Source organism: Xenorhabdus kozodoii (assembly GCF_002632875.1).
Taxonomy (GTDB): Bacteria; Pseudomonadota; Gammaproteobacteria; order Enterobacterales; family Enterobacteriaceae; genus Xenorhabdus; species Xenorhabdus kozodoii.
The window spans coordinates 106,195-163,865 of record NZ_NJCX01000001.1 but is presented as its reverse complement, the minus strand read 5'-3'; the positions used below and the strand labels follow the sequence as shown (position 1 = coordinate 163,865).

Annotated in this window: 53 protein-coding genes, 3 tRNA genes and 1 pseudogene (1 of these 57 running past the window's edge); 23 read left to right on the top strand and 34 right to left on the bottom strand. The window is 44.1% G+C overall.

Going from position 1 to position 57,671, the window contains the following annotated elements; all coding sequences use genetic code 11:
* Nucleotides 1-2 precede the first annotated feature (2 nt).
* Both radD and rplY read left to right on the top strand, forming a co-directional pair.
* Nucleotides 3-1,760: a DNA repair helicase RadD gene (gene radD, locus Xkoz_RS00705; RefSeq protein WP_099140286.1), complete on the top strand. Its 1,758-nt coding sequence runs from the start codon at nt 3-5 to the stop codon at nt 1,758-1,760.
* Between the two features lie 178 nt (nt 1,761-1,938).
* Nucleotides 1,939-2,220: a 50S ribosomal protein L25 gene (gene rplY, locus Xkoz_RS00700; protein WP_047679702.1), complete on the top strand. Its 282-nt coding sequence runs from the start codon at nt 1,939-1,941 to the stop codon at nt 2,218-2,220.
* Nucleotides 2,221-2,316: 96 nt separating this feature from the next.
* Here rplY and yejK read toward each other — a convergent pair whose 3' ends face one another.
* Nucleotides 2,317-3,324: a nucleoid-associated protein YejK gene (yejK, locus tag Xkoz_RS00695; protein ID WP_099140285.1), complete on the bottom strand. Its 1,008-nt coding sequence runs from the start codon at nt 3,322-3,324 to the stop codon at nt 2,317-2,319.
* Between the two features lie 277 nt (nt 3,325-3,601).
* Here yejK and Xkoz_RS00690 point away from each other — a divergent pair, with 277 nt between their 5' ends.
* The 3 genes from Xkoz_RS00690 to Xkoz_RS00680 all read left to right on the top strand — a co-directional run bounded on the left by Xkoz_RS00690 (nt 3,602) and on the right by Xkoz_RS00680 (nt 5,748).
* The gene (locus tag Xkoz_RS00690) at nt 3,602-3,829 is read left to right on the top strand and encodes a YejL family protein (RefSeq protein ID WP_099140284.1); all 228 of its coding nucleotides are present in this window, start codon (nt 3,602-3,604) and stop codon (nt 3,827-3,829) included.
* 33 nt (nt 3,830-3,862) lie between these two features.
* Nucleotides 3,863-5,596 carry an LPS biosynthesis-modulating metalloenzyme YejM gene (gene yejM, locus Xkoz_RS00685; protein WP_099140283.1) on the top strand — a complete coding sequence of 578 codons (1,734 nt, stop codon included), beginning with the start codon at nt 3,863-3,865 and terminating at the stop codon, nt 5,594-5,596.
* A 75-nt stretch (nt 5,597-5,671) separates the two neighbouring features.
* Nucleotides 5,672-5,748: transfer RNA gene (locus Xkoz_RS00680), tRNA-Pro, on the top strand.
* Nucleotides 5,749-6,270: 522 nt separating this feature from the next.
* Here Xkoz_RS00680 and Xkoz_RS00675 read toward each other — a convergent pair.
* Nucleotides 6,271-6,678: a type II toxin-antitoxin system HicB family antitoxin gene (locus tag Xkoz_RS00675; protein WP_099140282.1), complete on the bottom strand. Its 408-nt coding sequence runs from the start codon at nt 6,676-6,678 to the stop codon at nt 6,271-6,273.
* Between the two features lie 64 nt (nt 6,679-6,742).
* On the bottom strand, nt 6,743-6,931 hold the full coding sequence (locus Xkoz_RS00670; RefSeq protein WP_099140281.1) for a type II toxin-antitoxin system HicA family toxin: 189 nt from the start codon (nt 6,929-6,931) through the stop codon (nt 6,743-6,745).
* A gap of 375 nt (nt 6,932-7,306) precedes the next feature.
* Between Xkoz_RS00670 and Xkoz_RS00665 the strand changes: the two genes are divergently transcribed.
* Nucleotides 7,307-8,179: a phage tail fiber protein gene (locus Xkoz_RS00665; RefSeq protein WP_099140280.1), complete on the top strand. Its 873-nt coding sequence runs from the start codon at nt 7,307-7,309 to the stop codon at nt 8,177-8,179.
* 166 nt (nt 8,180-8,345) lie between these two features.
* On the opposite strand, the gene Xkoz_RS26500 is transcribed toward Xkoz_RS00665, so the two are convergent.
* From Xkoz_RS26500 to Xkoz_RS00605, 11 genes and pseudogenes are all read right to left on the bottom strand, one after another.
* On the bottom strand, nt 8,346-8,783 hold the full coding sequence (locus Xkoz_RS26500) for a phage tail fiber protein (RefSeq protein WP_479688394.1): 438 nt from the start codon (nt 8,781-8,783) through the stop codon (nt 8,346-8,348).
* Complete coding sequence (locus Xkoz_RS00655) at nt 8,719-9,657, bottom strand: hypothetical protein (protein WP_099140278.1); 939 nt, start codon at nt 9,655-9,657, stop codon at nt 8,719-8,721. The genes Xkoz_RS26500 and Xkoz_RS00655 overlap by 65 nt, the downstream gene beginning before the upstream one ends.
* A gap of 23 nt (nt 9,658-9,680) precedes the next feature.
* Nucleotides 9,681-10,721, bottom strand: coding sequence for a DUF6453 family protein (locus Xkoz_RS00650; RefSeq protein ID WP_099140277.1), 1,041 nt, complete (start codon nt 10,719-10,721; stop codon nt 9,681-9,683).
* A complete protein-coding gene (locus Xkoz_RS22490) occupies nt 10,718-13,177 on the bottom strand; it encodes a phage tail tip fiber protein (protein ID WP_244183356.1) in 2,460 nt (819 codons plus the stop codon). Before Xkoz_RS22490 ends, Xkoz_RS00650 begins: the two co-directional genes overlap by 4 nt.
* The gene (locus Xkoz_RS00635) at nt 13,120-13,833 is read right to left on the bottom strand and encodes a C40 family peptidase (RefSeq protein ID WP_099140417.1); all 714 of its coding nucleotides are present in this window, start codon (nt 13,831-13,833) and stop codon (nt 13,120-13,122) included. Before Xkoz_RS00635 ends, Xkoz_RS22490 begins: the two co-directional genes overlap by 58 nt.
* A gap of 2 nt (nt 13,834-13,835) precedes the next feature.
* Nucleotides 13,836-14,540 carry a phage minor tail protein L gene (locus Xkoz_RS00630; protein ID WP_099140276.1) on the bottom strand — a complete coding sequence of 235 codons (705 nt, stop codon included), beginning with the start codon at nt 14,538-14,540 and terminating at the stop codon, nt 13,836-13,838.
* Complete coding sequence (locus Xkoz_RS00625; RefSeq protein WP_099140275.1) at nt 14,537-14,872, bottom strand: phage tail protein; 336 nt, start codon at nt 14,870-14,872, stop codon at nt 14,537-14,539. Before Xkoz_RS00625 ends, Xkoz_RS00630 begins: the two co-directional genes overlap by 4 nt.
* A 67-nt stretch (nt 14,873-14,939) precedes the next feature.
* On the bottom strand, nt 14,940-15,314 hold the full coding sequence (locus Xkoz_RS00620; protein WP_099140274.1) for a helix-turn-helix domain-containing protein: 375 nt from the start codon (nt 15,312-15,314) through the stop codon (nt 14,940-14,942).
* Between the two features lie 73 nt (nt 15,315-15,387).
* Nucleotides 15,388-15,648, bottom strand: coding sequence for a type II toxin-antitoxin system RelE family toxin (locus Xkoz_RS00615; protein ID WP_099140273.1), 261 nt, complete (start codon nt 15,646-15,648; stop codon nt 15,388-15,390).
* Between the two features lie 707 nt (nt 15,649-16,355).
* Nucleotides 16,356-16,629 (bottom strand): annotated as a pseudogene (locus Xkoz_RS24595) (hypothetical protein); the annotation flags it as partial.
* Between the two features lie 362 nt (nt 16,630-16,991).
* Entirely contained in the window at nt 16,992-17,534 is a 543-nt protein-coding gene (locus Xkoz_RS00605) for a KilA-N domain-containing protein (protein WP_099140272.1), read from the bottom strand.
* Nucleotides 17,535-17,755: 221 nt separating this feature from the next.
* Here Xkoz_RS00605 and Xkoz_RS00600 point away from each other — a divergent pair, with 221 nt between their 5' ends.
* Nucleotides 17,756-17,932 carry an mRNA interferase gene (locus Xkoz_RS00600; RefSeq protein WP_092520428.1) on the top strand — a complete coding sequence of 59 codons (177 nt, stop codon included), beginning with the start codon at nt 17,756-17,758 and terminating at the stop codon, nt 17,930-17,932.
* Nucleotides 17,933-17,989: 57 nt separating this feature from the next.
* Nucleotides 17,990-18,406 (top strand): type II toxin-antitoxin system HicB family antitoxin, encoded by a 417-nt coding sequence (locus tag Xkoz_RS00595; protein WP_099140271.1) that lies wholly within the window; start codon nt 17,990-17,992, stop codon nt 18,404-18,406.
* Between the two features lie 70 nt (nt 18,407-18,476).
* Here Xkoz_RS00595 and Xkoz_RS00590 read toward each other — a convergent pair whose 3' ends face one another.
* From Xkoz_RS00590 to Xkoz_RS00580, 3 genes are read right to left on the bottom strand one after another with little or no spacing between them, the layout of a single operon-like run.
* On the bottom strand, nt 18,477-18,662 hold the full coding sequence (locus tag Xkoz_RS00590; protein ID WP_099140270.1) for a hypothetical protein: 186 nt from the start codon (nt 18,660-18,662) through the stop codon (nt 18,477-18,479).
* Nucleotides 18,659-19,117 carry a lysis protein gene (locus Xkoz_RS25500; RefSeq protein WP_099140269.1) on the bottom strand — a complete coding sequence of 153 codons (459 nt, stop codon included), beginning with the start codon at nt 19,115-19,117 and terminating at the stop codon, nt 18,659-18,661. Before Xkoz_RS25500 ends, Xkoz_RS00590 begins: the two co-directional genes overlap by 4 nt.
* Nucleotides 19,114-19,320 (bottom strand): hypothetical protein, encoded by a 207-nt coding sequence (locus tag Xkoz_RS00580; RefSeq protein ID WP_208615186.1) that lies wholly within the window; start codon nt 19,318-19,320, stop codon nt 19,114-19,116. Before Xkoz_RS00580 ends, Xkoz_RS25500 begins: the two co-directional genes overlap by 4 nt.
* A gap of 100 nt (nt 19,321-19,420) precedes the next feature.
* Between Xkoz_RS00580 and Xkoz_RS00575 the strand changes: the two genes are divergently transcribed.
* Entirely contained in the window at nt 19,421-19,927 is a 507-nt protein-coding gene (locus Xkoz_RS00575) for a DUF2569 domain-containing protein (protein ID WP_099140268.1), read from the top strand.
* 162 nt (nt 19,928-20,089) lie between these two features.
* Here the strand turns inward: Xkoz_RS00575 and Xkoz_RS00570 are convergent, their stop codons facing one another.
* Nucleotides 20,090-20,317, bottom strand: a complete 228-nt coding sequence (locus tag Xkoz_RS00570; protein ID WP_244183353.1) for a hypothetical protein — start codon at nt 20,315-20,317, stop codon at nt 20,090-20,092.
* A 611-nt stretch (nt 20,318-20,928) separates the two neighbouring features.
* Nucleotides 20,929-21,252, bottom strand: coding sequence for a structural protein (locus Xkoz_RS00565; protein ID WP_208615185.1), 324 nt, complete (start codon nt 21,250-21,252; stop codon nt 20,929-20,931).
* Nucleotides 21,253-22,137: 885 nt separating this feature from the next.
* On the opposite strand from Xkoz_RS00565, the gene Xkoz_RS00560 reads away from it, so the two are divergent.
* Both Xkoz_RS00560 and Xkoz_RS00555 read left to right on the top strand, forming a co-directional pair.
* Nucleotides 22,138-22,731, top strand: coding sequence for a lytic polysaccharide monooxygenase (locus tag Xkoz_RS00560; RefSeq protein WP_099140267.1), 594 nt, complete (start codon nt 22,138-22,140; stop codon nt 22,729-22,731).
* 144 nt (nt 22,732-22,875) lie between these two features.
* Complete coding sequence (locus Xkoz_RS00555; protein WP_099140416.1) at nt 22,876-23,271, top strand: VOC family protein; 396 nt, start codon at nt 22,876-22,878, stop codon at nt 23,269-23,271.
* Nucleotides 23,272-23,369: 98 nt separating this feature from the next.
* On the opposite strand, the gene Xkoz_RS00550 is transcribed toward Xkoz_RS00555, so the two are convergent.
* Entirely contained in the window at nt 23,370-23,804 is a 435-nt protein-coding gene (locus Xkoz_RS00550; protein WP_099140266.1) for a lysozyme, read from the bottom strand.
* A 655-nt stretch (nt 23,805-24,459) separates the two neighbouring features.
* On the opposite strand from Xkoz_RS00550, the gene Xkoz_RS00545 reads away from it, so the two are divergent.
* Complete coding sequence (locus Xkoz_RS00545; RefSeq protein WP_208615184.1) at nt 24,460-24,810, top strand: DUF6693 family protein; 351 nt, start codon at nt 24,460-24,462, stop codon at nt 24,808-24,810.
* 95 nt (nt 24,811-24,905) lie between these two features.
* On the opposite strand, the gene Xkoz_RS00540 is transcribed toward Xkoz_RS00545, so the two are convergent.
* From Xkoz_RS00540 to ubiG, 6 genes are all read right to left on the bottom strand, one after another.
* Nucleotides 24,906-25,679 (bottom strand): N-acetylmuramoyl-L-alanine amidase, encoded by a 774-nt coding sequence (locus Xkoz_RS00540; RefSeq protein WP_099140265.1) that lies wholly within the window; start codon nt 25,677-25,679, stop codon nt 24,906-24,908.
* A 237-nt stretch (nt 25,680-25,916) separates the two neighbouring features.
* Nucleotides 25,917-26,390, bottom strand: coding sequence for an outer membrane beta-barrel protein (locus Xkoz_RS00535; RefSeq protein ID WP_099140264.1), 474 nt, complete (start codon nt 26,388-26,390; stop codon nt 25,917-25,919).
* 192 nt (nt 26,391-26,582) lie between these two features.
* Complete coding sequence (gene yfaE, locus Xkoz_RS00530; protein ID WP_099140263.1) at nt 26,583-26,849, bottom strand: class I ribonucleotide reductase maintenance protein YfaE; 267 nt, start codon at nt 26,847-26,849, stop codon at nt 26,583-26,585.
* A gap of 1 nt (nt 26,850) precedes the next feature.
* The gene (gene nrdB, locus Xkoz_RS00525) at nt 26,851-27,981 is read right to left on the bottom strand and encodes a class Ia ribonucleoside-diphosphate reductase subunit beta (RefSeq protein WP_099140262.1); all 1,131 of its coding nucleotides are present in this window, start codon (nt 27,979-27,981) and stop codon (nt 26,851-26,853) included.
* Nucleotides 27,982-27,993: 12 nt separating this feature from the next.
* Nucleotides 27,994-30,285: a class 1a ribonucleoside-diphosphate reductase subunit alpha gene (gene nrdA / locus Xkoz_RS00520; RefSeq protein ID WP_099140261.1), complete on the bottom strand. Its 2,292-nt coding sequence runs from the start codon at nt 30,283-30,285 to the stop codon at nt 27,994-27,996.
* Between the two features lie 417 nt (nt 30,286-30,702).
* Nucleotides 30,703-31,437, bottom strand: a complete 735-nt coding sequence (gene ubiG, locus Xkoz_RS00515) for a bifunctional 2-polyprenyl-6-hydroxyphenol methylase/3-demethylubiquinol 3-O-methyltransferase UbiG (protein WP_099140260.1) — start codon at nt 31,435-31,437, stop codon at nt 30,703-30,705.
* 209 nt (nt 31,438-31,646) lie between these two features.
* Between ubiG and gyrA the strand changes: the two genes are divergently transcribed.
* Both gyrA and rcsC read left to right on the top strand, forming a co-directional pair.
* Nucleotides 31,647-34,277 (top strand): DNA topoisomerase (ATP-hydrolyzing) subunit A, encoded by a 2,631-nt coding sequence (gene gyrA / locus Xkoz_RS00510; protein WP_099140259.1) that lies wholly within the window; start codon nt 31,647-31,649, stop codon nt 34,275-34,277.
* A 179-nt stretch (nt 34,278-34,456) separates the two neighbouring features.
* Nucleotides 34,457-37,294 carry a two-component system sensor histidine kinase RcsC gene (rcsC, locus tag Xkoz_RS00505; RefSeq protein WP_099140258.1) on the top strand — a complete coding sequence of 946 codons (2,838 nt, stop codon included), beginning with the start codon at nt 34,457-34,459 and terminating at the stop codon, nt 37,292-37,294.
* Between the two features lie 78 nt (nt 37,295-37,372).
* Here the strand turns inward: rcsC and rcsB are convergent, their stop codons facing one another.
* On the bottom strand, nt 37,373-38,023 hold the full coding sequence (gene rcsB / locus Xkoz_RS00500) for a response regulator transcription factor RcsB (RefSeq protein WP_099140257.1): 651 nt from the start codon (nt 38,021-38,023) through the stop codon (nt 37,373-37,375).
* Nucleotide 38,024: 1 nt separating this feature from the next.
* Nucleotides 38,025-40,757, bottom strand: a complete 2,733-nt coding sequence (gene rcsD / locus Xkoz_RS00495) for a phosphotransferase RcsD (RefSeq protein WP_099140256.1) — start codon at nt 40,755-40,757, stop codon at nt 38,025-38,027.
* A gap of 212 nt (nt 40,758-40,969) precedes the next feature.
* Between rcsD and Xkoz_RS00490 the strand changes: the two genes are divergently transcribed.
* The 3 genes from Xkoz_RS00490 (at nt 40,970) to tyrP (ending at nt 42,742) form a co-directional block, all read left to right on the top strand.
* Nucleotides 40,970-41,057, top strand: a tRNA-Ser gene (locus Xkoz_RS00490).
* Nucleotides 41,058-41,063: 6 nt separating this feature from the next.
* Nucleotides 41,064-41,139 (top strand) — tRNA-Thr (locus Xkoz_RS00485).
* A 457-nt stretch (nt 41,140-41,596) separates the two neighbouring features.
* A complete protein-coding gene (gene tyrP / locus Xkoz_RS00480) occupies nt 41,597-42,742 on the top strand; it encodes a tyrosine transporter TyrP (RefSeq protein ID WP_422646043.1) in 1,146 nt (381 codons plus the stop codon).
* Nucleotides 42,743-42,808: 66 nt separating this feature from the next.
* Here tyrP and Xkoz_RS00475 read toward each other — a convergent pair whose 3' ends face one another.
* From Xkoz_RS00475 to menD, 6 genes are all read right to left on the bottom strand, one after another.
* Entirely contained in the window at nt 42,809-43,351 is a 543-nt protein-coding gene (locus tag Xkoz_RS00475; protein WP_099140254.1) for a YfaZ family outer membrane protein, read from the bottom strand.
* A 124-nt stretch (nt 43,352-43,475) separates the two neighbouring features.
* Nucleotides 43,476-44,906: an o-succinylbenzoate--CoA ligase gene (gene menE, locus Xkoz_RS00470; protein WP_099140253.1), complete on the bottom strand. Its 1,431-nt coding sequence runs from the start codon at nt 44,904-44,906 to the stop codon at nt 43,476-43,478.
* A complete protein-coding gene (gene menC, locus Xkoz_RS00465; protein ID WP_099140252.1) occupies nt 44,897-45,892 on the bottom strand; it encodes an o-succinylbenzoate synthase in 996 nt (331 codons plus the stop codon). The genes menE and menC overlap by 10 nt, the downstream gene beginning before the upstream one ends.
* Complete coding sequence (gene menB / locus Xkoz_RS00460; protein ID WP_099140251.1) at nt 45,892-46,749, bottom strand: 1,4-dihydroxy-2-naphthoyl-CoA synthase; 858 nt, start codon at nt 46,747-46,749, stop codon at nt 45,892-45,894. Before menB ends, menC begins: the two co-directional genes overlap by 1 nt.
* A 12-nt stretch (nt 46,750-46,761) precedes the next feature.
* Entirely contained in the window at nt 46,762-47,568 is an 807-nt protein-coding gene (menH, locus tag Xkoz_RS00455; RefSeq protein ID WP_099140250.1) for a 2-succinyl-6-hydroxy-2,4-cyclohexadiene-1-carboxylate synthase, read from the bottom strand.
* Nucleotides 47,529-49,202, bottom strand: a complete 1,674-nt coding sequence (gene menD, locus Xkoz_RS00450; protein ID WP_099140249.1) for a 2-succinyl-5-enolpyruvyl-6-hydroxy-3-cyclohexene-1-carboxylic-acid synthase — start codon at nt 49,200-49,202, stop codon at nt 47,529-47,531. Before menD ends, menH begins: the two co-directional genes overlap by 40 nt.
* A gap of 914 nt (nt 49,203-50,116) precedes the next feature.
* Here menD and pgaA point away from each other — a divergent pair.
* The 6 genes from pgaA to dgcN form a co-directional block, all read left to right on the top strand.
* The gene (pgaA, locus tag Xkoz_RS00440; protein WP_099140247.1) at nt 50,117-52,591 is read left to right on the top strand and encodes a poly-beta-1,6 N-acetyl-D-glucosamine export porin PgaA; all 2,475 of its coding nucleotides are present in this window, start codon (nt 50,117-50,119) and stop codon (nt 52,589-52,591) included.
* A gap of 40 nt (nt 52,592-52,631) precedes the next feature.
* Nucleotides 52,632-54,638 carry a poly-beta-1,6-N-acetyl-D-glucosamine N-deacetylase PgaB gene (pgaB, locus tag Xkoz_RS00435; RefSeq protein ID WP_244183364.1) on the top strand — a complete coding sequence of 669 codons (2,007 nt, stop codon included), beginning with the start codon at nt 52,632-52,634 and terminating at the stop codon, nt 54,636-54,638.
* Entirely contained in the window at nt 54,631-55,959 is a 1,329-nt protein-coding gene (gene pgaC, locus Xkoz_RS00430) for a poly-beta-1,6-N-acetyl-D-glucosamine synthase (RefSeq protein ID WP_099140245.1), read from the top strand. Before pgaB ends, pgaC begins: the two co-directional genes overlap by 8 nt.
* Entirely contained in the window at nt 55,959-56,384 is a 426-nt protein-coding gene (gene pgaD / locus Xkoz_RS00425; protein WP_099140244.1) for a poly-beta-1,6-N-acetyl-D-glucosamine biosynthesis protein PgaD, read from the top strand. Before pgaC ends, pgaD begins: the two co-directional genes overlap by 1 nt.
* Before the next feature lie 303 nt (nt 56,385-56,687).
* Nucleotides 56,688-57,284, top strand: a complete 597-nt coding sequence (yfiR, locus tag Xkoz_RS00420; RefSeq protein WP_099140243.1) for a regulatory sequestration protein YfiR — start codon at nt 56,688-56,690, stop codon at nt 57,282-57,284.
* 5 nt (nt 57,285-57,289) lie between these two features.
* Nucleotides 57,290-57,671, top strand: partial view of a diguanylate cyclase DgcN/YfiN gene (dgcN, locus tag Xkoz_RS00415; RefSeq protein WP_099140242.1) — the beginning only. It continues 881 nt past the right edge of the window; 382 of the gene's 1,263 nt are visible here — the first part of the coding sequence; its start codon is at nt 57,290-57,292; its stop codon lies off the right edge, out of view.

Sequence of the window (57,671 nt, the reverse complement as noted above, 5' to 3'; positions counted from 1 at the left end):
AAATGGCATTTACTTTACGCCCTTATCAACAAGAAGCGGTAGACGCAACCCTTCGCTATTTTCGCCAGCACAGCAATCCCGCCGTTATTGTCTTGCCAACGGGGGCAGGTAAAAGTCTCGTCATCGCTGAATTGGCGAGGCTGGCTCATGGTCGTGTTTTGGTGCTGGCACATGTCAAAGAACTCGTTGCACAAAACCACAGTAAATATTGTGCTTATGGGTTGAACGCAGACATTTTTTCCGCGGGGCTGAACCAAAAACAAAGTGAAGGAAAAGTGGTTTTTGGCAGTATCCAATCTATTGCCCGCAACCTGGATTGCTTTGATCACCCTTTTTCACTGCTCATCATCGATGAATGCCATCGCATCAGCGATGACGAAAATAGCCAATATCAACAAATTATCCAACAACTTCGGAAAAACAACCCCCAAATTCGCATTCTGGGTTTAACCGCAACACCTTATCGCCTTGGTGCTGGCTGGATATACCAATATCATTATCATGGAATGATCCGCGGTGATGAACACTGTTTTTTTCGCGATTGTATTTATGAACTGCCGTTGCGTTATATGATTAAGCATCATTTTCTGGTTTCCCCAGAAAGGCTGGATATGCCTGTCATGCAATATGATTTTAGTCAGGTACGAACCAGCCAACAAGGGATATTCAATGAGGCAGAATTAAACCGAGAGCTTAAACGCCAAAAGCGCATCACGCCCCATATCATTAGACAACTCATTGAATATGCACAAACTCGAAAAGGTGTGATGATTTTCGCCGCCACCGTCGAACATGCCAAAGAAATATTTCAATTGCTGCCTGCAGGGCAAGCCGCTCTGGTCAGCGCAGATACTCCCCCATCTGAACGAGATCACTTAATTACGGCCTTCAAGGAACAACGGCTTCTCTACATGGTCAATGTTGCTGTACTCACAACAGGATTCGACGCCCCCCATGTTGATTTAATCGCCATATTGCGCCCTACGGAATCCGTCAGCCTTTATCAGCAGATCGTCGGGCGCGGTTTACGTCTATTTCCTGACAAAAAAAATTGCCTGATCCTGGACTATGCGGGTAACCCTCACGATCTTTACACGCCTGAAATAGGTAGCAACAAACCCAATTCACAAAACCAACCTGTACAGGTATTTTGCCCTATCTGCCAGTTCGCTAATACCTTTTGGGGAAAATGCACAACAGACGGAGAAATTATTGAACACTTTGGACGCCGCTGCCAAGGCTGGGAAGAAGACGAAAATGGGAAACGTCAACAATGTGAATTCCGTTTTCGTTTTAAATCATGTCCTCATTGCGGGGCAGAAAACGATATCGCAGCCCGACGCTGCCATCGTTGCGAAGAAGTGCTGGTTGACCCCGATGATATGTTAAAAGCAGCCTTAAAACTGAAAGGTGCACTGGTGCTACGTTGTGGTGGTATGCAACTCACGCCAGGCCATGATAACAAAGGAGAATGGTTAAAAATCACCTATTACGACGAAGAGGGTGCCGAAGTATCAGAACGCTTTCGTTTATCCACCCCAGCCCAAAAGAACGTATTTGAACGCCTGTTTCTTCGTCAACATCAGCGTGCACCAGGAACCCTTTTTCGCTGGCAAACAGCGACAGATGTTGCCAATCAACTTCCTTTATTGCGTCATCCTGATTTTGTTGTTGCACGTAAGAAAGGGCAATTTTGGCAGATTAGGGAAAAGATTTTTGACTATCAAGGGCGATTTAGACGGGCTGATGATCTGTATTAAATAGGCCAAATAGCCTATCCACCACCCAACCGGAAAGCATATTTATGTTTGCTGTCATATCGGTTTTTCGTTAGAATGCCGCCCGCTTAGCGTAATAACTCATATTAAGCCAGGTATCGAACCTGCTGCTGGGTCGCCTGTAGCAGGATTTATTTTCTTCTTTTACAGAGAAAAAATAATGTTAACTATTAATGCAGAAGTACGTAAAGAGCAGGGTAAGGGTGCGAGCCGCCGCCTGCGTAGAGCTAACAAGTTTCCAGCAATCATCTACGGTGGTAACCAAGAGCCAGTTTCTATCGAACTGGATCACGATGCAGTTATCAACCACGAAAGCAAACCAGAATTTTACGAAGTTCTGACTCTGGTTGTTGATGGTAAAGAAACTAAAGTTAAAGTGCAGGCAGTACAGCGTCACCCGTTTAAACCTAAACTGACGCACATCGATTTCCTGCGTGCTTAATTAGCCACAGTCGAGCTTTTATCGGGACGCCGAGTAAATAACGCCGCATTTGCGGCGTTATTTATTTCTACAACTTCGTTTTTTCACAATGACCAATCAGTGATTGCCGCCTCCATGGCGTTGCAATTGATCGCGCAGATTCGGCGGTGTCCCCTTAATCGTCAATGTATCTGTTGCAGGATCCCAAAAAATGCGTTCTCCCATCAGCATGGCATCAAAATTGATGGTTAATCCCCCACCACTGCCCGCAAATTTCGTCAATTGGCGCAATGTTCCGCGATCCGCTGGAAAACTTTCCGCCAATTCATAGCCCTTTTCCTGCGAAAATTGCTGAAAGTTTTGTCCATCTAACGGAGGTAACTCTTGGGATAGCTCCTGCAACTTAATTTCTTCGCCCGCCTGTAACTGTTCATTGCAGTAGCTATAAACTTGCTGACGATACGCCTGACGTTCATTTTTATCCAACTGTGCCGATTCACAATAATCATCCAAAGCCTGTACAAAACCTTTATTTTGGGCTTTGGCATTCATTCCTTCGCTGGCAGCCAGAAAATCCATAAAAAAGTCCGAAACCTTACGACCTACCCGTCCTTTCAGGAACGTCAGGTAACGACAAGACTCAGGATTGGTTTCCCATTCAGTCAGATCGACTCTTGCAATAATATCAGCATGGGGAATATCAAGATATTGTGTTGGATTTACGTCGAGTTCATCATTGACGGACGTGCTGTTACAACTATTAAGAACCGCAATCAGCAAATATTCCACGGCAAGATAGCGATATTGACAAAACAGTACAGTTCCCCCTTCGGCGAACGGATATTTTGCCAACTCATCTTTCAAGCGAACGGTTGCAGCCCGACTAAAACCGATAAAACCTTCATCTCCTTTGCGCAGATGACGGAGGGAGTCCGCCAGTTCACTTTCTTCATTGAACAAACCGTAGGCTTTACTTTTTGCGCTGTATACACGGTGCAACTCTGCCATCATCTCTTCAACCACTTGGTTGGTATCCAGCAAAGAATCACGCAAGATAACTTCCAGCGTCTGCTCATCACGTTTAATCAACCGATGTAGCGCGATCTGGGTAATTCCCAAGCTCATTATTTATACTCCTTTTTTGCAGCTGTGGCATATGGGGCTGTGCGGTTAGCGGCGTATTCAAGCATCGTTATCTTCCTGCTGCAACCAAAAACCCGAATGGTAAAAAATACTCGCCATTTCATTGTCAACATTCAACCTATCAAAGATGAAAGTGAGGCAACTTATCCAAGATTGGCAGTAACTCCGGCAACAGAGAATTAATTTGTCATAAAAAAGCAGAAAATCCACTCTCTATACGGTAAGATATAGGGCTTTGTACATCCAGGATATTTGATTTATGCCACAGTCATCTCGCTATAGTGATGAAAAAGTTGAACATTTATTAGCTGAATTAGTAAATGTTTTCGAGAAAGACCATACTCCAACTGACCTGACTTTGATGGTTTTGGGTAATATGGTAACAAATTTGATCAATACGAGTATTGCCCCTGCACAACGCAGACACATTGCAGACTCGTTTGCACACGCGTTGCAATCTTCAATCAACGAAGATAAAGCGCATTAATCTTCATTAACAACACCTTGATGTAAAGAAAATATGGTGACTAGCTGTCAGCATTACCGCGAAAAAGTTTCTCAGATGATCAGTTGGGGACACTGGTTCGCACTGTTCAACATTGTGTTCAGTCTTGTGCTGGGCAGTCGCTATCTATTTGCATCTGACTGGCCGGGTTCGCTGTTTGGTCGTATCTACGCACTGGTCAGTTGGCTCGGTCATTTCAGTTTCATTGTCTTTGCCGTCTATTTACTTATTTTATTTCCGCTGACATTTATCGTTATGTCCCAGCGGTTAATGAGGTTTCTTTCAGCCGCATTGGCAACAGCAGGCTTAACACTCCTGATATTCGATTCATCCGTCTATGTTCGCTTTCACCTGCATTTAACTCCATTGGTTTGGGATTTAGTCACTAACCCAGAACAAGGCGAATTAGCCCGAGAATGGCAACTGATGTTCATCTGTATTCCATTGATTTTTCTGATACAGATGCTTTTTGGCACATGGAGTTGGCAAAAATTACGCAGCCTAAGTCGGCAACGATTTGGTAAGCCCCTGGCCGCAGTATTTATTACGGCTTTTGTCGCTTCACACCTCATGTATATCTGGGCAGATGCCAATTTTTACCGTCCAATTACCATGCAGCGCTCAAACTTGCCAATTTCTTATCCAATGACTGCCCGTAAGTTCCTTGAAAGACATGGCCTACTGAACCAGCAAGAGTTTCAACGTCGTATTAACCAACAAGGCAATCCTACGGCTTTGGGTGTCAATTATCCGCTGAATAATCTGTCTTATCAGGATGCCGGAGGCGGCTATAACTTACTTCTGCTTGTCGTAGATGGGCTGGATAACCAAGATATCACCCAGGGTATGCCAAGCCTGGAAAATTTCGCGAAGAACAATATCCAGTTCACTCAACATTTCAGCACAGGCATTCGAAATGACACTGCGCTATTTGGTTTATTCTATGGGATATCATCGGGCTATCTGGACGGCATCCTTAACGCCAGAAAATCCTCTGCACTTATTGATTCCCTGACACATCAAGGTTATCAATTTGGCCTCTTTTCTTCAGATGGATTCCAAACGCCACTTTACCGTCAGGCAATATTAACCGACTATTCACTGCCAGAAGCTAAAAAGCAGAGCGATAATTTAACAGTAGCCCAATGGAGCCAATGGCTACCCAATGGTTCCACCCCCTGGTTCTCATTTCTCGATATTAATGGTCTTGCGCCTTCATCTGGCAAATTTGACAAAAAAGCACTGGACACCGAAATCAGCCATATCTTAGAGAGCCTAAAAAATAAAGGTATCCTGAATAAAACAATCATTGTAATTACAGCCAAACAGCGTCAAGAAACAGCCGGCAACAGTGCAAGATGGTTTACGGATGACAAGTTTAATCGTGAACAGCTTCATGTTCCCCTGATAATCCAGTGGCCTGGCACACCTGCACAAACTATTGATAAGTTGACTAGCCATCAAGATATCATGACAACTTTAATGAGGCGTTTATTACATGTCACTAATTCTCCAGAAGATTACTCACAGGGTGAAGATCTCTTTAATGCCCAAAGAGAAAACCCATGGCTTATTACTGGCGACGATGACTCATTAATTGTCACGATGGCGAAAAATACCATCTATCTTTCCAAGGACGGGGAATATCATCTGTATGATTTAGATGGCAATGAAATTCAGGGAGCCAAACCAAACCTTGCCCAATTATTACAGATACTAACGGAAGTGAAACGATTTTTAGCAAACTAATCGTTTAAAAATCAGGCACTCATTAAATTAGGGGCTTGCTTTGTGAATAAAAAACAGTAGTATAAGAGAAGTCATCGGCATGTAGCGCAGCCTGGTAGCGCACCGTCATGGGGTGTCGGGGGTCGTAGGTTCAAATCCTATCATGCCGACCAAATTTCCCCAAGAAAACCAACCTGTTAAGGTTGGTTTTTTTATGTCTGAAATTTGCTCATGGTAAAATGATGGTAATATTCTGGTAAAATGGCCGACGAAAAATAACAACAGCGCGCTAATGTTAAGATGGATTTTGTTGTTGGCCAAAGGTATACAAAGCACCCTTTTTCGCACTATTTTTTTCGATAGTTTCTGTTTGAGATTCATTAGAAAAAATATCCGTTTATATCTTTCCTATAGACCACCTACAGGATTCGAACCTGTGACCTACGGCTTAGAAGAGAGTAAGCCTACTTTATAAATCAATCAATTACCGCATTTATCAGTGCTCACACGTCCCATCTTACCGAAAGTTACCCGCAGTTACCTGTGGTTGCCTTTCGATGCCCGTCCCAAATGCGTCCCACCTTTTTAGTGACTACTCCCCGCCCTATTGGGTAAGAGTTACGGCATATTTTGCTAACCCACTGAGATATTTTCGCTTCAGGCGGCTCAAAAAAAGCCGCATAAAGCGGCTTAATTTAGGGGTATGCAATTTCTTTGCGCGCCAATTCAGCCAAAAAAGCAGAACGGTTTTTATAGTGGCCATTTTGCTCAATGTAGCGATCTATCGCGGTTAACAAATTGCCAGGCATTGTCAGATTGAACTTAATAGCCTTTGATTCGTATTTCGCGGGGTCTAACTCAATCAGCGCAATCATCCCGCCATCTTCCGACAATCGGGGATCATTGATGTAATTTGATGAATCTTTTGGCGCAGGAACATACCCGCCTTGCTCAGTCAGCACCTCCATATGCTGCCCGAAAGCGCTTTCAGCATCACGGATAGTCTCTTCTAAGGTGTTGCCAGCGAAAAAACAGCCGTCAACATCGGGGAAATAACCATCAAATCCATCTTCTGTTTTAAAGATAAAGAGCGGATAAATCATAATATTACCTCGTATATGATGATGAGTAGTGCAGAGAAGGAGCGGTCAAGCCGCTCCTTTATTATTACAACAACTTCAATCCTGAATTTTTCTGTGCCTGTCGGATAACTCCCTTTGACGCATCCTTTCGGGGATGGGGTACGGTGATTATCTCTCTCACTCCCAGCTTGGTCAGTGTGACATGACTGCCGTCTTGTCGCGCCTTTACCCAGCCGTCAGCTATCAGGCGTTTGATTAACTCTGAACTACTCATCAACCCTCCATTGCGTTAATGTGTAGGTATAATACCCATAAAATCATATGCAGTCAATATATTTATAGGTATAACACCCACAAATATTGGCGGGTAGTTATTCGTCTTTACTCTCACCCTATCTCTATTCGAGGCTATTTATCTCCGGTGTAATCTCTACAGTCTTCTGCCTCACATTCCACACCGAATCAGCCAGCATTTGGATGGATTTCACTCAAAACCACCCAACGCCCCTCCAAACTCACTTTTTGCACGTTTATTGAACTAAAATTTTGTTGAATTTCAACGCGTCCAATGGTTATTTCCCCGTTTTTATTCCAGTTAGTTAGCTAGCTCTGGCATCCATAAAACCTTGGTTTACAGGGAACCGCGGAGTTGGCGAAAAATGCAGTGTCGAAATCGGCAAATGGGGCGGATATTCCTGATAAGGCGGAGTTTGTGCGGAATATTGGGTTAGGCTCAGCGGCAAAGAAGGATATTGTCAGTGACCCGCTCTTTAATAGCGACCAGCCTGTGGCGCTTCAGTCATTTGCTGATTTCAGGCGGATTGTGAGCTGGGCGATACCAGGTAATTACCCACTGGGGATTAGCGCCGGTATTGCAGCAGGAGAACAAGTCAAAAAACCCCAATACAATTATGTCAGCTTATTGAATATCAGGGGTTGGCCTGATGACTCCGGTGTGACTGCATGCTCTCGATGGTTTATTACGCCAGACGGCAATGCAGGCATTAGCTATACACATCATTATGGCCAAGACGACGCACATTATTATGTTAATGTTGACCTGAGGGGAACCAGGAATACAACGGTAGATAACAACGGTTACCTCAAAAAAGCCTCCCCCATCATTGAAATTCATCCCGATGGCTCATTCACCACAAATGACGAATCAGCAGGCGCAACGGTTGAGCGTTTGTCCGAGGGCGTCTACCTCATTAAAAACGTGCTGGGATTCAATGCCGATGCGGCATGGGGTGGAGTTGATGGCGGGATTGAGATACCGTTGTGCAAAAATAAATTACCGTTGATTTGGGTCGATTATCGCGTGTTACCCGATGGTTCAATCAAATTGATGACCTATCACCGTGAGCACGCAGGTGCACCCGCATTCGCCAGAAATGCACGAGAGGGTTACGCTGACGGCGACCCGATTGATATCCCCGGCGGCAGGTATATTTCCGCTCGGGTGCAAATGCCGGAAAATTCTATTTGGAATCAAAAACAAAAATTGGCTGAATCAGAATGAGGGAGTAGGGGCATCATGTTCTGCCCCTGAAAATTATTTTAATTCATCGGATTTTTGTTGTTGTTGATTCCACACCGAATCTTCCGGCATCTGGACACGGACGTCTAACCGCGTTCCGGCGGGTAACTCTCAACCTTTCAAGGTTCAGTGTCAGATCACGTCGTGACTAATACAGTTCATCGTCGGTGTAATACGTTTGCTCATCCACAGATTTGATACGTCGGTTCTGTAGTCTCGCAGGCATGTGAGTATTCTGTCGGTGGGTGATTTTGAGTTCGATAGCCCCATCTGGCAGGATCGTATCCTCTACATACACCAGTTCATTGCCGTTGCTGTCACGGGGCACACTGATACCGCCATGTACACCCCATGCGCCATCGGCGTTATAACCCAGCACGCCGGAGATCTGATAGTGACCGATGCCGAGTTTGGACACTGTGACCCCTTCAGATTCGTCGTTAGTGGTGAATGAGCCATCGGGGTGGAGTTGGATGATGGGGGAACTCTGCTTAATAAATCCGTTGTTATCACGCCAACAGTTAACCCCTAGTGCCGTTTCCTTTGAGAAGGGTCTGAACGCTCCTGTTATTTGTGTCTCTTTCAATAAAATTTAATAATACATGAGAATTGTCTGGTGCTCCTTCTATTCTCCAGTGTATTCCATTAGGTCTAAATACCCTAATAGCTCCCCAGTCAGAATTTACATGTAAAGATATGCCAACATCGTCTATAAGTAGTCGACGCTTGGAATTAATATCCACACCGTATCCTAGTGTGTCTACACCACCTCCACGTACAATTCCAGTCTCAATGGAATTGCCATACCAACTATAACTGGTAAAGGCTACCTGACTGTTTGTTGTCCTACCGTTGTACTTAGAAACTAACGCAACAGAATTTTGCTCAACAGGTAACGTTTCGAGCCGCTTAAACCCGAAGTTACTATTATAATTCCCACCATTGGCCGACACTGCATTTTTCGCCAACTCCGCAGTTCCCTGTAAACCAAGGTTTTTTACAAACTCGTTTTTGTTTGGAATGTCCGCGCCGTTCTTGTTCTTATCCAGCATCGCCGCCTGCAATGCCCTTATTGATTGCAGTGACACGGTTTGACCGTTAGGCAAGGTCACGTCCACCGTGTCATTCTGCGTCATCCATTTGTCCATATTTTGGAGGAACTGAATGACATTACTGTTAATGGCACACATATGCCGGACGCCATCTGAGATGGAGTTAGGCACGGTCGTCTGAATCTGGTATTTCACATTATTCAGGGTGGTTTTGACCGTATCCGCCAGCACCAGTTCGGTATCGGAATTCACCGCCTGTATCATATGCAGTAAATTGCCACTGGTGGACTGGATTAAAATGAGCTGCGCAGGCGCAACCCCGTTCAAATTGCTTTTAAATTGTGTACCCGTACCACGGACAATAGCCGAGCCGGACACGGTGGAAATCGTGCCTTGTGTGTAAATCATGATAAATTCCTGAAGAGAAAAAATTAGAAGTAATCGTCGAAGTTAATAGCGTAGATGTCGTAGTCAATGGACTTGTAACTAAAGTTATTCACTTGAACATACGTGAAATCCATTCGCCCGGCTTCACTGACTGAAATAGTATTACCTGAAAATACAAAACCCGAATCCGCAAAACGCCACCAATTTCCCCCTACGTCCCTGACCAGTTTCGCAAGGCGATTAATCTGTACCATCGGTCTAGCAATGGTGTTGGCTGAACCACGCCCATTTCTCACTGCTATCATTTCCCCCATAAAAAAAGGGCTGTAATAAGACGAATAGGTCATGTGTCCCGTAGCATTATAAATCGCAACGCCCCAATCGGGTTTTTGTAATGTGAAGCCGCTGGAAAAAATAACCACATATACCTCACAGGCCACATCATTATTTACAATGACCTTATCGTGCGTCATGCCGATTGCGGCTCCCGATGTCTCTGTCCGGGCAAACACCAGACATTGCGCCCGGTTAGGTATGGTATCCGGCACCCGCCATTGATCATTTTTACCCAAAGTAAATCGCCCTCGGTAAACACAATAGCCTAGTCTGTTTTGGTCTGTAATCGTCGACACGCCGTTCATACCTGCCAGTTGGATGCCGAAAGAGTTGCTATTTTTGCTATTTTTGGGGTAGCCGCACACCTGAATATAGAAATGTCCGTCGCCATCGAAATAGGGCGTAAACGCGTCAATTAATGCCCCCAGCACGGTTTGATGCCCAGTAGGAATATCACTGTATTCAAAATGCAGGTATTCCCCCTCCATTCTGATATTCTCAATCCTGAGATCAACAATGGCAGAAATCATTCCCCGCTGTCCGACCATGACAGTTTTTGTCGGTATCAGGATGATGTTAAAATCCCGCGCATCAGGTATATGGCGTGACTGCCGCCATCCGTATTTACGGTAATCGTCGTATAATGCCACCGGTACTGTTTGTATTAGGCTCAATATTTGCGCCCGATCGGAATCCAGTCGGAAGGGCTTTCCTCCGTCGCCGGGATGTACCATCATGCCCCATGTCATATTTTCCCCACCTTAACCCGCATTGTCCCACTACCATCCCAAACGGCTAACCCAGTATGATCGAGTGCCACCCGTGCCCCGCCCGCCGTACTTCTCATCTCGAAAGCTCCGCTCTTGGGTAAGTTCCAACCACCGTGTGGCCAGTTATCCGAGCGCAACCCATCAGCTATTTTTGCCATTGTTATGGACGCGTTTTTGATTTTCGCCCCGTCAATAACCGCTGTACCGAGAAATGCTTCCTTGATAAACACCTGACCATTTTTAATCACAAACACCGGTTCCATCTTTCCGTTGGTCGGATTCACCACCGTAAATTGGTTCGCCCTGACACCAAAATGCGTCTCAACCTGACCATTTTTCACCTCCGCACCGATAACCATCCCGGCTTTATAGAATTGCCCCTTATAATTTACCCCCGCCCCGATATCTTTGATGGCATAGCCGTTACCGTCGATATCAAAGACAGCAGTAGCTTTTTCTTCCAGAACAGCCGCGTTGTCTCCCACTTTTGCAGTCAGGGTTTCAATAGACTGGGAAAATGCCTGACGATCATCCACACGCGCCTTATCCACCCGGCTAATTTCTGCCCGGATTTGTCGCTGCTCACCTGCGGAGTCGCTGGCTTGGGCTGCCAGTTGCAGAGCGGATTCAGCCTGTGAACGCTCCTGATTGATGAGCGTCTCGTTCAGATGAGTGATTTGGGACTGTTGCGTGTCATACTGGCTTTGCTGGGTTTGCTGTAATTTCGCTGAGGTTTGTTCAAGCTCCGCAATGGCTGTCTTTTGCTCATTGAATGTACTGTGAATGGCTGATAGCTGCTGCGTTTGCTGATCAATTTCTTTCTGTAACTGCTTATCTCCTTTCTGGATTTCAGCACGCAACTGTGTCTGACTTTCTGCCAGCGCCTTATCCGTTTCGGTTTGACTCTTTTTAACGTCCACAATGGCGGATTCCGCATCCCCAAGCCGGGTGTTGATTTGATTACCCATTTCGGCACGAGCGGCTGTCTCCGTGGCAACGGCTTTTTCAACATGCAAAATTCTGGCTACCGATTCAAGCTGCTGATCACTGAGCGAATTAAACTGGGCCGAGGTTTGCATCAGGGCTTCTGATACCGCACTTTCAGCGTCCGTAACGGTCTTTTCCATTTTGCTGATATCACTGCGCTGAGCCTCAAACTGGGCTTTTGTGGTCTGCTCGAACTTGGCCTGAGCTTCGCTCGCTGTGACGATAGCATCGGTGTTCTGGGTGACTCGCCCGGTGACATCCTCCAGGTTATCGTCGGTTGTTTTCAGGCTGGCCTTAACCTGATTAACCTCTTTTGCAAAAACCTCTTTTTGTGTGGCCTGTGATTCCCGAACGTTCAGCACCGCTGCCCGGTTATCTGCCACGTCAGCACTGATTTGTTCCTGAAATTTAGCGTGTGCCGCCTGTTCGTCCGCCTGCACTTGCTCAAGACGGGTGATGTCGGCTTTACGGTCACGAGCCTCTTCTTGCAAGTTATGACTGATCTGGGTACTGAAATGGGTATTGGTCATCACCCCTTCCACCACATCCCCAATCTGTTGCTCAAGATTTAGTGCTTTATTGCTTAGCTCACGCGCTCCTCGCTCCAGTTCAGTCGTTTTCGCGGTGTTGAAATCAATTTTTTCCGCCAGACGCTTTCCGCTTTCGGAGGACAAAAATTGCCTACCCGTGATCTCTAATATATCTTTAGCTCTATCATCCGGCTTGCCTTGTGCTTCGACAAAATGTGACTTACCGAACTCATTCACGCTGCGAACGTAGAACCAGTAGGAGGTTCTTGCTTTCAGTTGTCCTTTTGTCCAGAACTTCGCTATCCCCAAAAAATCCGCTTTAGTTTCAATCTCGTTGATATCGCGGATCGGCTTCTCTGAAAACCAGAATTCAAATTGCGTATCCAATGTCTTGGGGGCGCTGATATAGGGGATGGCTTTCAGCTCAAAAAAGCCGGGTTCAATATTGATAACTGAAGGAGCAGCCGGGGCACCAATCACCATCTGAACTTTAGACTCATCCCCCAGCATTCCATGATCATCACGGGCACGAACACCCGCAATTGCTAATCCGGTTGCTACTGCACCAGACATACTCGCCCATGCCGCAATAGATGCACCACCCGTCCAGAACGCCGCTGCAACAGCCACAACACCCAGAATAGCCATGCCGATCCCGTTTCCACCAGCACCGCCAACAACCGGAACGATAGTGACCGTATCGCCATCATTAAGGGGGTGATTCATACCAGCAGGAATACTTTTTTCTGTCATGTCACGTCCAGCAATGCGAACACGAATAAGGCCATCAGAAATCGCTTGCTGAAAGCCTTTCAACTGGTAGCACAAGCACCTGACGGCTTCCGCTGCATCACGAACCTCTAACTCATAGCGACGGCCAAATCTTCTAAGATGGCCTCCAAGCTGTAACTTGACCATTGTTTATGCCTCCATATTGAATGTGTGTACTTGAGCCAATAACCGTCATAGATATCGCGTTTGCTGATGCGATCTGGCCGATGGTGTAGAATTTGTTGATTGCCGATATAGATAGCCCCGTGACAAGGCGTCTGACTGCCTAAGCAGATAAGAATGACATCACCTTCCTGTATCTCATCAACCTGCTCCAACCCCTGACTGGCAATATTATCGAGATAAAGATTTTGACCTGTATTCCACCATTCATCGTCACGGCTGAAATCGTCTAACTCGATACCAGCGAGATGATAAGTATCACGGATGAGGGAATAACAATCGTGTGTACCATGTATAAACTCTCGACCCAATAACCGTGGAACGGGGCGGAATTTATGAATGCGATCACCACAAACCAACCACCACGGCAAGCCCGTTTTTATTTGCTGTTCTCTGTCTCCAGTACTCAGTCGGGGCTTTCCGTTTGGATGACTGTGAACAATGGCATCAATATCTGCAAAGCACTCTGCCGTTATCCAGTCATCGGGATTGATTTCAAAGTAGCGCTCAGGATCGGGTGAAATATTGCGGCACGGGAAATAGCGTCCACCAGAAATCAGGCCGCACGATTCCCTCACCCCTTCCGCTTTCGCGTGGGCGATAATGTCTTGTTCAATCATGATTAACCTAACCTGTTAGCACCTAAAAAACCGCCAAAGGGCATGGACAAAGGACGAGGAAAACGCTTAAGACAGCCGCTGTATTTCTTTGAACATTTATCTTCCTGTGGGTGAGTGGTTGGCTGGTCTTTTTCATCGGCCACAGGCGGACCATCATAGCCACAGTCGGTAGAGCGGTATTGCCAGCAACAGATATCCGCCTGAATTACCCGCGCCGGAATTAACGCCCCGTCTGTTTCACTGGGTAAAGCCAGAACATAAGTCACGAAATCAGCATTGGAATCTTGTTTCTGTTCTATCAGGTACTTGCTCACGGCTTCTCTGGTTGGGTCTGCCTGTGGATTGCCATTGGGGAAATTGACCGCATCAAGATAAATTTCCGGCACCTGATGGCGGGTAACTACCGCCCCCAACGCATCATTAAAATCCTGATTGATTGCAGTCAGCAACCCATTGATATTAGCAAAGATCATCTTCGGCCGGGAACTGGGTCCCTTGCCACTCATTTCAAACCCGGTCACCTCCACCGGATACGGCTCATAGCGCATACCTTGCCAGATAACCGGCTGCACCTTTCCGTTCATACCATCATGAAAACGGTAGATATCCCCGCCAAAAGCCGTCAAATCTATCTCATACAGATTAAGAATCGCGTTCTGAGCCAGTTCGGTAACCTCAATCCGCATCTCTTTTGGAATGTCCCTCATGCCACTACCTCCTCAAACACACAGCTTATTGACCATCGCACCCGATGGCGATTCACTGTCCACGAGCGACACACGAAAGTGCGCAATTGATTATCGTCACTGGTTCGCCATACGAATGATTCCACAGCCCCCCTTGCACGTAGAAACGTATCAATCGCCCGCCCGGTTTCTGCACTCCCGGCAAAGTTGAGCTGGTAGCGCTTTAACTGGTTATTGATGCCGTCTTTGATACGCTGCTCATAGCCATCGCCAAACTTAATCACTTTGACACGCGGTTCATGACTGACTTCGTAGTTATTCTGAGGTCGCCATTTAAATTCTGGTTTTGTCATATTTCACCTATAAAAAACCCGCCGAAGCGGGTTTGTACAGTTACGTGTCCATAAAAATGGATTGATTTTAATCCAATGTTAATTGTGTTGGCCTGCATTCATAAAGTGCCGCCAGTTTTTCCAATGTGGCCTGACGGGGGCGTTCTGCTTTTTCAAACTGAGAGACTGCGGCTTGCCTGACTCCCAATTTTTCAGCCACTTCTGTTTGTGACAAACCGCGATAGATACGCCATGCCGCATGAAGTGTAATTTCTTCATCCACCATGATACTGATGACTTCATGGGGGATGGTTTCATCATCATTAGAGCCTTTGGTGTAAGGGATGCTGACATAATCTTCATCATGATCCACCGCAGCCAGTAAGCGTTCATACTCCTCAATAGGCAGTACTACCGCTTGCTTGTTGCCGTTCTCATCTGTAATAAACTGGATACCAGCCATATTATCTCCAATATTGTGTTGACCCTGACATGAATAGAGGAAAAAGCAGGCGGGGGAATCCCCGCCATGCCAGTCAATATGTTTTTGTTTGTCTTCGCTTAACTTCCTGCACTTCTAAAATCTTCGGCTCTTTACCCGAAAGCTCAAACAAAATTCGGTAGTCGCCTACTCTCAATCTGTATTGAGCCTCTGTACCCGTTAATTTTTTGATATCCAAATCCACAAGCGGAAAACCAGTAAGTTGACTCACTTTATTTTTTATCGCTTTCTGATATCTCGAATCGATCCGAATTAGCTGCTTGGTTGCTACCTTAGACCAAATCACTTTGACCATCATTTCCCCTATTATTAAAGAGCATCTCCGTTTTCAGGATGTTTTAATTATAAGTTAAAATACTTATATAAGTCAATAAATACTTATATTAAACGGCAAACACTTATATCGGTGTTTATATAATGATCGGGTAATGATACTTCGTAAATTGATGCCTCGACGGAAAGGCATAGATCAATGAATAACAAGGGTTTTATGACACAATGACTCGTTATTGTCACACTACTGATTCAGCATGCCACCCGGCCTGCCTTCATCCACCAGAACATCATAAATAGTTTTTTTCACCATCCCCGAAACCATCCGTGCATCCTGTTCAGAAAAGGCACCCTGCGTTTGGACATTAAATTCAATATTGATACTACCAACAGAAACACCACCGCCACCTTTGCTAACATCTCTATTACTGATCACCTTGCCTCTGTCACCCGGTATCATGTATTGATGGCCGTTGTTGGCCTTGAATATTTCGGGCTTGTTATTCTCACCAATGCGGTAGGCTCCGTTCGGACTGACTGGCCCACCATTCTTACGGGCACCCATCAGGGCAATCATGGCAGGGACGGCCGCTGTCATGGCTGCCATACCTAAAGTCGCGGCTGTCCCCATTGTTGCTACGCTGGTCGCCGCCGCAGCCGGAGCCATTGCGGTGGTGATTGTCGCACCCGTAGCGACAGACGATGCCGCCGCAACTTTGTTAGCGGCTATTCGAACCTTGGTAATCACCTCCGCGGACGCTTCAATCAGTACGCGTTCAGAGAGCGTTGTTTCACTGCGTACCTGATTGCGTACCTCTTCCTTGCGTACCATATCATCGGAACGAGATTTGACTTTAGCCGCCAAATCCCTTGTCCATTCATCACGCTTCGCTCGCTTGCGAATGGCGCCTTCTGATATACCATGTTGAGACGCAATTTCTCGGAGTGACATCAAACCAGCCCGGTAAGCCGACTCGATGGCCTCCCAATCTGGTTTAGCCATTTTTTATTCCCCATATAGCAAAAAGCCACCTTCGGGTGGTTCAGAACAAATAACTACCTCGGTTCATATAACCTCCTGTTTGGGCGAAACCACCGAAGCCCAAAACTGATACAAAACTCTATCAAGCACCCGAATGTGGATGCTTTGGAGAATTTTGTAAATTGATTGCAATTAGTTGATTTGAAAGCAAAGCGCATTTTTACGCTCTGTAATGACCAAAGTGCTTTTTCACACTTTGGCTCAATGCCCGCTTACTGAATAAACCGAAGTCATCAAACTGAGGACCTCGACGGCATTCCCATTTTTACTAATGAAATCAGTCCACTCAATTTTGAGGAGGCTCCAATTTTAGAGCCTGTCTATTACTTATATTGCATGGCGATCTGTAATCTGTTTTCAGCTTGTTTCTTGTTATCGAGCAAATGAGCCTTACGTCCACCTCTTCCCCAATAGTTAAGTGTGCGGGCGCAATCGCTGACAATCTCAGCTTCTTGGTTGTAGGCATACGCTGCTATATTTGCCTCAGCCATGTAGCTCGCTACTGAAACCAATTCACCAGAGAAATATTTATCAAGAACGGTATAAACACCAACTTTGAATGCCGGATCAATATGGCCAGCAAACTCATAAGCAACAAATCGACTTCCGAATGTGCCGCCATGCTTTCCTTGTATGGTTTCTAAATGGGCTTTTGAATCCCATTTAGATAACTCCTTGATAAATAATTGAGTTGATTCCAGTCGTTTGAATTTACTTGGGCGAAGGTTTTCAATATCCCTGCCACCCAAGAAATCACTATCACCCGCTTCAACTCTGGCTTTGGCAATACGCCACATGTCAGTTAAACAAACCATGCCATCATCATTGATACGAACGGGGGTACTAAACAAAGTAAGTGTTTTCATGCGTAGTTCCTTATAGAAAGTGAACCTGTTCGTACAGAAAGGCCGCCCCGAGATAACTACGCTATTAGCGGTTTTCTCAGGCTCACTTTCTGGAAGGTTCTCGGATTTAGATGTGCGCGTACGAATGCGCGATGATGCTTGTATGCAAAAATGCTAATTTTTGCTTGTCATTGTTAGCATTTTTGCATACAATGATTTCAAGTTAACGAAACGGAGGTGCAGTGAAGCAAAGTGAATTTTTAAAGTGGCTAAAAGCTCAAGGAGTCGAGACAGAAAATGGTAAAAAGCATTTGAAACTCTACTACAAAGGTAAAATAAGCCACCTCCCCAGACACCCAAGTCAGGAATTGACAACAGGGTTGGTCGAAGGAGTCAAGAAGCAATTAGATTTAAAATAAACTCTAGCCCTCACTGCGAGGCTATCACTGCACCGATAGATTATTAAAGAGGTCAACATGTACTATCCTGCAAAATTTGCAAAAGAAGATAATGGATATACAGTAACGTTTAGAGGTATTCCCGAAGCAATCACTTGTGGTGCAGATACCCCTGAAGCAATGGAAATGGCCGAAGATGTTTTACTTTCCAGTGTTGAAATTTACTTCGATATGGATAAGGTATTTCCTTCACCCGCATCCGAGCTTCAAGAGGATGAACATTGGGTATACTTACCTGATAGCGTGTATGCCAAAATCTTGCTTAATAATGAGCTTCTAAAAGCTAAAGTCAGTAAGGCTGAATTGTCGCGCTTAACAGGTATCCGCCCCCCTGAAATCCAAAGGATACTCGCACCACGCCATACAACTAAAATTGATACTATTAGCCGGGCGCTTGCCGCTGTAGGTAAAAAGTTGTCACTTGCAGTTAGCTAAAGTTATAGCCCCTTATTGTAGGGGCTTTCATCTCAAACACTGCCCCTAACCCCCTCCGACCACCCCAGTATCATTTGCTCTGCGGTGGCAGTGTGTTATTTACCCGCATAATTTCTGCTCTTTCTTGTATTTCATCCATCACTTTCTTTAACTGCAAGGCTAGGCAGTACATATTGAATATTGCCTGTGAGAATGATGATAGATTGGCTTGTATTCGATATTCAATGGCTGTTATAGGCATTTGACTGTCAATCATTTCTCTGTTCCTCTGCATTCAGTATTAACGTAATCCTGCAAATATCTCAGTTTTGCCCGGTCGTTGATGATACCTTCTCGGATATCGAGAACAGTTGATCCAGTTTCTCCAGAGAGTTCGACGGTGGTTCCATCGTCCACGCTGCCGGAGGCAACGGTTTCAAACACGGGACAGCTGGCTTGGATGCGCAACTTGCGACGACCAGCGGCAACATCAGCCCGAAGAGTGTCAATTTCAGTTTTGGCATTGGCGAGTTCCTGAGTGTGTTGGGTGTCCAGTTCGTGGAGTTGCTGGATCCGCGCTTGCTGGGTAGTGATGATGACATTTTGTTTCGCAAAATCATCAACCAGCTCTTTATATTTCCTGCCTAGCTCCTGATAACCGTTTGCTACTGTCCATAGTGCAGCCAGTAGGAACCCTGCGATGACGATAAATGCATTCAATTTCCAGCTCATAGCAGCGCAAACGCTTTTTCAAACGTTGCCTCAGAATAAGGCTGCTGATTGCTGTTCTCCATCCGAATAATCCCCTCAGCCAACGCAAACAGGATTTTTTTATCCTGGGTAGATATCCGCTCATCCGCAGAGGCACCGACGCGTTTTAAGGCATCAAAGAGAACCTTTTGTTCATCAGTGAACGGGATTTTCTTTTGTGCCATGTTTGATTCCCTATAAGCCTAATTAGTTATTGCCATCATTTTAAATCGCATTAAAATTCGTCAACTTATGTAAACATAAAAGGTCGATTCATATGGATAAGTGGATTGCACCCAATGTGGTGAAAAAGAAATATCTCAAGACGCAAAGGTTTGCACTGCATGTGGAGAAAAATCATTTAAGGAAATTGGAGGATGGCTGTATCTTCCTGCTATCAGTCTGATATTTATGCTCATTTCGAGTATATATGAAATTATCACAGGTATTCAATTAACATATACAACGTATGTCGGTCTCGCTGAAGGTTGGCGACCCTTGTATACATTTGTATTTATAATCGCAATTATCTTAGATATATCATTACTTATATTAATTATTTTCACTATTAGTTTCTTTTTTAAAAAATCAAAGAAAGCGCCGCGTTTCTATATCTCTGTACTTATATTCAACATTGTTATCCAAGGTGCAACGATACTATATTCGATTGGTCTCGATGTGAAACCTGACATGGAAGATATTACATATCTTGTCCGTGCTATTTTTCACTCTGCTATATGGATACCTTATTTCTTAGTATCAGTGAGAGTTAAAAGAACCTTTGTGAACTAATCATTCCGGCTCCTTTCTCCTGCAATTCTCTGCAACCATCTAAAATGTATTAGTGGTTGCAACCCTGATTATTCAAAGTCTCACTGACACTGCGCCCAATCTATCCCACCCCCCTGAGTAAATGATACTGGGGTGGCAAGGTGTTCTTTTTAGATAGGCTATCTAATGAGCGTTCACCTTACCGCCACCAACAAGACCAAGGGCCATTTGACTAATATCGCCAATTAACTTTTCAGCGCGGTTCAGAATAACCAAATCATCTTGCCTTTTTCTCAATCGACGCCCGGCATCGGAGGAATCTTCATCAGAGGCTTTTCTTGCTACCGCTAACATATGTTGCAGTTGTTGAATTGTGAATCCGAAACCAGATTCAGCTTCCAACTCTGTCATGTGGTCGAATAGGTACGCGGTAGGAACGGGGTGATGGCATGGGTATCCCTTTAGCCACTCAGGGAATGGGTAAAGAAATATCTTGTTTAGTTTCAGATGGTAACTAACTGTTAAGTATTATTCGCTTGTTGTTGGGTGAAAATAGGTTTATTAGATTTACCAGTTTTTGTGATAATAACGTTGTAAAATATGTGGAGAATGATTATGAAAAGATATCTTCTTCTTTGCCTAGTAGCAGGCACGACTCTTTTAGCTTCGATGCAGACTTATGCTACTATCTGCTTACCTTTTGTTCTATCACCCATAGCATATGCAGATTGTATAGCTGCCTGTCTTGTGATAAATCCGGATAGAACGACTAGATACTGTTTATAATAACAATCAAGCAGGAGACAGGATGACTCCTGCAACCCCAGTCTCATTGGCTCTGGGGTGGGAGTGGGTTCTTTTCTGCTAAATTTTTAGGCTACTTTTGGCGAGAGAGTAAGTAGGTCATAATCCCTTTCATTACGGGGATGAAATGCCAACAAGCTTCTGATAACCGTTTGCTACTGTCCATAGTGCAGCCAGTAGTAACCCAGCAATGACGATAAATGCATTCAGTTTCCAGCTCATAGCAGCGCAAACGCTTTTTCAAACGTTGCCTCAGAATACGGTTGCGGATTGCTGTTCTCCATCTTGGTAATCCCCTCAGCCAACGCAAACAGGATTTTTTTATCCTGAGTAGATATCCGCTCATCCGCAGAGACGCCGACTTGTTTAGCCACGAACTGAATGTAGCTTTCGGTGTTATTTTCATTGGACGGCGCATAGCGATTGATGATTTGTCTAATCGTATGCCGTTGGTGCTTGCGCGGGTAGTTCCTCAACAATTTGAACAGGGCACGAATACCATACTCTGATTGCAAGAAAAATGCCGTGGAAATCTCGTCCATGAGTGGCTGATTCCAATATGATTTGGGAAAATCTACTAATTTCTGCATCTACATTTATATCATGCCTGTTATATAAACGTACATGCTGACCCGATGGTTCATGCTGCATATCTACGCGATATTGCACATCTATGATAATAAGTATTCTTCTCATTTCATATACAGTGTAATCAATAAAAAATCCTAAAGGCTGATTGTTACCTTGATATGTCAATCGCGCAAACTGTGGGTTGCCATAATGATTCATCACATTGTGATACGTTGGAATGGCTCTTGACATCCCTGATATTGATTTCGATCCCCTTAACATCCAGCACCTCACATTGTCGTATGTGTCGTATGTTCTAAAATGACAGGTTGGAATAATTCACTAATTGCGAACTGTATTACTTGTAGGCCATCACTACACGAACCCAGCAAATAATCCCTTCCTGCAAGTTAGTGTGCCCTTTGTTCAGTCAATGTAATAATTATTACACTTGGCCCTTTGTTTAAGGTTAGTTTATTGCATCTTCTCCCTTTTAGGTCTACCTTATTTACGTGTACTCAAAATCCTACTTGTTTGGTACACCCTCATTTGCTTCTTATTTCGCTCTTCCCCTCCCTGGCCTCAGGGAGGGATTTTTGTGATTAAAAATTTCCAGGATAAGGTATTTCCTGCTATTTTTAATCACATCAAAGTCAATAACCATTGTATCCATCAATAATATCTTTCTGGTATACCCCTATCATAAATTAAGTATTTATAATTATCTCATTTTGTATAAATATTTCTATGCACTTTCATTACACAAGAAAATAAAACTCCATAAATTCATTAATACAATAATAAAAAATAAATTCACTTATTTTACAGTCAAGTAAGGAAAGAATAGGAAATTTATTATGAATATTAAAAAGTCATTACTTTTAGTGGGATTGACAGCCTTTGGTGCGATCCCATTCTCTGGTATTGCTGAACCCGATTCTAATCATGGATATGTAGATACACCGCCAAGTAGGGCACTTTTATGTCAAAAAGGCATAAATAAAAACTGCGGGCCTGTTATGTATGAGCCGCAATCGGTTGAAGGTCCTAAAGGTTTCCCACAAGGAGGGCCACCCGATGGACAAATTGCGAGTGCCGGTATTGCCCAATTCAAACAACTCAATGAGCAAAGTACAGATCGCTGGCATCATGTCACTGTCAATAAAGGAATTAATAAATTTAAGTGGACAATAACAGCCCGGCATAGTACCACTTCATGGCAATTCTTTATTACTAAACCTGACTGGGATCCAAACAAGCCTCTAACACGCGCTCAACTTGATTTGAACCCCTTCTGTGAACTTTTTGATCATGGAAAAAGGCCAAGCCAAACGGTCTCTCTGGACTGTGATATTCCTGACCGTTCAGGGTATCACGTTATTCTTGGTGTGTGGACAATAGCTGATACCAGCAATGCTTTCTATCAAGTTATTGACGTTGATATTAAATAATATTTTTAACTAAATTATATTCTATTTATTAATATTATCTGGGTACAAAAAGTGTTGGTCAATTGCCAGCACTTTTCCCTAAGTAAAGTTAAATTCTTTTAGATAAGATATATTCTCCTAATATAACCCTATACATAGATGAATATGAAAAAATCAACGATTCTTAGAATTGCCAGACCAACAGATAATCTTATTAAAATTGCAGAAATGTATTGTCATGGCTTAAATTTCGTCATATTAGGGGAATTCAAAGATCACGATGGTTTTGATGGGATTATGTTAGGGCATCCCAACCATCCATGGCACCTTGAATTTACTCATCATCACAATACACATGTTGGCAAAGCCCCCACAAAAGATAATTTATTCGTGTTTTATATAGAAGATAAACTTGAATGGCAAAAGCAAATACAATCAATGCAAGATGCCGGGTTTATCCTCGTTTCTTCTTACAATCCCTATTGGGATAAGAGTGGAAAAACGTTTGAAGATATTGATGGTTATCGTGTTGTATTACAACATGGTGTATCAACGATTTAGTCATTTATTAAATTAGGCTATTAGTGGTAATCTGATTAAAATTTTATTCTTCATTTCTAATAGCCTAAAAAGCAAGAAAAATATTTTCTTTAATCATGTTATGTTAAGAATGTTTCTTTCTCAGACTGCCTTCGCATACGCAGAGCCGCTAATTCTCTCCCATCGGCACGATCCCATTTCAAAAATTCCCTTGCCGCACCTTGATAATCACCTGCATTTAATTTTTTCAACAAAGTTGAATGGGTAAAATTACCGATCCCTACATTGAAAATAAACGAGCATAAGGCATCAAATTGTCCTTGTGTTAGAGGCACTTTAACTAACCGCTGAATGGCGCCATAAATAGGGTTAAGATCTTGATGCAAAAATTCCTCAGCCTGCTGTGCAGTAATCACTTGCCCTGGCTTTACTCCCCTTGTATGGCCATATCCAATTGTCCACGGTGCTGCTCCAGTGGCAGGATCTGGATAGGCTTGCAACCTCAGCCCTTCATAACTTTTGAGTTTATTTATACCACTTTCACTAATTTCCATTCATTTTCTCCACTGCCCGATTAAACACCAAAGTTAGTTCTTGCCTAAAAAACAACCCGCACATCAAGTATAGATGAATAAACAATCAGATAAGCGACAGTTGTAACTGGATGATGGCGGTACAACAAAAAGACAAATTAAAAATTAATAGTTAAATTTCAATTAATTACAAATATTGCAAATTTTTTTTAATTTTTAAAAAATTATTTAATAAATATCTTGACTAATTTTGTTTTGAGCATAAAATCTTGCCCAGAATTTAGATTTTCGTGAAGTAAATCACAATTTATAACCCTCAAAGGAAATCATCATGAAATCTGTAAAATCTTTCCTCTCAAATGTACACTGCGTTGTTATCCGGTTATCAGCCACTCGCTTTATGTAAGAGCTGCCACTGCATTATTAAAGAGAAGCCAGCTCAAAAAGAGCTGGCTTTTTTAGCGTGACAAGTATTTTCTTCCTTATTACACTACTTACACACTACTCGTTGAACTATTATTCCGAAAAATTTGTCTTATATACCTAATCTGTTTCATAGAATTTCTATACCAGTCACCTTTCAAGATGCGTCTTATTGGCTTGCAAACTGCAACTTGAAGTTGGATTGGTATATACTGAAACCTTGTCGTATTTATTTAAATATCAGGAGAACATGATGAGCTCAATGGACTTTCGTAGTCTGAAATTAAAATCAGAATTAGGGGTACTTGAAATTATTGTACATCTTGTTATCTGGCTCCTGATTACTTTATTTACATTAGGGCTAGGTGCTTTTGTGTTTCCCTACTATATGACGCGTTTTATCATTAGCAAAACAAATGTCATGGATCGAGACAACGGAAAAATTATTGGCCGATTACAGTGCGAAATCAATTTCGCCCAAATAATTGGATATGTTGTTATGTGGGCGATCCTCTCTTTTATTACCTTTGGTCTTTTATATTTTGTCTATCTGTATAAAATTATAGCGCATTGTATTAATCATACTCGTGTGATTACGCCATAAGCCCCCAAATAGCACAGGCATAATTTTCCTATATCAAGTTGCAGCCCAGTTAGTGAGCTGCAACTTGGCATTTATAAAATAGAATGCATCAGAAATTAAGATTCATTCTCAAAGTATTTTTCAACCAAGGCATATAAAATGGCTACGGTTTCTATATCGGGCACGCCATCATAATATGACTGACGGAAGTGCATTTGGAATGCTTTGATTAAAGATTGAAAATTTTCTTCTTTTTCTGCCCCAGTAACGTCATAACCATAACGTTTGAGCTTTTCTAAAATCTCGGCGGTATCAGGTAGGCAATACCCAAATTGTTCAATATATTTTTGCTTAGTTTCTTCATCATACCACGCCCCAATTCCCGCATCATATAATTCCTCCCACGGGAAAGATGGGCCTGGATCTGTTTTTCTTTGCCATGCGATATCTGAATGACCTACAACATGAGTCGGTTTAATATCTGGGTAACGTTGTAAGATATTGATAGCTAGCTCTTTAATCGCTGCAACTTGATCAGGGTGATAAGGGGGAAAAGTGAAAACGCCGTGATCATCACTGGCTTCATTCACAATCTCAATGCCAATGGATGTATCATTCAACCCTTCCCGTCCATCCCAATAACTGATTCCAGCATGCCAGGCCCTTTCAAGTTCATCAACTAAATTGAATATGCGAACCTTTTCAAACCCAGCAGCCCGGTAAGTCGGATCATCTGGGTTTGGAACCAGATAATGAGCACTAACAAACTCTCCGGTCAATGCTTGAATCGATTTCTCAAAGTTCAAAGCAGTATAGTGCATAACTAAAAAGCGGGAACGTCTGTTAAAACTTTTGGTTGAACGATATGAATTATAATCAATTTTATACATCATTGTTCTCCTTGCTTATCGATTTGCTTCACCATTATTTTCTGCTGTATGACAGCCGCAAGCATCAAATTACCTTAGAAAAATAGGTTTCTATATCTCAGTTATAATAAATCAACAAACATATTTGAACACACCCTATACCCATAAAGTAAAAAAAAGACACTTATCGGGTAAGTGTCTTAATTAATCTGGGTTTTATTTTTCACAAAAACTTTAGCTTACTGATTGATTTTATGCTTAAAAATGATAACTAATCCCAAAATTAAAGTTATTGACATGATAGTTTTCATTTTCAGGTTTAAGTTGAATCTCTTCATAACCAATATAAAAAGTAACGTCTTCAAAAGGATTAAGTAAGGCTCCGGTTCCCCATGCTAAGGCTGTATTTTTACCAGGATAAGTATACGTATCAAAGTAAGTACCCCTACTACTTTCACGATCCCATTCCAAACGGGCAATACCAACGGTGCCATACAAACTAAGATAGTGGTTGATTCGATAGCTTGTTCCTGCCAGCAATGGCGCCATAATACTCCAATCAGGCCTAACCTCGTAACGGCGATCAAAATTCATCCTATTGAGTTTCCCCTCACCAAAATGACCCGTTTGATTATAAAAATCACCCACTGACGCCGCTTGCCCTTCCGCAATGCAGACTAATGTAGCCAACAACATAAAAGGAACAAACATGGCAATAAAGGCTTTGTTCATTTACGACCTCTATAGGGTGGGGATAGTCCATTTAACTATAGTTCACAATGAGTTATTTTTGGAACATCATGCAAGGGATGGAAAAAACGGCAGGTGATGTGGGCATATCGTCGTACTGATCGATATGTCCACCACGCTCAAGAATAATTTGCAGATTGCAAATCGGAAGACTTATCTTAGGGGCAAGCTAATTTATGGTTCAATTTCAATATCTGTCAGTGGATAACAGCTACAAGGCAAAATTTCCCCTTCATTAACAAACGCCAATGGCTTACAAGAATATCCTACCTTCCCTTTCACAAGGCGAACACGACAAGAACCGCAATACCCCTGCCGACATTGGTATTCAATCTGGACCTTACCGTGTTCCAAGGCTTCCAGTAAATTACCGTGGAAACCTGAAGAATAATGGATACATAACCCCTGCCGCGAAGGCAGGGTGACTTTGTAATCAGCCATATCAGAGTTCGAAACCGCTGAGATCCTCAGTATTGACTTCCGAATCAATCTGACCAACCAGATAAGAGCTGACTTCAACTTCCTGTGGAGCCACTTGAACATTATCGGAAACCAGCCACGAATTGATCCATGGGATCGGATTAGAGCGAGCTTCAAATGGTAATTTCAAGCCAACCGCCTGCATACGAATATTGGTGATATATTCGACATATTGGCACAAAATATCTTTGTTCAGGCCGATCATGGAGCCATCTTTAAACAAGTAATCAGCCCACTCTTTTTCCTGCTCTGCCGCCTGTACAAACAGGTCGTAGCACTCTTGTTCACACTCTTTGGCAATTTCCGCCATTTCAGGATCATCCTGACCGGAGCGCAACAGATTCAACATGTGCTGCGTTCCCGTTAAATGCAGTGCTTCATCACGGGCAATGAGTTTGATGATTTTAGCGTTGCCTTCCATCAACTCACGTTCAGCAAACGCAAATGAACAGGCAAAACTGACATAGAAGCGGATAGCTTCCAGCGCGTTAACGCTCATCAGGCACAAGTAAAGCTGCTTTTTCAATGCACGCAGACTGATGGTGACCATTTTGCCTGCAACATTGTGCGTTCCTTCACCCAACAGATGATAGTAATTGGTCATCTCGATCAAATCATCGTAATACGCGGAAATGTCTTTGGCGCGCATTAAAATTTGTTCGTTTTCCACAATATCATCAAACACGATGGAAGGATCGTTGACAATATTACGGATAATGTGTGTGTAAGAACGCGAGTGGATCGTTTCTGAAAACGACCACGTTTCAATCCATGTTTCCAATTCTGGAATGGAAATCAACGGCAGAAAAGCCACATTCGGGCTACGACCCTGAATGGAATCCAACAGCGTCTGGTATTTCAGGTTGCTGATGAAAATATGCTTTTCATGATCCGGTAACGCGTTATAGTCAATGCGATCACGGGAAACATCCACTTCTTCTGGACGCCAGAAGAAAGAGAGTTGTTTTTCAATCAACTTCTCAAAAATAGGATATTTTTGCTGATCAAAACGCGCCACGTTAACAGACTGACCGAAAAACATCGGTTCCTGTAGCTGATCATTTTTTACTTGTGAAAAAGTGGTATAGGACATAGTTTCCTCAAATTAAATCTTACACGCGCCGCCTTCACAATCGGAATCCGTTGACTCAACAACTTCTTCCAGATCACCCTGAACGTCTTCTGCCCCATCACGGGTGTTGTGGTAATACAATGTTTTCACGCCATATTTGTAAGCGAGCAGTAAATCCTTCAGCAATTGGTTCATCGGAACCTTGCCATTAGGGAAACGTGCCGGATCGTAGTTAGTATTGGCAGAAATCGACTGATCGATGAATTTCTGCATGATCCCGACCAACTGTAAGTAGCCATCGTTGCTCGGCATTTGCCACAGCAGCTCGTAAGCGCCCTTGAGAAGCTCGTAATCGGGTACAACCTGACGCAAGATACCGTCTTTGGATGCTTTTACACTGATATAGCCACGCGGTGGTTCAATGCCATTGGTCGCATTAGAGATCTGTGAAGAGGTCTCTGATGGCATCAATGCTGACAATGTCGAGTTACGCAGGCCATATTGTTGAATGTCATGGCGCAAGGCTTCCCAATCCATGTGCAAAGGTTCGCTGGTCAGGCTATCCAGTGTCTTTTTGTAAGTATCAATTGGCAAAATACCTTGTGCATAAGTCGTTTCACCAAACCATGGACAAGCCCCTTTCTCTTTTGCCAATTCATTTGAGGCTCTCAGCAGGTAATACTGGATGGCTTCAAATGTCTTGTGAGTCAAGTTGTTAGCGCTGCCATCAGAATAACGCACGCCGTGTTTCGCCAGATAATAAGCAAAATTAATTACGCCAATACCCAGCGTTCGACGTCCCATTGAGCCTTGTTTTGCGGCAATAATCGGGTAATCTTGATAATCCAGTAAGGAATCCAGTGCACGAACTGCCAACTCCGACAACGCTTCCAATTCGGACAGATTTTCAATAGCGCCTAGGTTGAAAGCAGACAGCGTGCACAGTGCAATTTCACCATTTTCATCGTTAATATTGCCCAATGGCTTAGTGGGTAGCGCAATTTCCAGACACAGGTTCGATTGACGCACCGGTGCAATAGCCGGATCGAATGGGCTATGCGTATTGCAATGGTCAACGTTTTGAATATAAATACGGCCTGTTGAAGCACGTTCTTGCATCATTAAAGAGAATAATTCAACCGCTTTGATGCTGTTCTTACGGATATTGCTGTCATTTTCATACTGGGTGTACAGGCGCTCAAATTCTTCCTGATCCGCAAAGAATGCATCGTACAATCCCGGAACATCGGACGGACTGAACAGAGAAATGTCTTCCCCTTTGATCAGACGCTCATACATCAATTTGTTAATTTGTACACCGTAGTCCATGTGACGAACCCGGTTACCTTCAACACCACGGTTGTTTTTCAGTACCAGCAGACTTTCAACTTCCAAATGCCACAGCGGATAGAACAACGTTGCTGCACCGCCACGGACGCCACCTTGGGAACAAGATTTCACCGCAGTCTGGAAATGTTTATAGAATGGGATACAGCCCGTGTGGAACGCTTCACCACCACGGATTGGGCTACCCAATGCACGGATGCGGCCTGCGTTTATGCCAATACCGGCACGCTGAGAAACATATTTAACGATCGCGCTGGATGTCGCATTGATAGAATCCAGGCTGTCACCACACTCAATCAGAACACAGGAGCTGAATTGACGGGTTGGTGTACGAACCCCCGCCATAATTGGCGTTGGCAGAGAAATTTTAAAAGTAGAAACCGCATCATAAAAACGACGGACATAGCCTAAACGCGTTTCTTTTGGATAAGTGGAAAACAGGCACGCAGCAACCAGCAGGTAGAGGAACTGGGCACTTTCATAAATTTCGCCAGTCACACGGTTTTGTACTAAATACTTTCCTTCCAACTGCTTGACAGCTGCATAAGAAAAATTCATATCACGCAAATGATCAATAAAACTGTCCATTTGCTCGAATTCTTCTTTGGTATAGTCTTCCAGCAAGTGTTTATCATATTTACCCAAGTTGACCATTTTTACGACATGGTCATACAGCGCAGGTGGCTCAAACTGACCATAGGCTTTTTTACGCAGGTGGAAAATCGCCAGACGTGCCGCCAGATACTGATAATCAGGCGCATCACCGGAGATCAGGTCAGCCGCAGCCTTGATCATGGTTTCATGGATATCGGAGGTTTTGATACCATCGTAAAATTGAATCTGGGAACGCAGTTCTACTTGTGACACTGAGACATTTTTCAGACCTTCAGCAGCCCAGGCAACAACCCGGTGAATTTTATCAAGATCAATTTGTTCTTTGTGTCCATCACGTTTGGTAACTAGCAGACTCTGGTTCATGGGAAAATACACCTTCTCTTTTTCGTATCCCGCCTATCTTGTTTTACTTGGCCTCTTGACAGCACGATGCGCCCAAGATGACTGAAAGCCAGTTGGGGGCTGAGTGACAATTCACGCCTGTTTCGTTACTGCTCATTGCAACTGACTACTTCACAAGTTGCTACTACAAGATGACAAGAAACACAACATATAGGGGGTAATTAAAACGGTAATAACAAGATAATGTTATTTTCGTGTTTTATCAAGTGTACAAGATCGAGAAGTTTTGTGGATAACTTGAGGATTAATTTTGGCAAAAAGCCGATAACCTGCGTAGTTACTTGATGTTACTTTCATAAGGCTATCGGCGAAACAGGGAAAATAAAATATTAAAAATAATATCTAATTGCCGTTTTATTAATCCCTTAACTGCCGCGATCAGACAGATCGCGTGTGCAGCATATAATTCACATCGACATTATGTCCAAGTCGAAATTTGTCTGTTAACGGATTGTAATGTAGGCCAATAATATGTTGCTCTTTCAGAGTCGTCCTATCTATCCAACTCATCAGTTCTGAAGGACGAATAAACTTTTTCGCATCATGCGTTCCTTTTGGCACCATGTTCAAGATATATTCAGCACCAACAACCGCCATCAACCAGGCTTTCCGGTTTCGGTTAATCGTTGAAAAGAAAACATGACCACCCGGTTTTACTAACTTGGCACAGGCATGGATCACAGACTCTGGATCGGGCACATGCTCAAGCATTTCCAGGCAAGTCACAACATCATAAGCATGCTGATGTTGCTCTGCATGGCTTTCTACCGTCTCCTGAACATAAGAAACGGCAACGCCGGATTCCAACGCATGCAAACGGGCAACTTGCAGGGGTTCAAACCCCATATCCAACCCTGTCACTTCTGCACCTTCACGCGCCATACTTTCTGACAAAATGCCGCCGCCACATCCAACATCCAACACTTTTTTGCCAAAAAGGCCGTCCGCATGTTGCAAAATGTAGTTCAAGCGCAGCGGGTTAATGCGATGTAATGGCTTGAATTCGCCGTCAAGATCCCACCAACGGGAAGCAACGGCTTCAAATTTTTCAATTTCCTGCTGATCTACATTGGCATGGAATTGAATGTGTGAATCGGGGGTTTTGACGTTCATCAGCAATATCGCTCCTAGGAACTGCTTCACAGAAAACTGGGGCACAGCAACCTGCTTCACAGAAAATGTAACAGTATTATGGGGATGTGTGATAGCAAACTATTATACATGCCTTAATCCTGAAATACCCGCACCAGATTTTTATAAAACTGCCATCTTGTGGTATAATTGTAAGCCTTTGAATTCGGAGTATGAGGGACAGTGGCTCCATGAGCGACATTGCCAGAGAAATCACACCGGTCAATATCGAAGAAGAGCTGAAAAGCTCGTATCTGGATTATGCGATGTCCGTTATTGTTGGACGCGCACTGCCAGATGTTCGGGACGGACTGAAGCCAGTACACCGCCGCGTACTTTTCGCGATGAATGTATTGGGAAATGATTGGAATAAACCTTATAAGAAATCTGCCCGCGTTGTTGGGGATGTTATCGGTAAATACCATCCCCATGGTGACAGCGCTGTTTATGACACGATTGTTCGTCTGGCACAACCATTCTCCATGCGCTATATGCTGGTTGACGGTCAGGGGAACTTTGGGTCAGTAGATGGCGATTCTGCGGCAGCGATGCGTTATACCGAAGTGCGCATGGCAAAAATTGCCCATGAATTGCTGGCGGATCTGGAAAAAGAAACTGTCAACTTTGTGCCTAACTATGATGGCACAGAGCAAATCCCTGAGGTCATGCCAACCCGTATTCCCAATTTACTGGTGAATGGTTCATCAGGAATTGCGGTCGGTATGGCAACCAACATTCCACCTCATAACTTATCTGAGGTGATCGACGGTTGTCTGGCTTATATTGATGATGAAAACATCAGCATTGAAGGCCTGATGGAATATATCCCTGGCCCGGACTTCCCGACGGCGGCTATCATCAACGGGCGCCGAGGCATTCAGGAAGCCTACCGTACAGGCCGCGGTAAAATTTATATCCGCGCCCGTGCAAAAATTGAAACTGATGAGAAAAATGGCCGCGAAACCATTATCGTCAATGAGATTCCTTATCAGGTCAATAAAGCTCGCCTGATCGAAAAAATAGCTGAGCTGGTAAAAGATAAGCGTATTGAAGGGATAAGTGCACTACGTGACGAATCCGATAAAGATGGAATGCGCATTGTTATCGAAGTGAAACGCGATGCCGTTGGTGAAGTGGTTCTGAATAACCTGTATTCACTGACTCAATTGCAGGTTTCATTTGGCATCAACATGGTTGCCCTGCATCAGGGACAGCCGAAATTACTCAACCTGAAAGATATTCTTTCTGCGTTTGTTTGCCACCGCCGTGAAGTCGTTACACGCCGGACGGTTTTTGAACTGCGTAAGGCTCGTGAACGCGCCCATATCCTTGAAGCGTTGGCTATTGCGCTGGTGAATATCGATCCTGTTATCGAATTGATCCGTCACGCTTCCACACCTGCTGAAGCGAAAGCCAGCTTAGTTTCCCAGGCATGGGAATTGGGCAATGTTGCCTCTATGCTAGAACAAGCAGGTGACGACGCAGCCCGTCCTGAATGGCTGGAACCACAATACGGTATCCATGGCGGCAAATATTACCTGACCGAACAGCAAGCACAGGCTATTTTGGATCTGCGTCTGCAAAAACTGACGGGTCTTGAGCATGAAAAACTGCTTGATGAGTATCGTGATCTGCTGAAAGCTATTGCTGAACTCCTGTTCATTTTGGAAAACCCAGAACGCTTGATGGAAGTCATTCGTGAAGAGCTACTGGTTATCAAAGAGCAGTATAATGATGCCCGCCGGACTGAGCTAACTGAAAATTCAGCCGATATCAACATTGAGGATCTGATTAATCAGGAAAATGTTGTCGTCACGCTGTCCCATCAGGGGTATGTCAAATATCAACCACTGTCCGATTACGAAGCACAGCGTCGTGGCGGCAAGGGCAAATCAGCCGCACGAACCAAAGAAGAGGACTTCATTGAGCGTTTGCTGGTAGCCAATACCCACGATACCATTCTCTGCTTCTCCAATAAGGGCAAGCTGTACTGGATGAAGGTATATCAATTGCCGGAAGCGAGCCGTGGTGCCCGTGGCCGCCCAATCGTCAACCTTCTGCCATTGGATCAGAACGAACGTATTACCGCCATTTTGCCAGTGCGTGAATATGAAGATGGACTGAACATCTTCATGGCAACAGCAAGTGGTATTGTCAAGAAAACCAAACTCAGCGAATTCAGCCGTCCACGCAGTGCCGGCATCATTGCCGTGAACCTGAATGAAGGGGATGAGTTAATCGGTGTTGACCTGACAGATGGCAGTAATGAAGTCATGCTGTTCTCCACAAAAGGCAAAGTTGTCCGTTTCCTCGAAGAAGAGGAAGAGACACTGGAAGATGGCACTGTTCGCGTAAAAGGTGTACGTGCAATGGGACGTACCGCAACTGGGGTTCGCGGTATCAAACTCAGTGAAGGCGATAAAGTGGTTTCCCTGATCATTCCGCGTGGACAAGGAGAAATCCTGACTGTCACTGAAAATGGTTATGGTAAACGTACCGCCGAAAGCGAATACCCAACGAAGTCCCGTGCCACCCAAGGGGTCATTTCCATCAAAGTCAGCGAACGTAACGGCAATGTGGTTGGTGCAATTCAAGTAGAGCCGACTGATCAGATCATGATGATTACTAATGGAGGAACATTAGTACGAACTCGCGTTTCTGAGGTCAGTGTTGTTGGCCGCAATACGCAGGGTGTGACCCTGATCCGCACAACCGAAAATGAAAAAGTCGTTGGCTTGCAGCGTGTCGCTGAACCCGATGACGACGATGATGATGAAAATGACAATTTAGCGGCACCTTCTGATGAAGGGCATAGCGAATAATCCGCTTGATCGCACTGTATCAATAATCATCAAAAAAGCAGGCCGTTAAGTGCCTGCTTTTTTTTGTTCAATTTTTTGACGAAGAATGAGCAAGATGTAAATGCTGCTTTGTATTCCCTGCTACACTAGTATATGCTGTAAACAGTTATTATTAATCATGTATTTCATCAGGCGATCTCTTGAGATATCTATCTTCTTTTCGGACGTCATTAAAGATATCACGTTATCTTTTTCGGGTGCTTGGGTTTATGCTATGGGCGCTTGGCGCTTTATTAACCAGTTTTTATTTGACAAACCTTTTTAATGCTCTCAAATCAGATATTCGCCAAGAATATAATGCCAACTACGATATCGCCTTTTCCCATATACGACATATCGCCAATATCCTAAGAGATATTCAATTTATGGCGGAAAAGCATTTATCACAGGATAATGATAAAAATCAAACAATCGTACCGCATAATAACGACATTCTCTGGTACATTCCTTTGAATGAGAATTCCGATTGTGAACTCTTACGTAAGACTGCACATAATAATTTATATTCATTAGATCAACTGATCGCATTTTGGCGAGATAATCTTGCCGCTATACGCAGCGTAAATCAGGCTTTTTTCATTGGGGTAAAAAGCAAATGTATGGTGAACTTTTTTCCTCATCACAACATCATAGAGCCTAATGCGCTAAAAAAAATGATCTACGAAAACACTCGCAGGTTGATCAACATGGGGGAGCAAAACAATGAACGGACGCTCTTTTGGATACAACCTAATCCAAAAGCGGACGGCGGTAATCTTTATGTTTTTACGCCTATTTATATTAATGGGCAAATGGCAGGGATCATCGGTATCGAAAAAACTATCAGACTAGAGTCTTTTTTGCAAAGAAGGGATCGGCCTGTTACAGTCATGATGCTAAATGAATCTAGCCAACCCGAATTGCAATTTTCGATAAAAACTCATTACAAACCCCTCGTTATAAACCCCAACTCACAACCCATGTATTTTGGTTACGATGAAAATTTTACCGGCCTGGTATTAATGCGGAATTTATCGCCCTCTTCATTACGCATTGTCTATTCGTTACCGCTAAAACATATTTACGATGAGCTGAAAATCAGTGTAATGAATGGCGTTATTCTGAATATTATTTCTGCGATTGCAATTATCTTTTTTGTTTGGTTGTTTGAACGCAAAATGTTTTCTCCCGCCGAGGAGAACGCAATTCGTCTTGAAGAACATGAGCAGTTTAACCATAAAATTGTCGCCTCTGCGCCGGTGGGAATAAGTATTTTAAGGATCAGTGATGGCATTAACATCTTGAGTAATGAGTTAGCACATAATTACACTCGAATGTTGACGTATGAAGATCAAAAACGCATTGTCGATATTATTTGCGACAAAACCAGCAGCTATATTGATGTCGTCACCAGCAACAATAACCATCTGCAAATTAGCTTCGTACACTCACGTTATCGCAACGAAGAAGTTGCAATCTGTGTCCTGATAGATGTCAGTACCCGTGTAAAAATGGAAAAATCATTACAGGAGATGGCTTCGGCGGCAGAACAAGCTAATCAGGCAAAATCGATGTTTCTTGCCACCGTCAGCCATGAATTAAGAACCCCCCTATATGGCATTATTGGTAATCTTGAGCTGATACAATCCCATATATTGCCACCAGAATCTGCCCGGTTGCTGGCAACCATGAACAATTCATCATCACTGTTGCTGAAAATCATCAGTGATATTCTCGACTTCTCGAAGATAGAATCCAAGCAATTGAAAATTGACCCCAAGGCGTTCAGTTGCAAAGAGATACTATCGCATGTGATTTCAAACTACCTTCCTTTGGTTACCAAAAAAGGCTTGGGCTTATACTGCTATATTGAGCCAGATGTTCCCGATATCATCCGTAACGATCCCGTAAGGTTACAACAAATTCTCTCCAACTTGCTGAACAATGCAATCAAATTCACCGCATCTGGCTGCGTTGTCATTGAGGTTAGCGCAAGGCACAGTTATCTGTATATCAGCATTAAAGATACCGGTTTTGGGATCGAGGATAAATTGCAATTTCAATTATTTGAACCTTTCTTCCAGATCAACGCCAATAAAGAAAGCGCTTCACAAGGTACAGGATTGGGGTTGGCTATTTGTGAAAAACTTCTCAATTTAATGGATGGTGATATTGAATTCGTCTCACAAAAATATGTTGGCAGTATTTTCTCTATCCGTCTCCCTTTGTATGGTGCGAAATACCATGCCAAACCATTATCCAACCAACGGAAGCAAAAGAGGGTTTTGTTAAATATTTACAATGGCTTTCTGGAAAAATATTTACAAAATTTCCTCGCACAGAATCATTTCCTGGTCGTTCTTTATGACGAAAGCAAGATAGATGGCACAGAAATATTAATTAGCGATCAAGCTAATAAGCCCGATATTTCTGTATGTTACTTTATAGAAATATCAGAAAAACATATTGGCCCGCCAGAACAAATTCGGGATAATTATTGGTTATATAACACTTATGAATTGAGTGATTTGGACAATATGCTGGATAATCTTCTGGCAGAACATATTTTATTACCCGCCGTTCCAGTATCAACAACTGCAATTGCCAGTAAACTTATACACGCGGATATTCGCCTAAATTCCGTTAAAATATTGGTTGTTGATGATCACCCTATTAACCAGAATTTGCTGGTTGAACAATTAAACTCAATAGGATTCAATACATCAATGGTGAATGATGGTATTGAAGCCATTGAATATCTGAAAAATAACCCAACGGATATTATTCTTACGGATGTTAACATGCCAAATATGGATGGATATGAACTTACCCAATACTTGAGGGATAAAGGTTATATCAAACCCATTATTGGCATTACTGCCAATGCATTGGCCGAAGAAAAACAACGTTGTGCTAAGGTGGGAATGAATGACTGCCTATCAAAACCTGTATCACTGGCGATATTAAAAGAAACATTAGTCAAATACAGTGATTTTTAAACCAATATATTAGGTTATTGAATGATGGAAAATCGGTAGCTGTGGTTACCGATTCTCCATTAAAAAATAACACATTGGTTATTTACCAAAATCTTTGTCGATAGTGACAGAAGATAAATAGTTAAGCAATGCGATATCGTTATCGACTCCCAGTTTTATCATGGCTGATTTTTTCTGGCTACTAATCGTCTTGATACTGCGATTGAGTTTTTTGGCAATATCAGTAACAAGAAAGCCTTCAGCAAATAAACGCAGGACCTCACTCTCTTTAGGAGATAATCGCTTATCCCCATAGCCATTCGCATTGACTTTCTCAAGTAACTTAGAAACACTTTCAGGCGTAAATTGCTTTCCCTTTTGCAACGCAGCAAGTGCCTTAGGTAAATCTGTTGGCGCTCCTTGCTTTAACACAATCCCCTCAATATCAAGCTCCAGTATAGCGCTTAAAATAGCTGGATTATTGTTCATTGTAAGAACAATGACTGCCAATGTTGGGTAATGGCGTTTAATATATTTTATCAGAGTGATGCCATCACCATATTTATCCCCAGGCATTGACAAATCAGTTATGAGAACATCGGCTTCTATATGTGGCAAACTATTAATGAGCGTCGTTGAATTTTCAAATTCACCCACTACATTAACCCACTCAATTTGTTCAAGTGACTTGCGGATGCCAAACAAAACGATGGGATGGTCATCAGCAATAATGACATTAAGGTTATTCATATTATTGGTTACCTTGCTGCAACAGCTTTGTGACAAAGGAATCAATGAGGCTGATGCTATTTTTGATTTCTACTTCATTATTGTCTGCTATGTGTTTTTCCAACGCCTCACATGATGACCTAAGAAATTTTAAATCTAACATAGCAAACGCACCCTTAAGGCGGTGTACCGTTTGCGAAAGTGATATCAAATCCTGTCGTTCTATATCAGTATACAGTTTAGTAATATCCATAGGGACTGTCTCTATAAACAATTTCCTGTAGTCACTGTCTGCTAACTGAGTTTGATAACTTTTGAGAATATGGCTATCAATATCCTCAAATACCTCAACATCTTTAACGAGATCACACGCTGGTTTAGAGATGACAGAATTTTCTCCGGACTCATCTAAACTGAGATTTTCTTCGACCAGAAACGATATTGCATTGATAATATCATCAACAAGATTGTAATTGCACTGAACCAATCCTGGTGCCAATTGCTTAAATCCTGCTGAGCTACCTACTAATAATATAGTTGGTTTTTTCTGTTTGTACTGATTTTCTTCCTTGAGCAACTTATCCGTAAGTATAATATCGTATTCTTCCGTAATATCCTCTTTTCTTTTATCAAAATACGCTGCACCATAATGATTGAGATAAGTATGGATGATTTTGCTGATCTCCGGGTTATTGAGATCGATTAAAACGGTGATCCCTTCCAAAAGCGGGGGAGTTTCACTATTTTCATCGTGCTGCGACAGAGGCAGATTGATAACATAATGTGTTCCCAGCCCTAACTTACTTTTAATATCAAGGCTCCCTCCCATTCTTTTACACAACTGATTACACAAATAAAAAGTCATGCCCGAATGGGTAGAGTACTTGTCTTCTACTGATGGGTTCAAGAAAGGATAATTTAAGCTACCCAAATCTCTCTCACTCAAACCCGCACCACTATCCACCAACTCTATCTGGATATGATTGCCATATTTAGCTGAACCGTTAACAACTAATGATATTTTACCGTAGCTGGTCATCGTTATTGCATAATTGAATAACAATGTAACGATTTTACTTACTGCTTCACCATCCCCCATGAATAAAGATTCACGAGGAATATTAAAATGATAATAAACTCTCAAACCCTTGACATTCAATATCGGCAAACAGGATTTCAGAATATCTTCCAATCGTGAAGATAGGGAAAATATTTCATTTTCCGGCTGCCAATCCCCCATCTCCAATGCATTAAGCAACGAAACATTTTCAACCCATTCAGTAATATATTTCGATGTAGTTAATAATTTATCCAATAAATTTTGTTGATTTTCATCCTGAGACAATTGCTTCAATTGGTTAGCGAAATCATTAACATCTTTAATAGGGTTTTTTATTTCATTGTTAATATTTGAAAGCATAGACCGCCTAATCTGAATACTTTTATCATATTCCTGATGTGCAAATTGTAATCGCTTATTTGCCATCACTTCCTGGTCTTTGTTTTGCAATAAAAACAGGTAAGTTTCAGGCAACAGGCTATTGTTATACATTTTTATTTCATAAATCGCCTCATCAATGGAGGTCTGAATGACACCATGATGCTGCTGTGCCATGCCCCTCACCTTATTCAAATCCAGGTGTGGTAACAACTGCTCTGCAATTTTATTGCTTGTCATTATCTGGTTTGATTCAAAATCATAGACCACGACTCCAATAGGAATATTGGAGACAATATCACTGTTTAAGCCATTTTTAATTTTCAGTTCATGATCCATGGAAGCATTCGGTGCAATATATCGCCTGCGGATATAAAATAACCCACTCAGAGAAAACAGAAAGAATAGCAATATTGAAAGCAAAAGCCAGATATTCCTGAACAACAAATCTACAATCAGTGTTTTTAACGGAACTTGATAAATCAATTTATACGGCATGATATTAAGAGGCTGAGAAAATTCTAGCCAAAAGCCGTTCAATGAAACTTCAACTTTATCGGAAGCCTCAGGTTCATGTAAGTTGAACGCATCTAAACGAAAATTTTCTGGCGACATATCAACCGATAAAAGGTTATTAATGGGTAAATCAAAAGCAATAATGGTGGTTAATTGCCCTGTTGCATTAAATGCAGCTTTATAGGTATAGAAATAAATATCTTCATCACGTAAGACATTAATGGAGGAAATGCTCTCTTTTTCCTCCAATGCGGAGGATTGTTCCAGCATTTCAGTACGTCTGGTTTCAGGCGTCAGGGTCAGATAACTCTCTTTGAACCTGATCTCTGGTTTTAGGGTTGGATAAGTCGTTACCAATAATAAATTATTATCCTGTCCATTGAGATAGTACATAGACAAGTATTCATTATGGGCACCCCAGAGAATATCCAGATAACCCGATAGGTGTCGGGCAAGTTGAATACTCGAAGCGTTATATTGACCAAAGATAATGGCATCAACGGACTGATAATGATTTTCTAGCCAATAAACATCGGGACGCAATTTAAGCAATGATGCATTCTCCTGAGAGGAGACTGGCAGATTATTTGACTGCTCAAAGATATGACTTGCATGATAGCGGTAATCTTTAATCTGCAATCTCATCTTAGCTGTTACACTACTGATAGCATATTTTTTCTCCATCAACCAAATATCAAAATAGTTATACCCGAATAAAAAGAGAGACGTAAAAAGCAAAGTCACAAATAACGCGTAAAAACGAGGAATAGCAGATGGCTTGATAGGTGGTTGTTTATACATTCTCTGGATAGTTGCCTTTGGTATGAATATATGTTGGTCAATGCGACATCAACCCGTCGATAAATAAGCCTATGTACTGCGCTTAATATTAGCAGGTTAGCGAATGAAAAGGCCATTGCAGATCGAAGATTGAGCAAACAGTAAAAAAAACGCGATTTTTTTTCTTCAAGGGCTAGACACATCAAAGCGATATAGGCATAATCTCGCGCCATGGAAGGATGGCCGAGCGGTCGAAGGCAGCGGTCTTGAAAACCGCCGATGGGAAACCATCCTAGAGTTCGAATCTCTATCCTTCCGCCAGATTTCGCCGGCTTAGCTCAGTTGGTAGAGCAACTGACTTGTAATCAGTAGGTCACCAGTTCGACTCCGGTAGCCGGCACCATACAAAAACCCGTTATTTCCCGTAACCAATCGGTGAAATAGCGGGTTTTTACTTTACATACCCCCAAAATTTTCCCGCCTATATTTCCTTTTCACCTTATCAATTTGCTACTTTATTGGTCTGATTATTTCACCTCTCATCTCCAAACCACACAATTTTTTACATACACATAAATTATGTTATTCAACAAAGAAGTTTTTGATTGTTTTTTAACTTAATATGCTTCTACTTTCTTTTGTTTACAAAAATTATACATTTTGATAACGAATTATAAGCATCGCTTAATGTGTAATTATTTATTTACATCACGTGTATCATAGATTTGACAGATATAAATCAATCCTTTAACCTGCTGGTCTTATAGCTATTTCTTAACATATTCAGAAACGAGGATCGCGTGAAAAATCGCACTATTGGCAGTATTTTTATCGTTGCAGGGACAACGATTGGTGCCGGGATGCTGGCAATGCCATTAGCAACGGCAGGTGTGGGATTTGGAACTACATTGGCTATGCTAGTTGGCCTGTGGGTTCTGATGAGTTATACCGCACTCTTGCTCGTGGAAGTGTATCAACATAATAAATTTGATGCCGGATTAGGTACTGTTGCGAAACGTTACCTTGGGTTAGGTGGGCAGGTGTTGACGGGCTTCAGTATGCTTTTCCTCATGTATGCCCTGACAACGGCTTATATTAGTGGAGCTGGAGAGTTACTGGCAGCTTCCCTCTCTTCTTGGCTGGATAAACCTGTTTCTGTCTCTGTCGGGATCTGCGTTTTTACCCTTATTGGTGGCGGAATAGTCTGTATTGGCACCCAGTCCGTCGATTTTATTAATCGCCTGCTGTTTACCGCTAAGATTATTTTTCTGGTGATCGTACTTGGCGTAATGATGCCCCATGTTGATAAAATCAACCTGATCTCCATGCCTATTGAGCAAGGATTAGCCCTCTCTGCCATTCCCGTCATTTTTACTTCATTCGGATTTCACGGTAGTGTGCCAAGCATCGTGACCTATATGAAAGGGGATACCCATAAGCTGCGGAAAATCTTTGTCATTGGGAGTGCCATTCCACTGTTTGCCTATATTCTGTGGCAATTAGTGACGCTCGGCGCGATTTCTTCAAATACCTTTGTTGGCATTCTGGCACAAGAATCTGGCCTGAATGGGTTATTGACGGCAGTCAGAGAAGTTGTCGCTTCACCGAAAGTCGAGTTTGCCGTCCATCTGTTTGCCGATCTTGCATTAGCCACCTCATTTCTCGGTGTTGCCTTAGGGCTGTTTGATTACCTTGCTGACCTTTTTAAACGCCACAACCATGCCAGGGGGCGCTTACAAACAGGATTAATGACTTTTGCTCCGCCACTGTTCTGTGCACTGTATTACCCTAATTTTGTTATGGCACTGACATTTGCGGCGGTTGCCCTCTCCATTCTCGCACTGTTACTGCCTTGCCTGCTGGTTTGGCGCAGTCGTAAAGAAAATCAGGGAGGCTATCGTGTCAAAGGCGGTAAGCCGGTATTAGTCTTTATCTTCTTGTGTGGGATTGCCGTTATTGCCATTCAAGTTGGCATTGTTACCGGCATGCTGCCAAAAGTAGGGTAACTTTATCTTGCCTGAGGTTATTCGCATCAAGATTAATGCGGATAACCTTGCAGCATTCTCGTCTGGTTAAAAACTCAAACCCGCGCCAACATAAAAGCCATCGGAAACCTTATTACTGCGGTTACCATGGCTACCTTGTATATCAATGATACGGTAGCCAACATCGACACTCAGGGGTTTGAAAAGGGTATAACGCGCTCCCCCTGTCGCCTCAGTATAAGAATCCATCCCTGACGTTAAGCCCGATGGCGAACCATACGCCTCACCATACAAGGTTAAAGAAGAGGTCACCGCCCAGCTAAGGCCAGCACCAACCGCCAATGCAACCCCATCTTTCCCATCTTTGGGAGACAAATATAGCCCTTTCGCACCGACTTTTGCAGCCAATGGTCCAAAGGGCAGCCCAAAGCCTAAACCTAGGCTGCTGATCTTGCCGTTGTGATCACTGCGAGTCCAATTACCGGTCAGCGACAGGCCGGCATCTTTATCACCAATTCCTACCGATGTGCTGGTGTTGTGCTTTCCTACTTGCGCCTCTATCGAGAGAGCATTTGCAGAGCCAGCCATAAAGAGCAAACTTGTGGCACCAATAGCAATAAAGCCTTTCATCATCTTGTCCTTTTCATTAATCAATGCCCATATGGGCTGAGACATTGTACTTTAATCGGCGTGGCGACATAGATGATGAAAGCAAGGAAATGTCTGGATTTATAAAGATAAGTAAATTGCGTGACTATTTATTGGGCTTACTGTTTACCGCCGTAACCCATTGCTGAACTTGTTGGCGCGATACTTTTATTCCTCCATTTTTCAATTGGGTGGGTAATAAATAGCAGGCAACAGGCCGCTGGAAAGTTGCAACCTTATCCTTAAGCCAACCAATAAGTGTCCCTGTTAGCGCAGGATATTGCGTTTCAATCACGGCGACTGGCCGATGGCCGAATTCGATATCAGGAATGGGCACAACAAAACTCTGTTCAATTTGAGGATGTTGGTTAATGATCCGCTCAATATCTTCTGGCTGGATACCCTCCCCACCACTAAAAAATTGGTTGTCGAGGCGTCCTAAGATCCGCAACTCTCCCTGTTCAAAGACGCCTCGATCCCGCGTCGGAAACCACCCGCCGTTATCCGCCAATGGCTTCAACTCCCCATTAAACCAATAGCCACTCGCGATACTGTCAGCGCGGATCTGAATTTCTTCATCCACTAACCGGATGGATTTTCCAGGCAGCGGGTGGCCAACCCCAGGCAGCCCATCAGCCCGTTTCGCGCAAACAGTTGATGCCATTTCTGTCAGCCCATAACCACACCAGCAGCGAATACCCAATGCCTCGGCTCGTTGAGTCAGTGACGTCGGTATTATGGCGCCTCCTAATAGCACTTCTTTTAACGTCAATGGCGAGTTATGGGGTTGTGCCAACAAACGCCACAGTTGGGTAGGGACAAGTGATGCATGCGTACAGCCAGACAGCGCCCGATCCAATGGCTGTAAGTCGCGCAACACCAATCTTGCGCCGGTTTGTAACCAACGCCAAAGTATCCCTTGGCCTGAAACATGAAACAGGGGCAATGACAACAGCCAGCTATCATCGGGTTGAAAATCCAGGCGGGAAAGCACACCTTGTGCGCTGGCAAGATGAGCACTGATGGAATGTACCGCCGCTTTAGGCAGCCCAGAAGAGCCAGAAGTCAGGATCATGCTGGCGGGACGTTGGCTTTCCCACAATATTGGCAGGTTATTTTGTTCACCTTTCCCCCCCAGCCCCTGTTTTTCTGGAAACTTTTGTTGCCACTCAAGTACCTGAACCTGCATAACTGGCGAAGGTGAATGCGTAAAATCCAACCCATAATCCATATTGAGATGGGGCAATAGCGCCGTCAGCAATCGGTCAGGTAATTGAGGATTAAGCAGCAACGCCCTTGCGCCACATCGCAAGACAGCAAGGTAACACAGCAAAAGTTCCGCACTGTTTTTGCCTCTTAGGAGCACACCTCGGCCTTCCCCAACCCCTTGTTGGTGAAAATAGGCAGCAATGGCATTGATTCTTTGTGTTAATTGATGCCAGGTTAGTTGCTCATCATATAACTGAATGGCCTGTTTTTCAGGCAAAGCCGCAGCCCAATGTTGCCACGGCCATTGAGTCCACCCTGTTATTGACATTCACGACTCCACACCATTTCCAACTCATCCAGCATGACACACGGAATATGGCTATCTGGCCAACGACGAATGAGTTGTGACTGAATAAGATCGAGGGTATCCAGGCCGGGGAGTGAATCAGGGGTGAGCCATTGCGCGAGACGAGCTAATTGCGTCAAACCAAAGCTACTCTCAATGCTGGAGCTAATCACTGCTTCTAACCCTAACTGGTGAGCCTCAGTAATTAACCGACGGCAGCGCTCAATACTGCCGGTTAATGTCGGTTTGATAATGATGGCAGCAACGCCCTGTTGGGCTTTTACCGTAAAATCGGCTTCACGGACACTTTCATCCCATGCAATAGCGATACCTGTTTCACGGGCAAACGCCAGAGAGTCTTCCTGGGTTTTGCAAGGTTCTTCGATAAAAGCAATTCTGGGCCGATAATCTGGATTGACATATTTGGCGAAACCCTCTGCTTTTGTGGGGGTCCAACTGCGGTTAGCATCTAACCGCAATCGGAGATCTGGCACCGCTTCAAGCATCACATTGACGACCATGCCATCCCTTACGGCTTCATACAGTCCCACCTTCACTTTGGCCACCTTCTGGCCTGCCATATTTCCCAAACGCAAGATCACCTGATCGGGATCGCCAGTGCATAATGGTGCCTTGCGATAATTGGCCGTTTCAGGTAATTCACCCTGCAATTCAGCCAACGCACAACTTATGCCAAATGCCACAGAAGGAAGCTCGCTCTCTTCTGGCTGCCTGTTCATGCCCCCTTGACTCATACACCATTGTTGCAGCCATGCCACCGCTGAATCCTTAGCTTGCTCAAGTGTTTCATGGCTAAATTCAGGCAGCGGGGAAATTTCCCCCCAACCCTCTCGTCCATTCTCTTGCAAGTGCACTAAAAAACCGTCACGGCTTTTCAGGCGTTGATTGCGCAGAATAACACCTGCCTCCATGGGCAGGCTGAATGGGTATAAAGTTGCTTTACGCATTATGGATTACGCTTGAATTGACTGAAATCAGGATGACGTTTTTCGTTGAAGGCATTGCGTCCTTCCTGCCCTTCTTCGGTCATGTAGAACAGCATAGTGGCATTTCCTGCCAGCTCCTGTAGACCCGCCTGCCCATCACAATCTGCATTCAATGCCGCTTTCAAACAACGCAACGCCATTGGGCTATTTTCCAGCATTTCGCGACACCAGCGCACAGTCTCTTTTTCCAGTTCGGCATAAGGCACAACGGCGTTAACCAACCCCATATCCAAGGCTTCTTCAGCACTGTATTGGCGGCACAGGAACCAAATTTCACGCGCTTTTTTCTGCCCGACGATCCGCGCCATATACGATGCCCCCCAGCCGCCATCAAAGGAGCCGACTTTAGGGCCTGTTTGACCAAAAATGGCGTTATCCGCCGCGATGGTCAAATCACACATCAAATGCAGAACGTGCCCACCGCCAATGGCATACCCTGCAACCATTGCTACGACAGGTTTTGGACAAGTACGGATCTGGCGCTGAAAATCTAACACATTCAGATGGTGTACTCCGCTGTCATCTTGATAACCACCATAATCACCCCGGATTTTTTGATCACCGCCAGCACAAAAAGCCTTTTCGCCCATTCCCGTCAGAATAATTGCACCAATTTCGTCATCATAACGGGCATCTGCCAGCGCCTGGATCATCTCCTTGACTGTCAGAGGGCGGAACGCATTACGTACCTGTGGGCGATTAATCGTGATCCTGGCAATACCGTCTGCGGATTTATGGTAGAGAATATCTTCAAACCCTTGGGAACAATCTTGCCATTCAATAGGGGCGTACAATTTTTCTTCGCTTGGGTAACGCATTGTTGTGTTTCCTTAACCAAAAAGTGATAAAAAATGGTTCACTGCGCCCGCAAAAGCCGCAGGGTTACCATAATGGGAATTGTGTCCAGACTGGGGAATGGTCGTTAATGGCAGTGTATATTGCTGCGCTATGCGACGGAATTTATGATCATTTTCCCCACAGAGACAGGAGAAAGGCATCGATATTTGCTGTAAAGCAGGAACCAGCCAGGGTTGGTGGCCTAAGGAGGTATTCTCCAGCATATCAGCAATATGATTTCCCCGGTTTTGGCTGCGTAAACGTATAAGTTGCTCACGCTGCACTGCCGTTAAATCAGCAAATATCGCTTGTTGATACCAATCAGCCAAAACGGATGTCATTGGCTCCTGACGGAAACGTTGCGCCCAATGCTGATCATGCCGCAATCGCATATCACGCTCCCGCCGGGAAAACAGCCCCGGATTTCCCCCTTCCACCAGTAACCCGCGCAAGCCATCCGGTTTGCCATAGATCGCATGGTACATGGCAATTCGTCCGCCCAGCGAATAACCAATCAGGCAATAATCTTTGATTTGATATTCGGACAGGGTCGCTTTCAGCAATTCACTCATCTCAGCCAAACCGCCGGTCAAGGTCACATCGCGGGAATTACCGTGCCCAGGTAAATCAACAAGCAATGAAGGATAGTGATCGCAAGCCCCCACGACAGAAGCCCAATCGTCACAGGTTCCCAATAACCCATGTAACCAAACCAGCCATGTCCCTTGATGATGCGACTGAAACGTTTGACAGTTTAGTTTCACAGGCCAGCCACCTGCTTGAGTAGCGCTTGCAAGCATACCGCCCCTGCATTGCCTGACACTTTTAACTCAACCAATGTCGTCTCTTTACGTTCCCATACCCGTTGGACACACTGTTTTAATTCCAGCCAATTTTGTGGCGCCACATAGTCCAGGCCAAACATGGCCGCAGCATGTTCAAAATTGACCTCTTGCGGCATACAGTAAAAACGCTGGCGCGCTTCCTGTGGGGTTGGTAACAAAGAAAAAATCTGCCCGCCATTATTATTGACGATGACTAACAGCATGGGCTGAGAAAGGTTACGCAATAAAGCCAGGCTATTCAGATCATAAAGGGCAGAGATGTCACCTATGATCGTTAATGTCGGTCTATTTGTTGCCCGTTGTACCCCTGCGGCGGTCGCAATCAATCCATCTATGCCACTGGCACCGCGGTTGCTGTAAACCGGATACCCCACCGGAAGCTGCCCCAAAGCATCAACCAAACGCACAATCAAGCTATTGCCGACAAACAACTGCCCCTGCTCTGGCAACAATTGAGGCAATTGGTGCGCAACCGCCGCCTCGCTGAATTTTCCCGCTAACCTTGCTGCAACAAATTTAAAGGCGCTTTTTGACCATAAATTCAATTCATCTGCCCAAGGCGCACATGGATCGGCAGGATGTTCCCGTAACCAATCAGCCACCTTACACGTGAATTTGCGTCCCCGATGGTTTGCGGGATCAAGCCTGCCGACAAGGGGATCGACAATCCAATACTCCTCCGGTTGGCAGTTGGCCTGCCACTGCAACAATCGTTTTCCGGTCAGGCTGGCACCCAATTGGATCACCAATTGTCCTTGTGCCAGGATCTCTCTGGTGCGGGAATGATTCAGCCATAAATCTGCATACGGCAAAGGCTGCCCCGTTTGGGATAATATGTCACCAATCAGCGGCCAACCCATCTCTTCTGCCCATTGGGCAACATATTTGCCCTCCTCAGCACTCATTCTCCCGGCCAGTACAATCCCACGTTTTTTCTGCCAGATATCCCAGTCAACGGCTTTGATCGTGGTATGACTTTCTGGCTGGGCTAGCCACGGTTTGTCCCCTTGCCACCACGCTCCCAATGTTTGCAACCAATCTTGGTGCGCGGTTATCTCATTGCCATACAAAGGCTCCGCAAACGGGCAATTAATATGCAGGGCACCTTGTTTCAGGTTTGACATTTCATTATCTATGGAAGAAACCAACCAACTGGCTGGGATCTCTATGGTGGGTCGTGGCAAGGCTAAGGTTCGTGCGGGATGAGAGGCAAACATGCCTGTCTGGCGAATCGCTTGATTGGCGCCGCAATCGATTAATTCAGGTGGCCTGTCAGCGGTGAGAAATACCAATCGTTCTCCCGTCAATCCCGCTTCAATCAAAGAAGGATACAAATTGGCAACGGCTGTTCCCGACGTCACAATCACTGCAACCGGCTCTTTCGCCGCTTTTGCCAACCCTAACGCCAAATATCCCAATCCACGCTCGTCAAAATGGGTATGGCAGAGCAACTTAGGGTTTTCTGCGGCGGCCAATGTCAAGGGTGTCGAACGAGAGCCAGGAGCAATACAGACATGGTGCAAGCCGTGGCGGGTTAATGCTTCCAATAAAAGTTCCGCCCAGCGGCGGTTAAATGCGCTGTTTGACATATAATGCTCAAAAACTTCTTTTTTTTAAAATGATGCCGAAGTAAGGGATAATTATATAAGGCGTTTTTAATCTTAATACGGATAAAAACGATTTCCTTATCTTAGTTCAAGGAATTGCCATTTAACTGGCGATATTTCAGCTATAAATAACAAATATAAAATCAATTGATAACAAAATTGAAAATTAATGAGTGATTTGGCTAATATCCTCTCAGATAAATCTGAATACGTTCACCCCATATTATCTGCAAATGATCACAATATCCATATAATTACTAATGTAAATCACCCGGTAATATTGTTTGAAATTCACACGTAAAGGGAAATAACCCAATATCAATTTTTCCATTCAGACATATTTCCGTCATTTTTTAAACAACCACTCGATGGATTAAAAATAGCATTTAATTTCGAAGTATAATCATACCACGATTAGCAAACCACATTTTTGTACTGAAAACCGATTCCACTAAGCTATTTCAAATAAAAACACCAATAGTCAATAATATTCACCCCTCGATAATAAAAAATATTTACACTCAGTCTAAGTTTTTTTTATTGAAATGAAGCCTAACATTGATCCTTATTTTTCGAAACACGCATAAAGCAGAAAACAAAAAACGCAATCATTTGATTTAAAACAAGTAAAAATAATTTTTTAACTTTAATGCCATTATTACATATTATCACCAATAGAGATAATACCAATATAAAACAAATGAATGTAATTATTTGGCGAAATTTTCCCATTGATATAAATTCACGCAGTACGTATTATTTTTCCTCTTCAAAAATGAAGAACGTAAAAATCCATCTTAATCTAAATTAAGTTCAATTCCGTCTGGTCCTGCTATTTGTAAAACCAATAAGCGGTATAAAAAGGGGATAGTGTGTCATATCTTTATTTCCGTCCGATGGGCTTTCATAGATATCGGTATAAACTGTTATCGTTATTTATTTCACTAAGTTGTTTAATAACATCAGAATCTGCTCACGCAGATTATGATGCATTAATTCAACAAGCCAGAAAGGGGAATACCACCCCCATGCTCGAACATATTCGGCAGGAAGAAAAACGACAACGCCTTTCTTCCTCACACGTTGCTGATTGGTTGCAAGTTGCCAGCTGGGCTGGCTATGACGATGAAGTCATCGCTCTCTGGCAACGCTATCACTCGATGGCTGTCCCCGCCAGAGGGGTTTCAGCGGTTGCCAGAGCCTATCGTAACCAACGTCAATGGTCACAAGCGATACAAATATGGCGAGCAGCGCTGGCTCTAGATCAGCAGAACAGTGACATCAAAGCTGGCCTTATCATGACGCTTGCCGATGCCAAACAAGACAAAGAAGCCCGCCGTTTGGCAAAAGATTTGTTGGCTCACCAACCCAACGCGGCCCATTATCGTTTGATGGCCTACGTTGACCAAGCCGCTGGCCGGACATGGGATGCCATGCAAGTACTTTCCACGGCGCATCAACGGTTTCCCGACAATAAAGCCGTCACCCAAGCGTACCTAATCAGCCTAAAAAACAACCGACTCAACGGCTCTGCATGGCGCCTGGGACAACAACACGCCGCACAATTGTCCACGGCGCAACTGCGCAGGCTGGAAGCGGACGCCGCCGCAGAATTGGTTCGCTTATCCATGATCCCGAATCACAGCGAGAAAGAGCGCTTTGACATCGCTGACAGGGCACTAGCCCGCTACGAGCAGATGCTGAACCAATGGCACAACCTGCCTGATGCGCAACAAGATTACCAACAGGCGCGCATCGATCGGCTTGGTGCCCTGCTCTCTCGCCATCAGATGCAAGCCGTCGTTGATGAATATCTGATCTTGCAAAATCAGGCCGCACAGCACCAAGGCATGCATGTGCCAGAGTATGCGCAGAAATGGGCGGCGGCGGCCTACCTGAATTTACGCCAACCAGAAAAAGCACGGGATATTTTGCGTTCTTTGAATTATCCCGCTGAAAATATTGCGTCGCTTGCGAAAATATCACCGCCTGACATCCCCCTTGAAGATGATATCGTCCTTTTTTACGCCGACGTGGAAAGTGAGCAACTGGATGTCGCTCAACAACTTGCCACTGATATCAAGCAACGTAATCCTTATATGCTTAATGTCTTTGGCTCTCCCGTTCGCGCCCCTAATGAAGACTGGCTCCAAGGGCAGCAATTTCTGGCAGAGTCTGCCCAATTACGTGGCGATCTTCCCGAAGCAGAAAAACGGTTTACCCATTTAGCCCGCACCGCCCCAGGCAACCAAAAATTACGGATTGACCTGGCCGCTATCTGGCTGGATCGCGGTTGGCCGCGCCGTGCTGAGCGTGAATTAAAGCAAATTGAAGGACTTGATCATCGCAACCTGTCGTTGGAAATTCAGCAAGGCTATACCGCCCTTGCCCTGCAAGAATGGCAACAGATGGATTTACTGGCCGATGACGTTATCACTCGCGCCCCAGAAAATATGCTCGCTAAACGTTTTGACCGTCTGCGCAATGTGCATCATATGTCAGAGCTGCAAGTCAAGGTCAATCAAGGCATTAATTCAGATAATCCCGAAAGCGGTAAGCACAGTTCAGATATTGATGTCCTACTTTATAGCCCTCCTGTTGAGGATAATTGGCGCTTATTTGCCGGGGGGGCTTACAATCGTGGCCAATTTCCAGAAGGTCGCGGCTTGAACCGTGATTTACGAGGCGGTGCAGAGTGGCGTTCGCGGGATCTTTGGCTGGAAGGTGAAATTTCTGCGCGTCATTACCGTCATGGCAGCAAGATGGGCTTACGCATTGCAAGCTGGTATGACTTCAATGACCAATGGCGTCTGGGGGGATTTGCAGAGCGCCTTACCCGTCAAACTCCCCTGCGTGCATTGAGCAACAATATCCACGCCAATGGTGGGCAAATTTATGCGCGCTGGCGATACAGCGAACGCAGCCAATGGGCTGCGCGTTTTGCCCCTGCATTTTTCTCGGATGGCAACCGTCGTTTTGAATATGGCATCGATGGCCTCCAACGCCTATATACCGCCCCTTACCTCACACTTGATGGGAAGCTGGAACTGAGCACGGCTCACAATAGCCATCAAAATACGCCCTATTTCAATCCCAAAAGCGATTTTACATTCCTGCCCGAACTGGAAGCTGATCACATCATGTATCGGCACTATCAAACCGTCTGGAGCCAGCAAATTGTGGCCGGCATAGGGCAATATTGGCAGCAAGGCTACGGCAGTGGGCTGATCACCATGGTGGGATATGGCCAACGCATTATGTGGAATGATGTCATTGATGCGGGGGTCAGGCTCACGCTGGATAAACGCCCTTACGACGGTAAACGAGAAAGTAATCTGCAAGCTGCTTTTGATTTAACCTATCGGTTCTAAAGGATTTTTTATGACACACAACGTTTTTCGTCATTGGTCAATGATCTTGGTACTGCTCATTAGCCTGTTCATTCCTCAGCTTGGCATGCAGGCATACGCAGAAAAACCTGATTTCGTTCCACCCGCGCAACGACCGCTCCCCATGAATGAACGCCCTTGGCCTAAAAATGGTTTTGTGGTTCTGGCTTATCATGATGTCGAAGATGATGGTGCAGATCAGCGTTTTATGTCAGTCCGTACCAGCGCCCTGAGCGATCAATTTGCCTGGTTGCGGGAAAATGGCTACCAGCCGATTACCGTTGATCAAATTCTTACTGCCAATCAGGGGGGAACGCCATTGCCGCCCAAAGCTGTATTGCTGACTTTCGATGATGGCTATAGCAGTTTTTACCGTCGAGTGTTTCCACTGCTTAAAGCCTATAACTGGCCCGCTATTCTGGCACCTGTTGGGATCTGGGTTGATGCACCCGCCGAAAAACCCGTTGATTTTGGTGGGTTGATAGTGCCGCGGGAGCGCTTCACGACCTGGGAACAGGTGGCTGAAATGTCCCAATCTGGCTTAGTGGAAATCGGCTCTCATACTTATCAGCATCATTATGGCGCCATCGCTAACCCGCAAGGCAATACCGAGCCTGCCGCCGCCATTCGCATTTACAACCCGAAAACCGGTCAATATGAAAGCGAGCCAGCCTTTCGCCAGCGAATGGAAAAGGACATTGCCACGATCACCCAACGAATTATCGCCGCCACCGGCAAGCCACCACGGGTTTGGATTTGGCCTTATGGCATGGATAACGGTATTACGCTGGAAATCGCCAAACGCTACGGCTACAAAATGGCATTGACCCTGGATAATGGGCTGGCAAATGTTAACAATCTTGATAACGTTCCGCGGATATTGCTCACACATAACCCTTCCCTGAAAGAATTCGCTGAGCAGGTGATCCAGGTACAGAATAAGCCGATCTTGCGGATTGCCCATATTGATCTGGACTATGTTTATGATCCTGATCCCGTCCAGCAAGCCCATAATCTTGACAAACTTGTCCAGCGTGTTGCCGATCTGCGCGTCAATACCGTTTTCCTGCAAGCCTTTGCGGATCCCAAAGGTGACGGCAATGTCCATGAACTCTATTTCCCTAACCGCTGGCTACCGATGCGAGCCGATCTCTTTAACCGTGTTGCCTGGCAACTGCACAGCCGGTTGAACATTGACGTTTATGCCTGGATGCCGGTGCTGGCATTTGAACTGGCGCCTTCACTCCCGCGGGTGATGAGTTATGACGAAAGTGACAACAAGCTGTTTGTCAACCCGACACAATATCGTCGTTTATCCCCCTATAACCCGGAGAATCGCCAACGAATCAAAGAGATTTATCAGGATTTGGCTGCCCATGCCATTTTTCAGGGCATCCTGTACCATGATGATGCCGTCATGTCCGATTTTGAAGATGCCGGCGCAGATGCCATCAAAGCCTATCAGGCCGCAGGGTTACCTGCCTCTATTGCTAACATTCGGCAAGATCCAGAACAGTTCGCCCGGTGGACACGCTTTAAAAGTCAATATTTGGTCGATTTTACAAACGAATTAACCAAAGAACTCAAATCAATCCGGGGTTATCAGCTCAAAACTGCGCGCAATATTTTTGCCCTGCCAATTCTGGAACCCGACAGCGAAGCGTGGTTCGCCCAAAATCTGGACGATTTCCTGGCTCACTACGATTGGGTTGCCCCAATGGCAATGCCATTAATGGAGAATGTGCCTCTATCAAAAAGCAACCAATGGTTATCCCGATTAGTGAAAACCGTTGCCCAACGCCCGCAGGCCCTGGACAAAACCGTCTTTGAACTGCAAAGCGTAGATTGGCGCAAGCCTGTAGATAAAAGCGCGATACCTGGGCGTCAATTAGCAGAATGGATGCGTCAATTGCAGCTTAATGGTGCGCAGAGCTTCGGCTATTACCCTGATGACTTTCTCAACAATCAACCAGAAATGAATGAGGTTCGCCCTGTTCTTTCTCCTGAATGGTATCCACTTAATGATTGATCGTATTATTGCTTTTATCGTGCTCTGCCTTGTATTGAGTATTCCTTTTGGCATCGCCGTCACCTTTACTGGTGAAGTCATGCTGAACTTTGTCTTTTTCTGGCCATTATTTATGTCGGCCATCTGGATCTCAGGGGGGATCTACTTCTGGCTCTATCGGGAAAGGCATTGGAAAGTTGTTGATCAAGAAGTCCCTCACCTTGAAGGTGAGCCCCTGATTTCCATTTTGATCCCTTGCTACAACGAAGGGCCAAATGTTCGCGAAACACTGCTGGCCGCATTGAACCAGCGCTATCCCAATATTGAAGTGATTGCAATCAATGATGGCTCAACCGATAGCACTGCGGATGAACTCAATATCATGGCAAAACAACATCAGGCCTTGAGAGTGATACACCTGAAACAGAACCAGGGCAAAGCCACTGCGCTTCAGGCCGGTGCTGCTGCCGCGAAAAGTGATTATCTGATCTGCATTGATGGCGATGCCCTGTTGGATCGCGATGCGGCGGTTTGGCTGGTCAAGCCTATGATTGATCACCCCCGCGTTGGCGCTGTTACAGGTAATCCCCGTGTGCGCACACGCTCCACCTTAGTGGGTCGTATTCAGGTTGGCGAATTTTCTTCCATCATCGGCCTGATCAAACGTACCCAACGGGTTTATGGTCAGGTCTTCACCGTTTCAGGTGTGGTTGCCGCCTTTAATCGCAGGGCACTGGCTGACATAGGATATTGGAGTAATGACATGATCACAGAAGATATTGATGTGAGTTGGAAACTCCAGTTACGCCATTGGTCTATCTTTTTTGAGCCTCGTGCTATTTGCTGGATCTTGATGCCTGAAACCCTACGGGGATTATGGAAGCAGCGGTTACGCTGGGCGCAGGGGGGAGCCGAAGTTTTCCTGAAAAACCTGCGGCAATTGTGGTCATGGCAATACCGCCGCATGTGGGTGTTATTTGCCGAATTCTGCTGTTCTGTTATCTGGTCATTTACATTTGCCCTTTCGATCATTTTATTTTTCCTCGGCATGTTTATCACATTACCGGAAAACATTCGTGTCTATACCCTATTTCCACCGGGGTATACGGGGCTGGTGTTGGCGGCTACCTGTCTGATCCAATTTACCGTCAGCCTGATAATTGAACGACGCTATGAAAAACAGGTAGCTTCATCGCTGTTTTGGATAGTTTGGTATCCGATGGTTTATTGGATGATAAACCTATTTACGACCTTGATATCTTTTCCCAAAGTGATGCTCAAAGTACACAGAAAACGTGCCCGCTGGGAAAGCCCTGACAGGGGAATAGAGAGAATCGAATAATGAAAGATCCCTTGATTTTTACCGAGCAAAGATTATCGCTTCGTTTAATTGATATCCTGTTGACTGTGCTGGCTTGGGTGGGTTTTATCTATTTATTCGTGGTGGGATTTAACGCCTCCCATAATGGTCCCAGACCTTTTACTTCGACATTATTTACCTCGGAATTAGGTGCTATCGGCCTTTATATAGCCATTGCCATATTTAATGCATTCTTGCTCATTGCTTGGGCAAAATATAACCAACACCGTTTTAAGATCGAACGCCGTCGCCATCGACCTGCGTTAACTCACGCTGAGGTGGCACAGAGTTTTATGTTGGATCAAAGGTTGTTAGATGCCTTAAGGCAAAGCAAAGTTTCCAGTATCACTTATGATAATCATGGACATATAATAGGAATCCACGAAGATGTACCAATACAGAAATAGCGATCTATCTATTACCAATGAAATTACATTTAAAGGTTATATACCAATCCAACTTCAAGTTGCAGTTTGCAAGACAATGAGAGTGCTTATATCTCCCCGCTACGCGGGGAGATATAAGACGCATCTTGAAAGGCGACTGGTATAAATTAGATTAGCAATAATTACATGTAGAAAACAACGGCTTTACAACCTATCTCATTTAGCATTATTTCCTTAATGAGATAGGTTCTGGCTGAGGATAGATTTTATCAATAACCTCAACACGATTATTTACACTATGAACGGCAAATACTGGAACTCGTTATGAAAGTGATTGAACGGACTCATCATCTTTGTAAACGTAATATTTTTAAACGTTATGTTTCCAGATTATTTCTACGGGTATTGATGACCTTATGCTTAATCACCGTCACATGTCATTCAGCAGTCATGGCTATGCCTGATACTCATGAAAAAATAACGCTCAATGAAAATGTTGCGCGGGTCGTTGCTGGAATTATCAGTTATACCCATTGGCCTATGACACCCACGACCCTGCATTTATGTCTGGTTCCTCCATCCAAATATATTCATGCCTTAACCCACATTGATATGATTTCTGATCACACAGAACTGCAAGTAGAAACCCTGAGTTTCAACGTAGAACAACTCATAGAAAGATGTGATGTCATTTACTATGGCCAGATTGATCCACAACTTCAACATCAAGTGATTAGCCTGAAACATGACAAGCCATTGCTTACCATTGCTGAAAATAACCCGAACTGTGAAATGGGTAGCGCATTTTGCCTCAACATTAACAGTACTCAGGCAACATTTAACCTCAATCTTGATATTCTGACGCGTAGCGGTGTGCGCGTACATCCGAATGTCCTGCAATTGGCCCGCAAGGTGGAATAATCTGTATGAAAAAACGTTATTCACTCATGCCATCGCGCCCTACTTTACGTCAGGCTTTTCACCGGATCCATTTGGTTATTACCTTTATCATCTTATCCGTTGTCGGCTTGTTTTTATCCTTACTGGCACTGCTTGCCATGCAGAAATATGCCGAAAACAGTTTAAAGCTGATCTCCGCCACCATTGCCCATACAGCACAGGCGGCAGTTGTTTTTCAGGATAAAACCGCCGCCAATGAAATATTGGAAATGATTGCGGTTCACGATGGTTTTACAGAAGCGAAGATTTTTGATGCCAGGCAACAGGTGTTAGCGAGTTGGCAGGCTGATCAGGAGAGTCGCACGGGTAATTTCAAGAAATTGGTTGAGCATTGGCTTTTTCCTGAAC

What these genes read in the sequence shown, in the direction of transcription:
- radD (WP_099140286.1), top strand. Translation starts at nt 3, where the DNA reads ATGGCATTTACTTTACGCCCTTATCAACAAGAAGCGGTAGACGCAACC.
- rplY (WP_047679702.1), top strand. Translation starts at nt 1,939, where the DNA reads ATGTTAACTATTAATGCAGAAGTACGTAAAGAGCAGGGTAAGGGTGCG.
- yejK (WP_099140285.1), bottom strand. Translation starts at nt 3,324, where the DNA reads ATGAGCTTGGGAATTACCCAGATCGCGCTACATCGGTTGATTAAACGT.
- Xkoz_RS00690 (WP_099140284.1), top strand. Translation starts at nt 3,602, where the DNA reads ATGCCACAGTCATCTCGCTATAGTGATGAAAAAGTTGAACATTTATTA.
- yejM (WP_099140283.1), top strand. Translation starts at nt 3,863, where the DNA reads ATGGTGACTAGCTGTCAGCATTACCGCGAAAAAGTTTCTCAGATGATC.
- Xkoz_RS00675 (WP_099140282.1), bottom strand. Translation starts at nt 6,678, where the DNA reads ATGATTTATCCGCTCTTTATCTTTAAAACAGAAGATGGATTTGATGGT.
- Xkoz_RS00670 (WP_099140281.1), bottom strand. Translation starts at nt 6,931, where the DNA reads ATGAGTAGTTCAGAGTTAATCAAACGCCTGATAGCTGACGGCTGGGTA.
- Xkoz_RS00655 (WP_099140278.1), bottom strand. Translation starts at nt 9,657, where the DNA reads ATGATTTACACACAAGGCACGATTTCCACCGTGTCCGGCTCGGCTATT.
- Xkoz_RS00650 (WP_099140277.1), bottom strand. Translation starts at nt 10,721, where the DNA reads ATGACATGGGGCATGATGGTACATCCCGGCGACGGAGGAAAGCCCTTC.
- Xkoz_RS22490 (WP_244183356.1), bottom strand. Translation starts at nt 13,177, where the DNA reads ATGGTCAAGTTACAGCTTGGAGGCCATCTTAGAAGATTTGGCCGTCGC.
- Xkoz_RS00635 (WP_099140417.1), bottom strand. Translation starts at nt 13,833, where the DNA reads ATGATTGAACAAGACATTATCGCCCACGCGAAAGCGGAAGGGGTGAGG.
- Xkoz_RS00630 (WP_099140276.1), bottom strand. Translation starts at nt 14,540, where the DNA reads ATGAGGGACATTCCAAAAGAGATGCGGATTGAGGTTACCGAACTGGCT.
- Xkoz_RS00625 (WP_099140275.1), bottom strand. Translation starts at nt 14,872, where the DNA reads ATGACAAAACCAGAATTTAAATGGCGACCTCAGAATAACTACGAAGTC.
- Xkoz_RS00620 (WP_099140274.1), bottom strand. Translation starts at nt 15,314, where the DNA reads ATGGCTGGTATCCAGTTTATTACAGATGAGAACGGCAACAAGCAAGCG.
- Xkoz_RS00615 (WP_099140273.1), bottom strand. Translation starts at nt 15,648, where the DNA reads ATGGTCAAAGTGATTTGGTCTAAGGTAGCAACCAAGCAGCTAATTCGG.
- Xkoz_RS00605 (WP_099140272.1), bottom strand. Translation starts at nt 17,534, where the DNA reads ATGAAAACACTTACTTTGTTTAGTACCCCCGTTCGTATCAATGATGAT.
- Xkoz_RS00595 (WP_099140271.1), top strand. Translation starts at nt 17,990, where the DNA reads ATGTACTATCCTGCAAAATTTGCAAAAGAAGATAATGGATATACAGTA.
- Xkoz_RS00590 (WP_099140270.1), bottom strand. Translation starts at nt 18,662, where the DNA reads ATGATTGACAGTCAAATGCCTATAACAGCCATTGAATATCGAATACAA.
- Xkoz_RS25500 (WP_099140269.1), bottom strand. Translation starts at nt 19,117, where the DNA reads ATGAGCTGGAAATTGAATGCATTTATCGTCATCGCAGGGTTCCTACTG.
- Xkoz_RS00580 (WP_208615186.1), bottom strand. Translation starts at nt 19,320, where the DNA reads ATGGCACAAAAGAAAATCCCGTTCACTGATGAACAAAAGGTTCTCTTT.
- Xkoz_RS00570 (WP_244183353.1), bottom strand. Translation starts at nt 20,317, where the DNA reads ATGACAGAGTTGGAAGCTGAATCTGGTTTCGGATTCACAATTCAACAA.
- Xkoz_RS00565 (WP_208615185.1), bottom strand. Translation starts at nt 21,252, where the DNA reads ATGGACGAGATTTCCACGGCATTTTTCTTGCAATCAGAGTATGGTATT.
- Xkoz_RS00560 (WP_099140267.1), top strand. Translation starts at nt 22,138, where the DNA reads ATGAATATTAAAAAGTCATTACTTTTAGTGGGATTGACAGCCTTTGGT.
- Xkoz_RS00555 (WP_099140416.1), top strand. Translation starts at nt 22,876, where the DNA reads ATGAAAAAATCAACGATTCTTAGAATTGCCAGACCAACAGATAATCTT.
- Xkoz_RS00550 (WP_099140266.1), bottom strand. Translation starts at nt 23,804, where the DNA reads ATGGAAATTAGTGAAAGTGGTATAAATAAACTCAAAAGTTATGAAGGG.
- Xkoz_RS00545 (WP_208615184.1), top strand. Translation starts at nt 24,460, where the DNA reads ATGAGCTCAATGGACTTTCGTAGTCTGAAATTAAAATCAGAATTAGGG.
- Xkoz_RS00540 (WP_099140265.1), bottom strand. Translation starts at nt 25,679, where the DNA reads ATGTATAAAATTGATTATAATTCATATCGTTCAACCAAAAGTTTTAAC.
- Xkoz_RS00535 (WP_099140264.1), bottom strand. Translation starts at nt 26,390, where the DNA reads ATGAACAAAGCCTTTATTGCCATGTTTGTTCCTTTTATGTTGTTGGCT.
- yfaE (WP_099140263.1), bottom strand. Translation starts at nt 26,849, where the DNA reads ATGGCTGATTACAAAGTCACCCTGCCTTCGCGGCAGGGGTTATGTATC.
- nrdB (WP_099140262.1), bottom strand. Translation starts at nt 27,981, where the DNA reads ATGTCCTATACCACTTTTTCACAAGTAAAAAATGATCAGCTACAGGAA.
- nrdA (WP_099140261.1), bottom strand. Translation starts at nt 30,285, where the DNA reads ATGAACCAGAGTCTGCTAGTTACCAAACGTGATGGACACAAAGAACAA.
- ubiG (WP_099140260.1), bottom strand. Translation starts at nt 31,437, where the DNA reads ATGAACGTCAAAACCCCCGATTCACACATTCAATTCCATGCCAATGTA.
- gyrA (WP_099140259.1), top strand. Translation starts at nt 31,647, where the DNA reads ATGAGCGACATTGCCAGAGAAATCACACCGGTCAATATCGAAGAAGAG.
- rcsB (WP_099140257.1), bottom strand. Translation starts at nt 38,023, where the DNA reads ATGAATAACCTTAATGTCATTATTGCTGATGACCATCCCATCGTTTTG.
- rcsD (WP_099140256.1), bottom strand. Translation starts at nt 40,757, where the DNA reads ATGTATAAACAACCACCTATCAAGCCATCTGCTATTCCTCGTTTTTAC.
- tyrP (WP_422646043.1), top strand. Translation starts at nt 41,597, where the DNA reads ATGCTGGCAATGCCATTAGCAACGGCAGGTGTGGGATTTGGAACTACA.
- Xkoz_RS00475 (WP_099140254.1), bottom strand. Translation starts at nt 43,351, where the DNA reads ATGAAAGGCTTTATTGCTATTGGTGCCACAAGTTTGCTCTTTATGGCT.
- menE (WP_099140253.1), bottom strand. Translation starts at nt 44,906, where the DNA reads ATGTCAATAACAGGGTGGACTCAATGGCCGTGGCAACATTGGGCTGCG.
- menC (WP_099140252.1), bottom strand. Translation starts at nt 45,892, where the DNA reads ATGCGTAAAGCAACTTTATACCCATTCAGCCTGCCCATGGAGGCAGGT.
- menB (WP_099140251.1), bottom strand. Translation starts at nt 46,749, where the DNA reads ATGCGTTACCCAAGCGAAGAAAAATTGTACGCCCCTATTGAATGGCAA.
- menH (WP_099140250.1), bottom strand. Translation starts at nt 47,568, where the DNA reads ATGCTTGCAAGCGCTACTCAAGCAGGTGGCTGGCCTGTGAAACTAAAC.
- menD (WP_099140249.1), bottom strand. Translation starts at nt 49,202, where the DNA reads ATGTCAAACAGCGCATTTAACCGCCGCTGGGCGGAACTTTTATTGGAA.
- pgaA (WP_099140247.1), top strand. Translation starts at nt 50,117, where the DNA reads ATGGGCTTTCATAGATATCGGTATAAACTGTTATCGTTATTTATTTCA.
- pgaB (WP_244183364.1), top strand. Translation starts at nt 52,632, where the DNA reads ATGATCTTGGTACTGCTCATTAGCCTGTTCATTCCTCAGCTTGGCATG.
- pgaC (WP_099140245.1), top strand. Translation starts at nt 54,631, where the DNA reads ATGATTGATCGTATTATTGCTTTTATCGTGCTCTGCCTTGTATTGAGT.
- pgaD (WP_099140244.1), top strand. Translation starts at nt 55,959, where the DNA reads ATGAAAGATCCCTTGATTTTTACCGAGCAAAGATTATCGCTTCGTTTA.
- yfiR (WP_099140243.1), top strand. Translation starts at nt 56,688, where the DNA reads ATGAAAGTGATTGAACGGACTCATCATCTTTGTAAACGTAATATTTTT.